Here is a 55,470-nt window from a genome sequence, read left to right as displayed (position 1 = left end):
AGGTTGGAGGGGTGGATCACCAGGTCGTAGTCGCCCGCCTCGACCGAGGGGGCGGCCAGCTTCTCGGCCAGCAGCTCGGGCAGCCGGGCCAGCTCGCCCTGCCAGTCGTAGTGGCCGTTCGTCAGGTACTCGTAGCCCCTGCCGACCGGCGGCGCGATCGTGGACATGTCGTCGAACCCGCTGGGGCCCGACTTCATCGCGTTCAGCTCGGGGTGCACCCTGACACGCTGCTGGGTGGTGACGGTGCCCGCGGTGTCGGCGTAGAACTTCTGCTCCTTCACCTGCAGGAGCCGCGCGCTGACGTGGTCGGCGCCCTTCAGCAGCCCCGCCGACCAGTCGGCCAGCAGCGCCACCTTCTCCTTCTGCGGCACGGAGAAGGGGTCGATCTCGTAGGCGGAGACCCAGCTGACCTCGCCGTGCACGGGCTCGGGCGCCAGCTCGATGGGCTCCCTGTTGATCGGGGCGCTCACCTCCGCCACCTTGACGGCCTGCGCGGCCACCTCCGCGGCGGCCTCGGGGGTGAGCACGAGGCCCGCGGCGAAGCCCCAGGTGCCGTTCTTGACCACCCGTACGGCATAGCCGAGGTCGTCGGCGTCCATGGCCCCTTCGAGCCTGGCGTCGTAGAGGGCGAGGGATTCGGCTCGCACCCGCTCCAGCCGGAAGTCGGCATGCGAGGCGCCGAGGTCACGGGCGCGCTGAAGGGCTGCGTCCGCGAGCTGCCTGAGCGGCAGGGCGAGGAAATCGGGATCGATCTGGCGCATGTCAACGATCCTAACCCTGTGATCTTGTACGTCCCGGACAAGGGGATACCGGCGGGTAGGAGATAGCGTCAGGTCTCATGGCACGCTCTGTACTCGTCACCGGAGGCAATCGCGGCATCGGCCTCGCGATCGCCCGCGAACTGGCCGCGGCAGGCGACAACGTCGCCGTCACCTACCGATCGGGGGAGCCGCCCGAGGGATTGTTCGGCGTCCGCTGCGACGTGACCAGCTCCGACGACGTCGAGGCCGCCTTCGCCAAGGTGGAGGCCGAGCAGGGCCCCGTCGAGGTGCTCGTCTCCAACGCGGGCATCACCAAGGACACCCTGCTGGCGATGATGAAGGAGGAGACCTTCACCGACGTCATCGACGCCAACCTCACCGGCGCCTACCGGGTCGCCAAGCGCGCGATCAGGCCCATGATGAAGCTCAAGCGCGGCCGCATCATCCTCATCTCCTCCGTCGTCGGCCTCAGCGGCCAGGCCGGGCAGTCCAACTACGCCGCCTCCAAGGCCGGCCTGGTCGGCTTCGGCCGCTCCCTCGCCCGCGAGTACGGCTCGCGCGGCATCACCGTCAACGTCGTCGCCCCCGGCTTCGTCAAGACCGACATGACCGCCGAGCTCGACTCCGAGGCGATCGTCAAGAACATCCCGCTGGGCCGGCAGGCGGTCCCCGCGGAGATCGCGCGCGTCGTGCGCTTCCTCGCCAGCGACGACGCCTCCTACATCACAGGGGCCGTGATCCCCGTCGACGGCGGTCTGGGAATGGGGCACTGAAGCATGGGAATCCTCGAAGGCAAGCGCATCCTGGTCACCGGCGTCCTCACCGACGCCTCCATCGCCTTCTCCGTGGCCAAGCTGGCCCAGGAGCAGGGCGCCACGGTCGTGCTGACCGGCTTCGGCCGCCTGTCACTGGTCGAGCGCATCGCCAAGCGGCTGCCGCAGACGCCGCCGGTGATCGAGCTCGACGTGCAGAACACCGAGCACCTCGACACCCTGGCCGCCCGCGTCGGCGAGCACGTCGACGGCCTCGACGGCGTCGTCCACTCCATCGGCTTCGCTCCGCAGACCGCGCTCGGCGGCAACTTCCTCAACACCACGTGGGAGGACGTCGCCACCGCCCTGCACATCTCCACCTTCTCCTACAAGTCGCTGGCGGTGGCCTGCCTGCCGCTGATGAAGGAGGGCGGCTCGGTCGTCGGCCTCGACTTCGACGCCACCAAGGCCTGGCCCGTCTACGACTGGATGGGCGTGGCCAAGGCGGGCCTCGAGTCGGCCAACCGCTACCTCGCCCGCGACCTGGGCAAGCAGGGCATCAGGGTCAACCTGGTCGCGGCGGGGCCGCTGCGCACGATGGCGGCCAAGTCGATCCCCGGCTTCAAGGAGTTCGAGGAGGCCTGGCCGGAGAAGGCGCCCCTGGGCTGGGACCTCTCCGACACCGAGGTGGCGGCCAAGGCGTGCGTCGCGCTGATGTCCGACTGGTTCCCCGCCACCACGGGCGAGATCGTCCACGTCGACGGCGGCGTCCACGCGATGGGCGTCTAGGTTCACGCACGCTCTCGAGCCCCCTGCGCTCCATGCGCAGGGGGCTTCTTCATGCCCGCTGCGATGTGATGTGCGGCACTTCAGAGGATGAAATGTTGCAGAGTCTGAAATTTCATCCGTAGTCTTGATGTTGTGACCATCGTGGACAGCACTGAAGAGCTCGGGCGCCGAGACAGGAAGAAGCTCGAGACCCGTGCCGCTCTCGAGCGCGCCGCTCTCACGCTGGTCGCCGAGCGGGGCCTGGCCGGTGTCACGGTCGAGGACATCGCCGAAGCGGTCGATGTCTCCTCCCGCACGTTCTTCAACTACTTCCCCTCCAAAGAGGACGCGCTGCTCGGCAGGAGCCCGAGGGCGGAGGCGGAGCTGATCGAGCGGCTGGCCCGGGTGCCCGCCGAGGTGTCGGCGCTGGCCGCGCTGCGCTCGGTACTGCTCGAGGAGGCCGAGCGCGTCCAGGAGCGGCGCGAGGAGTGGCTGCTCAGGCTGAAGGTGTTCGAGCAGAACCCCTCGCTGCTGCTCAAGCTGTTCTCCGGAGGGGCCGAGGCCGAGCGGCGGCTGGTCACGGCCGTGGCAGGGCGGCTTCCCGAAGGCCCCTCGGGGACGGCGCACGCCGAGCTCGTCACCGCCGTGGCGCTCACCGCCTTCAGGGTGGCGGTGCTGCGCTGGAGCACAGTCGACACCCCGCTGGCGGGCCTGGTCGACGAGGTCTTCTCGCGGGTGGCCGAGGGGCTGCCCGACCCGAACCCGCCCGTCTGAGAGCCGGCCCGCCTGAAAACCCAGCCCATCTGAAAACCGGCCCATTCCACATCCGGTCCTTTGAGAACCGGACTGTCTGAGCCGGCCCCCTTGAAACCGGCTCGCCCCGAAGCGGGCCCGATCTCCACCCGAACCGCCCGGCGGCGGTCGCGCGGCCGAACCGCGCCGTGAACCGGCCAACGCCAGAGAAAATTGAGGAAGCATGACAACCACCAGCGCGCAGCCAGAATCCCCGGCCGCGCCCGCAGGGCCCACCTCGAGAAGAAAGGTCCTCCAGGCGCTGTCCGGGCTGATGGTGGGCATGTTCGTGTCCATCCTGGCCTCGACGGTCGTGGCCAACGCCCTGCCCCGCATCATCACCGACCTGCAGGGCTCGCAGACCGTCTACACCTGGATCGTCACCTCCGAGCTCCTGGCGATGACGGCCACCGTGCCGCTGTGGGGCAAGATGGCCGACCTCTACAGCAAGAAGCTGCTCATCCAGCTGTCACTCGGGCTGTTCGTGGCGGGCTCCCTGATCGCGGGCCTCACGCCCAACGTGGAGATCCTCATCGTCAGCCGCGTCGTCCAGGGCATCGGCGCGGGCGGCATGACCGCGCTGTCCATGGTCGTGATGGCGGCCATGATCCCGCCGCGCGAGCTGGGCCGCTACGCCGGCATCTTCGGCGCCGTCTTCGGCGTCGGCACCGTGGCCGGGCCGCTCATCGGCGGACTGCTCGTCGACACCTCCTGGCTCGGCTGGCGCTGGTGCTTCCTGATCGGCGTGCCCTTCACGCTCGTGGCCATCGTCCTGCTGCAGCGCACGCTGCACCTGCCGGTGGTGCGCAAGCAGGTCAAGGTCGACTATCTCGGCGCCTTCCTCATCACGCTGGGCGTCTGCACGCTGCTGGTGTGGTCGTCGCTGGCGGGCAGCCAGTTCGAGTGGGCCTCTTGGTGGAGCGTCGGCCTGGCGGGCGGCGGTGTCGTCGTCCTCGCGCTGGCGGTGTGGGTGGAGTCGAAGGCGGCCGAGCCCATCATCCCGCTGTCGCTGTTCAGGAACCGCACGGTCGCCCTCGCCACCATCGCCAGCGTGCTGGTCGGCGTGGCGATGTTCGGCGGCACGGTGTTCCTGTCGCAGTACTTCCAGATCGCGCTCGGCAAGTCGCCGACGGTCGCCGGTCTGATGAGCCTGCCCATGGTCTTCGGCCTGCTGGTCTCCTCCACGGTCGCGGGCCAGCTCATCACCAAGTGGGGCAGGTGGAAGGGCTTCCTGGTGGCCGGCGGCGTGGTGATGCTGGCGGGCATGGGGCTGCTCAGCACCATCGACGGCCAGACCAGCACGCTGCTGCTGTCGGTGTACATGGCCGTGCTGGGCATCGGCGTCGGCATGCTCATGCAGAACCTGGTGCTGGCGGCGCAGAACGACGTGCCCGCCCATGACCTCGGCGTCACCACCTCGATGCTGTCCTTCTTCCGCAGCATGGGCGGCGCCGTCGGCGTCAGCGCCCTCGGCGCGGTGCTGGCCAACAGGATCACCACGCTCATGACGGAGAAGCTCGGCCCCATGGCGGGCGGCTCGGGGGGCGAGGGCCAGACGGTTCCCGACATCTCAAAGCTGCCGGCCCCTGTGGTGCGGGTGATCCAGGACGTGTACGCCACGGCCACCGCCGACCTGTTCCTCATCGGCGTGCCGCTGACCGCGCTCGCGCTGGTGGCGGTGCTGTTCATCAAGGAGAAGCCGCTCAACACGCTGTCGGGCGAGGAGCGGCTGGCCAGGGAGCGCGCGGCGGCCGATCACTGACCCGCCCTCCCGCGGGCGCCGCCTCGGCCGAGTTCAGGCCAGGCGGTGCCTGCCCCCGACGCGGATGGGCTCGAACGGCATCGACTCGCCGTGCTCCTCGCGCCTGCGCCGCTGCTGCGACACCCGCGCGGCCAGGACCGCCGAGGCCAGCAGCACGGCCGTCAGCGCGGTGCCCAGCACGTCGGAGTCGGGCTCGCTGGGCCGTACGACCCGGCCGCCGATCTGGTCGGACAGCTTCTCGGAGAACGGGCCAGGCCAGAGCAGCTCGACCCGCGGATCGTCGGGATCGACGGGCGCGGGCTCGTCGGCGACGACCGGGTCGGTGCTCTCCATGTGGGGCCTGGTGACGGGCGGGGTCGGCGCCTCGGTGGGCAGGACCCCCTGCTGCCTGGGCCGCCTGGTCGGCGTGGCCGTGGCGGACGGCGTGGGCGTGCCCGTGGCGCTGGGCGAACCCGACGGGCTCGGCTCGGGCCGTCCTGGGTCCGTCACGGAGCCGAGCACCCCCTGCCCCTCGCACGCGAGCACGGGCAGGCAGACGTCCTCGAGCGTGCTGGAGACCAGCCCGCCGCCGTCGCGATCGCCGTCACCGTCGTCGCTCGAAGGGGGAGGCGGCTCGTCGGCGGCCTTCGAGGTGGGGGAGGGGGCGGGCCTGCCCGTAGGGGCGACCTCGCCCACGGTGCCGAGGACCGTTCCCGTGGCCTTGTCGACGCCACCGGTCACCGGGCCCAGGGAGTCGCCGGTGACGCCGTCGACCGTGTCGGTCACCCCGTCGACCAGCTCGCACACCCCGTTGGTCACGCCGGACAGCAGCCCGCCGCCTCGCTCGCAGTCGCGCAGCTCGGCCGTCGCCGCCCCCGCGCCCAGCGGGAGCGCCGCCAGCGCGAACGCGAGGAGGCCGACTGAGACCGCCGTCCTGCGGCGCCCAACGCCCATCTATCCCCTCCTGTGTCGATCCGCCCGTGGCCAGCTTGGTGGAGTCGGAGCTGATTTCCACGCAAAGTTACGATTCGATATCGACTAGTGATACGCGAGGGTGACTCTCGTTCTGTCCCTGTCGGCCGGGGCGGCGGAGGGAAGCAAGCCTACTCAGACTGATCGTCACGGCGCACGCCAGGCGGCCGTCAGTCGACGGAGGAGACGTCGTCGAGCGCCTCGCGGATCTCGCGGGGCAGCACCACGTCCTCGGCGGTGAGGATGCCGCCGAGCTGCGCGTGGGTGCGGGCGCCGACGATCGCGGAGGCGACGCCGTGCTGGTCGCGCACCCATGACAGGGCCACCGACAGCGGCGAGACCCCGAGCCCCTCGGCGGCGGTGGTGACCGACTCGACCACCCTGCGGCTGCGCTCGTCGAGGTAGGGACGGACGAAGTCGGCGAAGTGCGGCGTGGCCGCGCGGGAGTCGGCGGGGATGCCCGTGCGGTACTTGCCCGTCAGCACCCCCCGCCCGAGTGGCGAATAGGCCAGTACGCCCGCCCCGACGTGCTCGGCGGCCGGCAGCACGTCGCGCTCGGCGTCGCGCGCCAGCAGGGAGTACTCCACCTGCGAGGCGGTGATCGGGATGCGGCCGGGCACCGCCCGCTGGGCGACCGCGGCGGCTGCCAGCTGCCACCCGGTGTAGTCGCACACGCCCGCGTAGACCGCCCGCCCGGAGGCGACGATGGCGTCGAGCGCGGCGAGCGTCTCCTCCAGCGGCACCTCGGGGTCGTAGGTGTGCAGCTGCCACAGGTCGACGTAGTCGACGCCTAGCCTGGCCAGCGAGGCGTCGATGGCGGCGATGAGGTGGCGCCTGGAGGCGTCGCGCGGCCGCCGCGCGGCGGGAGTCAGCACGGCCTTGGTGGAGACGACCACCTCCGAGCGCGGCACGGAGTCTCTGAGCAGCCTTCCGAGCAGCCGCTCGGCGTCGCCGCCCGTGTAGACGTCGGCCGTGTCGATCAGGTTGCCGCCGGCCTCGACGAAGGTGCGCAGCTGGGCGGCCGCGTCCTCGGCGTCGGTGTCCCTGCCCCATGTCATCGTGCCGAGACCGAGCCGGGACACCGAAAGGCCGCTCCGACCGACATAGCGTTGTTCCATGAAGCTCAGACGCTCCCGTCTGTCGATCACGGCCAAGGATCTGGCCAGGCTACCGTCCGTCCAGGCAAAGAAATGTGATCGACGCCTGCAAGACTTGTCGTCATGACGACCGTCCTCCTGGCCAGACACGGCCTCACCGCTATGACGGGTCCGGTGCTGGCCGGCTGGACCCCCGGCGTCCACCTCAACGAGGCGGGGCAGGCGCAGGCCAAGGCGCTGGCCGTACGGCTGGCGGAGACAAGGCTGGACGCGATCGTCTCCAGCCCGCTCGAACGCTGCCAGGAGACCGCCCAGGCGGTCGCGCAGGGCAGGGGGCTCGAGATCGGGACCGACGAGCGGTTCGGCGAGTGCGGCTACGGCGAGTGGACGGGACGCCCGCTGAGCGAGCTGACCAAGGAGCCGCTGTGGCCCGTCGTCCAGGCGCACCCGAGCGCGGCGGTCTTCCCCGGCGGCGAGGCGATGGCCGACATGCAGCACCGCGCGGTGGCCGCCGTGAGGGACTGGAACCTGCGCCTGGGGGAGAAAAGCGTCTACCTGGTGTGCACGCACGGAGACGTGATCAAGGCCGTCGTGGCCGACGCTCTGGGGCTCCACCTCGATCAGTTTCAGCGCATAACAGCTGATCCAGCCTCTGTGACGATCATTCGATACACCCCCCTACGTCCCTTTGTCCTCAGGCTTAACGATGTGGGGGAATTGCGGCTTCCCGAGGGTTCGGAGGAGAAAGACGGGGGAGAAAACATCACCGGGAGCGATGCCGCCGTCGGCGGCGGACCCGGGACCACGTAAGGTCGGGCTATGCCGGTCTTCGACTACGACCCACCAGAGAGGTTCGTGGCCGGTGCCTTGGGGCAGCCGGGGGCACGGATCTTCTTCCTGCAGGCGCGGGCCTCAGGCAGGCTGACCACGGTCGCACTGGAGAAGCTGCAGGTCGCCGCCCTGGCGGGCAAGCTCGAAGAGCTGCTCGACGAGGTGCTGAGACGCAGCGGGGGCACCGCTCACGTTCCTGCCGTCGCGCCCGCCGACCTGGCCGACAACGGCCCGCTCGAGCAGCCGCTCACCGAGGACTTCAGGGTCGGCACCATGGCCCTGGCGTGGGACCCCGACAGGTCGCAGGTGGTGATCGAGGCCCAGGAGATCACCGACGAGGAGGACCTCGAGGCGCCCGAGCCGTCCATGCTGCGGGTGCACATCAGCGCGGGCGCCGCACGGGCCTTCTCCCAGCGCGCCCTGGAGATCGTGGCGGCGGGCCGTCCGCCCTGCCCGCTGTGTGGTCAGCCACTCGACGCCGACGGGCACATCTGCGTGCGCCTGAACGGCTACCGCGGAGGTGAGGTCGCTTCGTGAGTGTGCCGGAGAGTGAGCTGGAAGACCTCCGTTATGACGAGGAAGCCGCCCTCAGGCTGCTCAGGGACGGACGACTGGAGGTGGCGGGCCGCCTGGTCGAGGCGACGAACATGACCCTCTACTGCGGCGTCACGCTCGCCGGCCGCTCGGCGGCGTGCGTCTACAAACCGGTGCGCGGCGAGCGGCCGCTGTGGGACTTCCCCGACGGCACGCTGGCCGCCCGCGAGGTGGCCGCCTACGAGGTCTCCAGGGCGACCGGCTGGCAGATCGTGCCGCCCACGGTCTACCGCGAGGGGCCCTTCGGCCCGGGCATGTGCCAGCTGTGGATCGACGCCGACCAGGAGAGCGACCTGATGTCGCTGATCCGCAGCCGGCACCCCGCGCTGCGGAAGATGGCCGTCTTCGACGCGATCGTCAACAACGCCGACCGCAAGGGCGGTCACCTGCTGCCCCTGCCCGACGGCGCCACCATCTACGGCGTCGACCACGGCGTCTGCTTCTCCGCCGACGACAAGCTGCGCACGGTGCTGTGGCAGTGGAGGGGCAAGCCGCTGCCGCGCGAGACCGTCGGCGTGCTGGCCAAGCTGGAGCGCGAGCTGGAGTCGGGCGCGCTGGGGCGCCGCCTGCGCGAGCTGCTCACCCTCGCCGAGGTCGAGGCGACCTGGACCCGCGTCAGGCGGCTGCTCGACACCGGCGTTCACCCCTACCCGTCGGAGGACTGGCCCGCGGTCCCCTGGCCCCCGATCTAGACATGTGCACCGTGATCGTAAGGACCGGCGAGCCGCTGACCCTGCTGGGCGTCCGCGACGAGTTCGCCGACAGGCCGTGGGAGGGCCCCGGCGAGCACTGGCCCGACTACCCGGGCGTCGTCGGCGGGCGCGACCTCAAGGCGGGCGGCACGTGGCTTGCCGTGCTGCCCTCGGCGGGGCGCGCGGCGGCCCTTCTCAACGGCAGGGGCAGGGCGGCCGACGAGCGCACCAAGGTCTCACGGGGCGACCTGCCGCTGCGCGCGGTGGTGGCGGGCGCGCTGCCCGAAGTGGACCTCACCCGCTACGACCCCTTCCACCTCGTGCTCGCCGAAGGCGCGGGCGCGCGCCTGTGGTCGTGGGACGGCCTGCACCTGGCCGCCTCACCGGTTCCCGAGGGCACCAGCGTCATCGTCAACGGCGGCCTCGGCGCCGACTCCAGGAACCTCGCCCCGCTGTTCGACGCGGCGCCCGACTGGCACGAGCTGGTCGGCAGGGCGACGGTCCGCCACGACCTGCCCGACGGCCGCCGCCACGCCTCGCTGTCGGCCACGCTGCTGATTCTCGGCGGCGAGCGCGTGGGCTATGACTTCTCCGACCTCACCAGCTGGAATGCGGTGGCCGTGCCCCGCGTTGATCGTGGTGTTTCCCGAGACGGATAAGGTCAAAGCATGCGATCGTGGTCTGCCCCCAGTGTTCCCAACCTGCCCGGCGCCGCCGTACCCCTGAACCTGTACGACACAGCCGCGCGCCAGGTCAGGCGCACCGAGCCGGGGCCGACCGCCACCATGTACGTGTGCGGGATCACCCCCTACGACGCCACGCATCTGGGCCACGCCAACACCTATCTCGCCTTCGACCTCGTGGGCAGGGTGTGGCGTGACAACGGCCACGAGGTGCACTTCACGCAGAACGCCACCGACGTCGACGACCCGCTGCTCGAGCGGGCCGCGCAGACGGGCCTTGACTGGCGGGCCCTGGCCGAGCGCGAGATCGAGCTGTTCCGCACCGACATGAGCGCGCTGCGCGTGCTGCCCCCGCGTGAGTACGTCGGCGTGACCGAGGTCATCGACCAGGTGTCGGAGCTGATCGAGAGCCTGTCGGCCAAGGGGCTGACCTACTCCGTCGACGGCGACGTGTACTTCAGCGTCGCCGACGCGCCCAAGTTCGGCGAGGTGTCCGGCTACGGGCGCGAGGAGATGCTGGCGCTGTTCGGCGAGCGCGGCGGCGACCCCGACCGTGAGGGCAAGCGCGACCCGCTCGACTGGCTGCTGTGGCGGGCCGAGCGTCCTGGCGAGCCGTCCTGGCCCTCCCCGCTCGGGCAGGGCAGGCCCGGCTGGCACATCGAGTGCACCGCCATCGCGCTGGCCAACCTCGGCGCCGGGTTCGACGTCGCGGGTGGCGGCTCCGACCTGATCTTCCCCCACCACGAGTGCGGCGCCTCCGAGGGCTACGCCGCCGGCGGCGAGTGGCCGTTCGCCAAGTTCTACTCCCACGCCGGCATGGTGGCGCTCGACGGCGAGAAGATGTCCAAGTCGCGGGGCAACCTGGTCTTCGTCTCCAGGCTGCGCGCCGAGCACGACCCGATGGCCGTCAGGCTCGTGCTGCTGGCCCACCACTACCGCACCGACTGGGAGTACACCGGCGACCAGCTCCAGGACGCCGAGGCCCGGCTCGAGCGCTGGCGCGCGGCGGTCGCGCTGCCGTCAGGCCCGGCCGCGGATGACGTGCTGGAGCGGGTGCGGGCGCGGATGTCGGACGACCTCGACGCCCCCGGCGCGCTGGCCGTGATCGACGCCTGGGCGGCCGAGGCGCTGGCGGAGGGCGGTTCCGACACCGCGGCTCCCGGCCTGGTCCGTGATGTGGCCGACGCGTTGCTCGGAGTGGCGCTCTAGCGCGATCTCACCGGCGCGGCGTCATCACCGCGTCATCGTCTCGTTTCGGGCGGCCCGCCATGGGCAGCGGGCGCACGACGAAAGGAGACAGACGATGACCACCGCAAGAGAGATCATGACCCCCAACGTCGAGTGCGTGAACGTCGACGAGTCGGTCAGCGAGGCCGCGGAGAAGATGGCCAGGCTCGACGTCGGCTCCCTGCCCATCTGCGGCACCGACGACAAGCTCAAGGGCATGCTCACCGACAGGGACATCGTGGTGAAGGTGCTCGCCAAGGGCAAGGACCCCAAGTCCTGCCTGGCGGGCGAGCTGGCCCAGGGAGAGGCCGTCACGATAGGCGCCGACCATGACGCCAGGGAGATCCTGCGCACCATGGCCACGCACAAGGTCCGTCGCCTGCCTGTCATCGACGGGCACAGGCTCGTCGGCATCGTCGCGCTCGCCGAGGTGGCCAGGGCGTTGCCGGACGCCACGGTCGGCGACCTGCTCGACGCCCTCACCACCGACTGACCACGATGGCGCACACCACAGGGTCGTACTGGATGGACGGGACGGCCCAGCCGTCGCGCCCGCCGCTGAGCAGCGACGTTCGCGTGGACGTCGCCGTGCTCGGCGGCGGGATCGCCGGTCTCAGCACGGCGTGGGAGCTGACCAAGGCGGGCCGCTCGGTCGCCGTGCTGGAGGCAGGGCGCATCGCCGCAGGAGTCACCGGGCACACCACGGCCAAGCTGTCGGCGCTGCACACGCTGATCTACTCCAGCCTGAGCGCGGGGGACGGCGAGCTGTACGCGCGCTCCCAGCTCGAGGCCGTCGAGCACGTGGCCCGCACCGCCGCCGAGCTCGACCTGGAGTGCGAGTTCGAGCGCGCCGCCGCCCACACCTACACCGAGACCACCGAGGGGCTCGAGCAGATCAGAGCCGAGGTGGAGGCCGCCAGGCGGGCGGGGCTGCCGGCCGAGTTCGTCACCGAGACGGCGCTGCCGTACCCGATCGTGGGCGCCGTGCGGGTGCGCGGCCAGGCCCAGTTCCACCCCCGCAAGTACCTGCTCGGGCTGGCCGAGGCGATGACCGCGGGCGGCGCGCAGATCTACGAGCACACCCGCGCCGTACGGCTCGACTCCGGCAAGGTGACCACCGCCGACGGGCTCGTCGTGACCGCGGACGACGTGGTGGTCACCACCCACTACCCGGTCTTCGACAGGGCGCTGCTGTTCGCCCGCATGACGCCGCGCCGCGAGCTGGTCGTCGCCGCGCCGATCGAGGCGGCGGCCGACCCGCGTGGCACGTTCATCACCACCGAGCAGGGCACCCGCTCGGTCAGGACCGCTCCCCTCGAGGACGGGCGGCGCCTGCTGCTGGTGACGGGCGAGAAGTACCGGCCGGGCGAGGGCTCGGTGGGAGCCCGCCTGGAGCGGCTGGCGGAGTGGATGACCGAGCGGTTCGGAGTCGAGCCCGGCTACCGGTGGGCCGCGCAGGACAACGACACCACCGACGGCCTGCCCTTCGTGGGACCGCTGCACGTGGGAGCCCGCCACGCCTACGTCGCCACCGGCTTCGGCGGGTGGGGCATGAGCAACGGCGTCATGGCGGGACTGCTGCTGGCCGCGCTGATCTCGGGGAAGGACCGGCCTTGGGCGGGGCTGTACGACCCGCGCAGGGTGCATCCGCTGCGCGAGGCGGGCCCGCTGCTGAAGGCGCAGGCCTCGGTCGCCGCGCACTTCGTCGGCGACCGTTTCGGCTCAGGCGGGCGCGACGACCTCGAAGGGCTCCTGCCGGGCCAGGCGGCCGTGGTGAAGGTGGCGGGGGAGCGCTGCGCCGCCTACCGCGACGTCGAGGGCCAGGTCCACGCGGTGTCGGCGTTGTGCAGCCACATGGGCTGCGTGGTCGCCTTCAACGACGCCGAGCGGACCTGGGAGTGTCCCTGCCACGGCTCACGCTTCGCGCTGGACGGTTCGATCCTCCAGGGCCCCGCCACCGAACCCCTCAAGCGCATCGAGCTGTGAGAACCACTCGACGGTACGGCGCAGCCCGTCCTCGGCCCCGACCTTCGCCGCCCAGCCCAGCTCGGCGGCGGCCAGCGCGGTGTCCGGTCTGCGGACCTTGGGGTCGTCGACGGGCCTGTCGATGAACTCGATGGGCGAGGAGGAGCCCGCCAGCTCCCGGATCAGCTCGGCGAGCTCGATCATGGTCAGCTCGTCGGGGGTGCCGATGTTGACGGGCCCTGGGAAGTGGCTGTCCGCCATGCGCAGCACGCCTTCGACGGTGTCCTCGACGTAGCAGATGGAGCGGGTCTGGCGTCCGTCGCCCGTGACCGTCAGCGGCTCGTTCGACAGGGCCTGCCTGATGAAGGTCGGGATGGCCCTGCCGTCGAAGGGGCGCATGCGCGGGCCGTAGGTGTTGAAGATGCGCACGATGCCGGTGTCGGTGCCGTGCGCGTTGCGGTAGGCCGTGGTCAGCGACTCGGCGAAGCGCTTGGCCTCGTCGTAGACGCTGCGCGGGCCGACGGGATTGACGTTGCCCCAGTAGGTCTCGCGCTGAGGGTGTTCGAGCGGGTCGCCGTAGACCTCGCTGGTGGAGGCCAGGACGAACCTGGAGCGCTTCTCCTTGGCCAGCCCGAGCGCGTGCAGCGTGCCGAGGCTGCCGACCTTGAGTGTCTCGATGGGATGCCTGAGGTAGTCGGCGGGGGAGGCGGCCGAGGCGAAGTGCAGCACCAGGTCCACCTCGCCCGGCACGTGCACGAAGCCGGTCAGGTCGCACTCGATGATCTCGAGGCCTGGCCTGCCCAGCAGATGTTCCAGGTTGCGGGGGGAGCCGGTGAGGAAGCTGTCCATGCAGATGACCTCGGCCCCCCTCTCCAGCAGCTTCTCGCAGAGGTAGGAACCGAGGAACCCGGCCCCTCCCGTCACCACAGCTCTCATAGCGAAATCGCCTCGATCACTTCGTCGACGTTGATGCTCAGCAGTCCGGGATTCGGGCTCTGCCCGTGCGGATCCCCTGTGGTGCCCTTCCAGATCACGGTGTGCGGTCCCTGCTTCGGCGGCCCCCACAGCGCGGGGGAGACGGGGCCGAACAGCAGGACGGACGGCGTGCGGTAGGCGCTGGCCAGGTGCGCGAGGCCGGTGTCGCCGCAGATCACCAGGCGCGCGTCGCGGACCAGCGCGGCCAGCGCCGTCAGGTCGGTCCTGCCCGCCAGCACCCTCGCGCCGCTGAGCCCCGCCACCCGTACGGCGAGCTCCCACTCGGCGGCGCTGCCGGTGACGACCACCTCGTGCCCCCTGCCCCTGAGGTAGGCGACCACCATGGCGTAGCGCTCGGGCGGCCACCTCCTCGACGGGTGGGCGGCGCCAGGGTGGACGACCACGGGCCCGCCGCGGTCGCCCTCCCCGAGATAGAGGTCGTCGGGGTCGGCCGGCAGGCCGTGCCACTCCAGCAGGTCGCACCAGCGGCGCACCTCGTGCACGTCGTCGCGCCACGGCGGTCCGCCGATCCCGTGGGTCAGCAGGGTGCCGGGCTCGGTGGCCCGCAGCGCCTCGGTGCTCTGCGGGCCCCTGCCGTGCAGGTTGACCGCGACCTCCGGCCCCGTGCGAGGTACGGGGCCGGGGCCCCGCACCTCGATCACCTCGTCGACGGGCAGCAGCGGAGCCAGCGCAGAGGGTCCCGCCAGCACGAGCCGGTGCCGGGGGTAGGCCCGCCGCAGCGCCCGCAGCGCGGGCACCGCCGTGAGCAGGTCGCCGAGCCCGAGCCCGCGCAGGGCCAGGACCTCTAGGGCCACGAGGTCTCCGTCGAAGGGCAGACCACGAGCTCGCGCACCTCGCAGCCGGGCGGCTGCGAGAGCGCGAACACGATGGTCTGCGCCACGTCCTCGGGCCTGTTGAGCTTGGCGTCGGGTCCCGGCTTGTACTGCTCGGGCCTGTCGTCGAAGAAGTGCGTCGACATCCCGCCGGGCACCAGCATCGTGACGCCAACCTGCCCGGCGAGCTCGGCGGCCAGCGCCCTGGTGAAGCCGACCACGCCGAACTTGGCGGCGCAGTAGGCGGTGGCGTCGCTGACGGCGCGAAGCCCGAGCGTCGAGGCGCAGGTCACCACCCGCCCCCTCGACTCCGTCAGGTACGGCAGCGCCGCCCTGACGACCGAGGCCGTGCCCATGAGGTTGACCTTGATGACGCGCTCCCAGTCGTCGGCAGGCACCTCGCTCAGCCTCCCGCACGCGTCGATGCCCGCCGCCGTGACAACCCCGTCGAGCCCTCCAGCCCGCTCGGCCAGCTCCCGTACCGCCTGCTCGGCCTGCTCCCGTTCGGCCAGGTCGGCGATGACTTCGTCGAAGGAGTGCGACGGGCGCACGTCCACCACCAGCGGGCGCCCTCCGGCCTTGGCGACCGCCTCGGCGGTGGCCAGACCGAGGCCCGACGAGCCTCCTGTGATCAGAATGTTCCCCAGCATCGTCCTCTCCCTCTCAGGCTTCCTGTACGGCGGCGATCAGCCCGGTCGTGGACCGTCCGGGCACGCTGGCCAGCACGACGGTCTCCGCGCCTATCCGCTCCAGAGATGCGGCCTCGGGCAGTTCGCGCCCCGAGTAGTCGCCGCCCTTCACCCACACGTGGGGGCGCAGCCTTTCGATGACGGCGTCGGGGGTGTCCTCCTCGAACACCATGACGGCGTCCACGCAGCCCAGGGCGCGCAGCACCTCCACCCGGTCGCGCTGACCGACCACCGGCCTGCCGGGGCCCTTGAGCCGCTTGGCAGAGGCGTCGGAGTTGACGCACACGATCAGCGCGTCGCCCAGGGCCCTGGCCCTGCGCAGGAGGCTCACGTGCCCTGCGTGCAGCAGGTCGAAACACCCGCCGGTGGCGATGAGCCGTCCCCCGCTCGATCTGACCAGCTCGGCGACCTCCATCGGGGTGCGCGGCCTGTCGCCCATCTCCTTGGCCAGTTCGTGGCCGCGCAGCCTGATCGCCGCCGCGCCGCCGCTCTCCACGAACCTGGAGGCCTCGCCGACGCCGACCGCGACCGCGTCCTCCACCGGCAGGCCGTCGCGCAGCGCGAGCGCCGATGCCCCGGCGAACCTGTCCCCGGCGCCGCACACGTCGTGGCCGGAGGTGAGCGTGGGCGGCGGGATCCTCCTGTAGTGGCCGCCCGCGTGCGCCAGGGTGGCGCCCTGGGCGCCCAGCGTCACCGCGACGGCCTCGGCGCGCAGCGTCCTGGTCAGCTGCCTGGCGGCCTGGTCGGGCCCGACGTACGGCCGCCCGCACATCTGCATGGCCTCCGACTCGCTCGGCGTCACCAGCGCGCAGCCCGGCACCGGCGTGACGCCTCTCGGGTGCGGATCCCACACGATCGGCACGCCGACCCCGCTGAGCAGCTCGCGGGCGCCCCCCGCGACGCCCCTGCCGTAGTCGGAGACGAGCACGGTGCCCGCCCCGCGCACCGCCCGCAGGGCGGCCTCGGTCGCCCTGGTCACGGCGCGCCCGTCGCCGGTGTCCATCCGCACCAGCGTCTGGCCCCTGGCCCTGATCCTGGTCTTGCGGACGGTCGAGCCGCGCAGCGGCAGCGGCACGACCTCGAGATGGCCGTTCAGCAGCGCCCGCAGCACCCGCCCCTGCGGATCGTCGCCGAGCGCGGTGACCAGCACCACGTCGGCGCCGTCACGGGCGGCCAGCAGCGCCGCAAGGCCCGCGCCGCCGGGGCGCAGGCGTTCCTCCTCCACGTCCACTACGGGGACGGGCGCGTCGGGCGCGAGCCGGTCGGCCGCGCCCTCGATGTCCACGTCCAGCAGTGAGTCGCCGATGACGACCAGTGGTCCCCCGTTCACGCGCATGCCTCCTCGATCGAGTCGCAGAGCATGTGGATCATCGCCAGGTGCACCTCCTGGACGGTGCAGGTGTCGTCCTCCGGCACCGCCACGACCTCGTCGCTGATCGCGGCCAGCGGGTTCGGGGCGCGCCCCGTCAGCGCCCACGTGGTCAGCCCCCGCTCGCCCGCCGCCCGCGCCGCGGCCAGCACGTTGCCGCTGCAACCGCTGGTGGACAGGCAGATCAGGACGTCGCCCTCGCGGCCGTGCGCCCACACCTGCCGGGCGTAGACCTCCTCGGCGCCGAAGTCGTTGGCGATCGCCGTCATCGAGGAGGTGTCGGCGTGCAGCGGGATCGCCGCGAACGGCCGCCGCTCGGCTCTGAACCTGCCGACCAGCTCGGCCGTCAGGTGCTGGGCCTCGGCGGCCGAGCCGCCGTTGCCGCAGGCCAGCAGCCTGCCACCGCCCTGCAGAACGCCCGCGAGCTTGCGCCCCCACGCCTCGACGACGGGCGTCTGGTCCGCGGTCAGCGCGATCGCCACACTCAGCCTGCTCAGGTGCCTGTGCATGTCGCCCTCCCCATCCGGCCCTCCAGCACGCTCTGGTAGACGACCTCGGTCTGCTCGGCCACGTGCGGCCAGCCGTACATCTGCCTGGCCTTTCTGGCCCCCGCCTCGCCGAGCTGGGCTCGTCGCGCGGGGTTGTCCAGCAGGTCGCGCAGGGCGCGGGCGAGCGCCTGCGGACGGCGCGGCGGCACCAGGACGCCGCAGCCCGCCACCGTGTCCAGGTGGCCGCCCACGGCGGAGGCGACCACCGGCACGCCGCACGCCATCGCCTCGAGCGGCACCATGCCGAACGGCTCGTACCACGGGACGCTCACCAGCACGTCCGCGGACCGCATCAGCGCGGGCACCCGCTCGCGGGGCACGCTGCCGATCACCTTGACCCTGTCGGCCAGGCCGTAGGCGGCGGCCAGCTCGGCCAGCCTGACCGCCTCGGGATCCTCGGCCTCCCCTCCCGCGATGACCAGCTCGGCCTCCGGCAGTTCGCGCAGCGCGCGCAGGACGGTGTCCACGCCCTTGCGCGGGACCAGCCTGCCGATGCTGAGCACCCGCATGGCCGCGCCCTTCCGCGCCTTCGGGCCTTGGGGAGTGAAGTGGCCGAGATCGACGCCGCACGGCACGATGGAGACCCGATGGTCGGGCACGCCCATCGCGCGCAGCTCGGTCACCTCGTCGGCACAGGTGGCCACGACCGCCGCGGCCCGCTTGCCGATCTGCGTCTCCATCGCGATCCGCCCCGGCGGGCTGGTGTCGGCACTGCCCTGCCAGCGTCGCTTGACCGTGCCGAGCGCGTGGAAGGTCTGCACCACCGGAAGGCCGCGCGCGGCCAGCAGCGCCGCCCTGCCGCTCATCCAGAAATGCGCGTGCGCCACGTCGGGAGGGCGCACCGCCCAGCGGCGCGCCAGCTCGTCGGCGAAGGCGGGCATGTACGGCGGCAGCTCGTCCTTCGGCACCTGCGCGGCCGGCCCCGCGGTGATGTACTCCACCCGCGCCCCGTCGGCGAGCGCCACGCTGCGCGGCTGGCCCGGCGCGCTCCTCCTGGTGTGCACGACGACCTCGTGACCCCGCCGGGCCAGCGCCGTGGCCAGGGCGGCGACGTGGACGTTCTGCCCGCCGGAGTCGGCGCCCCCGATCGCCGCCAGCGGATCTGCGTGCTCTGATATGAGGTCGATTCTCACGGGACCAGCTCCCTCACTGCTTTGACGACCTGTTCGGCCGTCACCGTCGACAGGCACGGATGGCCTCTGACAGGACACAGACGCGCTCTTGAGTCCTTGCACGCGGCCTGCTGGTCGCCCAGCAGCACGTACGGCACGCCGTAGGGCGCCCAGCGCCCGGCGGGCACGACGGGGGAGAAGAGGCTGACCACCGGCGTCCCGACCGCCGCGGCCAGGTGCGCGGGCCCCGTGTTGCCGCAGACGAGCGCGCACGCCTCGTTCAGGACCCCGGACAGCTCGGCCATGTTGGTCATGCCGCCCAGGTCGACGCCGTGGCGTCCGGCGACGGCGGCCGTCAGCGCCTTCTCGCCACCCGTCCCCGTGACGACGACCTGGAAGCCCTCGGCCGTCAGCGCCTCGACCGCCTCCCTATGCCGCTCGGGCGGCCAGGCGCGGGCGGGAGCGGTGGTTCCCGGATGGACGACGACGTAGCCCGGCGGCCCCACCAGGCTGGCCGGCGGCGTCCTGACGGCCAGCCTGCCGTCGTCGCGCGGCTCGTAGCCGGCGGCCCGCGCCACGGCCAGCATCCGCTCGGCCTCGGGCAGATGCCTGCTCTCGTCCACCCGCACCCTGACGTCGAGCAGGGAGCCGGGATAGTCGTTGCTGATCGCCGTGATCCGCCCGACGCCCCTGAGCCGCAGCAGCAGCGCGAGCGGCAGCGCCGACTGGTGGAAGGAGGTCAGGATCAGCGCCTCCTCCGCCTCGGGGAGCTGCGCCATGAGCCTGGCGACGTGCTCACCCGTGACGGCAGGCGGATCGGCGTCGATCCACGGTGTCCGCCATTCGATCACGCGGTCCACGCAGGGCAGGAGCTCCGCGGCCGCGCGGCCCAGCGGCCCTGCCAGCAGCACGACCTCCTCGGCCTGCGCCCGGACGGCACGGATGGCGGGACCCGCGAGCAGGACGTCTCCCGCGCTGTCCGGCCTGGCCACCAGGACAGTGCCGCTCACCGGCGCACCCGCAGCTCGCCGCGCAGCCGGTGCAGGCAGGCGGCAGGCGGGATGGCGACGCTGGTGACCACCATCCTGGCCACCTCGCCCGGCGTGCCAGGGCCTGGCGCGATGCGCTCCCATGCGAACTTCGCGGTGAGCCCCGCCCATCCGGCCGCAGCGAGCCCCAGCGCCCACACGCCGCCCGCCCCGGCTCCCCGGACGCCGCGCCCGCCTCGAAGCCCCCTGCCACCGACAAGCGCGCGCCCTCCCCGGCCCTGCCGGTCGTTGGCGCGGGACAGCGCGCGGGCGGCCGCGAGGGCGAGCGCCGTGAGGCCCAGCGCGGTCGTCGCCGCGTGCCGGCGCAGCAGCCCGCCCGCCCCGATCAGCGACCTCCACTCGGGCCCGTGGACGCGCCGCATCAGCGCGTCGTCGGCGTTGCCCCTCTGGAAGCGCACGCTGGCCCAGAACCCGTCGTCACGCACCGGATGCCGGGTCACCCGTTCGCCCCTGACCAGCCTGAACCCCGCCTCGCGCATCCTCAGCGCGAGGTCGGCGTCCTCCCTGTAGGCGCGGGGGAAACGCTCGTCGAAGCCCCCGACCTTCTCCAGCGCGGCCCGCCTGTAGGCCATGTCCGCGGTGATCCACTCCGCGTCGGCGAGCCCTGCGGTGTTCCTCTCCGCGTCGGTCGGACGGCGGTCGCGTGGCAGCGGCACCTCGATGCGGCCCTGGCTGCCCGCCACGTCCTCCGGCAGGCTCTCCAGGTCCTTGGTGAGCGCCTCCAGCCAGCCCTCGCCGGGCACCACGTCGTCGTCGAGGAAGACCACCCACGGCGTCTCGGCCGCGCGCCACCCCGCGTTCCTCGCCGCCGCGGGCCCCTTGCGCCCGGTGTCCTCGACCACGATGACGGGCACCCCCTCGGGGATGGCCTCCCGCAGCGAGGACCGCCCGATCGTCGGGATCACCACGGTGATCATGTCGCCGCCCTCCTCACCACGAACGGCCCGAGCACGAGCACGTCCACCGGCGAGGAGCCGAAGCACTCCAGCGCGTCGCGCGGCGAGTCGACCATCGGCCTGCCCGCCGTGTTGAGGCTGGTGTTCACGACCACCGGCAGCCCCGACAGCTCCTCGAACCTGGCCAGCGTGGCGGCCAGCAGCGGATCCCTCTCCTGCGAGACCGTCTGGATCCTGGCCGTGCCGTCCACGTGCACCACGGCCGGGATGCGATCGCGCCACTCGGGCCGCACGTCGTGGACGAACAGCATGTACGGCGAGGGCATGGGCCCCCTGCCGAAGATCTCAGCCGCCCGCGACTCCAGCACCATCGGCGCGATCGGGCGGAACTGCTCACGCCCCTTGACGTCGTTGAGCCGCTCGGTGTTGCGGGCGAAACCGGGGTGCGCAAGCAGCGAGCGGTTGCCCAGCGCTCGCGGGCCGTACTCGCTGCGGCCCTGGAACCAGGCCACGATCAGGTCGTCGTTCAGCGCCCGCGCCACCTCGCCCGCCAGATCCTCGGGCCGCGAGTACGGCACGCGCGCCACGTCCAGCCACGCGGCCAGCTCCCCTTCGCTCCACGTCCTGCCCAGGTCGGCGCCGCGCATGGGCGCCACGGGCTCGCCGTGGGCCTGGGACAGGTGCAGCGCGCCCCCCAGCGCGGTGCCCGAGTCTCCTGCGGCGGGCTGCACCCAGACGTCCTCGAAGGGACCCTCGGCCACCAGCCGGGTGTTGGCGACGCAGTTCAGCGCGACGCCCCCGGCCATCGCCAGGCGCCGCGCGCCGGTGCGCTCGTGCAGCCAGAACGCCAGCTCCAGCAGCACCTCCTCCAGCCGCGCCTGCACGCTCGCGGCCAGGTCGGCGTGGTCGGCCGTCCAGGTCTCGCCCCTGTCCAGGCGTTTGGCGAAGCCGCCCCAGTCGATCGGCTCGATCCTGAACCCGCCGTCACCCGTCGTGGTGACCAGCTCCCTGAGCACGTCCAGGTGGCGGGGCGTGCCGTAGGAGGCCATCGCCATCACCTTGTACTCGTCGCTGGAGCGCAGGAAGCCCAGGTGCTCGGTCACGTCCTCGTACATCAGGCCGAGCGAGTGCGGCAGCTCCTGGGTCGCCAGTGTGGTCAGCTCGCCGTCCCTGTAGTGGCCCGCCAGGTGCGAGACGGCCTCGCCCCTGCCGTCGCACACCAGCACCGCGCACTCCTCGTACGGCGCGGCCAGTCCCGCCGACGCCGCGTGCGCCACGTGGTGCGGCACGAACCGCACCTGAGCGGGGTCGAGCCCCGGCAGGGCGGTGGCCAGGAAGCTGGGCGCCCTGGTCGCGTAGGTGGTGCGCAGGTCCTCCCACGGCGCCGCGTGCTCCTCCCGCACCAGCGCCGGATCGTAGGAGTAGGCGACCGCGTCCAGGTCCTCCGGCCGCAGGCCGGCCTCGGCCAGGCACCAGGCGGCGGCCAGCTCGGGCAGCTCCCACGCGGAGAACGGCACCGGCCTCTTGCCGTGCTTCCGGCGGCTGAACCGCTCCTCTTCGGCGGCCGCGACAATCTCACCATCGACCACAAGGGCCGCAGCGGGATCGTGGAACACCGCGTTTATCCCCAGAAACCTCATGAAATTCCTCCCCCGGGAGAACCGCTACCGAGAGAAGCGCTTGTTAAACACAACGTGGACGGGGCAGCGGCGGAACATGCTCTCTCGTCGACCGACCGCGGCGGTACTCTTCGACCGCGACGACACGCTGATCAGAGACGTGCCGTACAACAACGACCCGAAGCTCGTGGAGCCCATGCCGGGTGCTCTCGAGGCGCTGAGGACGTTGCGCGACCGCCGTATCCCGGTGGCCGTGGTGACCAACCAGTCAGGCGTGGCCAGGGGGCTGATCACGCCCGACGAGCTGCACCAGGTCAACGAGCGCGTCGAGGAGCTGCTCGGTCCCTTCGACGCGTGGGCCATCTGCGTCCACGGCGAGGACGACGGATGCGTGTGCCGCAAGCCGGAGCCCGGGCTGGTGCTGCGCGCGGCGGGCACGCTCGGCGTCGAGCCCGCCGACTGCGTGGTCATCGGAGACATCGGCAGGGACGTGCAGGCCGCGAGGGCCGCAGGGGCCAGGGCCATCCTCGTGCCCACCCCGCGCACGCTGCCCAGCGAGATCGCGGCCGCCCCCGAGGTCGCCCACGACCTGCGCGAGGCCGTCGAGTGGGTGTGCGCATGAACATCCTGCTCTGGCACGTTCACGGCTCATGGACCACCTCGTTCGTCCAGGGGCGGCACACCTACCTCGTCCCGCTCGTCCCCGGCAGGGGGCCCGACGGGCGCGGCAGGGCCACCACCTTCGACTGGCCCTCCTCGGTCAAGGAGGTGCCCTTCGACCGGCTACGCGACGAGAACGTCGACGTGGTCGTCTACCAGCGCCCGCACGAGATCGAGCTGGCCCGCTCCTGGCTCGGCAGATCGGTGCCGGGCATCTACGTCGAGCACAACACGCCGAGAGGCGACCCGCCCGCCACCCGTCATCCGCTGGCGGGCCAGTCGGCGATCCCGGTGGTCCACGTCACCCACTTCAACGCCCTGTTCTGGGACAACGGGACGGCTCCCGTCCGCGTGATCGAGCACGGCGTCGTCGATCCAGGGCACCTCTACACCGGCGAGCTGCCGCGCGCGGGCGTGGTCATCAACGAGCCGATCCGCAGGACGCGCGTGGCGGGCACCGACCTGCTGCCCGCCTTCGAGGTGCCGATCGACCTGTTCGGGATGAAGGCGGACGGCCTGCCGTACCCCGCCTACGACCTCTCCCAGGCCGAGTTGCACGCCGCGCTGGCCCGGCGCCGCGCCTACCTGCACCCCTACCGCTGGACCTCGCTCGGCCTCTCGCTCATCGAGGCCATGATGCTCGGCATGCCCGTCGTGGCGCTGGCCGCCACCGAGGCCGTCGAGGCCGTTCCCGCCGACGCCGGCGTCCTGTCGACCAAGCTCCCCGTGCTGGTCGAGGCGCTGTCCGCGTTCGTCTCCGACCCCTCCCTGGCGAGCCAGTACGGCAAAGCGGCTCGTCAGGCGGCTCTCGCTCGGTACGGAATAGCCAGATTTATTGCCGATTGGGACAGTTTGCTTGGTGAATCTCCGGGTACCGAGGGTGCGCACGACGCCATCTGACCAGGTCTGGAACCTTATGTTCATCCTCGACCGCTCGCGCCGGGCCGCCTGCCTGGACGAGGACCCAGAAATCTTCTTTCCCATCTCGCTCGAGGGCGCGGGACACGCGCAAGTCGAACGCGCCAAGTCCATCTGCGTCGGCTGCCCCGTCAGGCAGCCCTGCCTCGACTACGCACTGGCCACCAGGCAGACGGACGGCGTATGGGGTGGCACCACCCCCACCGAACGCCGCACCCTCCTGCCGCTGGCCTCCTGACAGGCAAGCACCCGAGCCCCGGGGCCTTCGCCCCGGGGCTCGGGTCGCGCGCGCCCTCGCCCAGGCGGGCGGAGGCGACCTCGGTGGTCTTGCCGGCGCCGTTGGGGCCGAGCAGGGCGAAGACGGTGCCTGCGGAGATGTCCAGGTCGACGCCGTCGAGGACGAGGTGCTCGCCGTACGCCTTGCGCAGGCCGGTCACGGAGATCGCGAGGTCGGTCATGGTCGAGTTCCTTGAGGGCCGGTTACGGACTCGGGGCGGCGCCTTCCCTGGCCGCCCCCGAGTGCTACGGCGTGGTCGGGGTCATCGGGGCGAGGCCGGGCAGAACTCGGCCGACAGCATGTCGTCGAAGACGCTCAGGCCGTTCCAGTCGCCGTTGACGTGGCTGACCAGCAGGTGCTTGCCGTCGCGGGAGCCCATGGCGTACGTCCACGAGCCGTAGGTCGCCCCGCCGATGCCCCAGACCGTCACGTCACACGACAGCTTCTGGGAGAAGAGGCCGAGCCCGTAGCGGGTGGAGGGGATCCACGGCGGGCCGCCCTCGGTGGCGACGGTGGTGAACATCTCCTTCTGCTGGGCGGGCGGCAGCAGGCCTCCGGTCAGGAGCGCCCCGACGAAGCGGTGGAGATCGCCGGTGGTCGAGACGACGCCGCCGGCGGCCCAGGCGAAGGACTGGTTCATCTCGGTCGCATCGTGGATCTTGGGGTTGGCGTCCTGGGAGAACAGCGTGGAGTAGTGCCGGGGGTGCGCGCCTCGGATCTTCGCCTCGTCGCCAGGCAGGTAGGTTCCGGTCAACCCCAGCGGGCGGGTGATCCGCCGCGTGAGCTCCTCGCCGTACGTCCTGCCGGTCGCCTTCTCGACGATCATGGCGGCCAGGAAGTAGTTGGTGTTGGAGTAGCCGAAGCCCTCGCCCGGCTGGAAGTAGGGCGGATGGGCCAGGCCGATCTTCACCAGCTGCTCGGGGGTGTAGGTGTCGTAGCGGTGCTCGAACCAGGCCTCGCCCATTCCCTTGGCGAAGAACTCCTCGTCGTTGCCGTAGTTGTAGATGCCGCTGGTGTGGTTGAGCAGCTGCCGGATGGTGATCTCGGTGCCGTCGTAGCCGTCGCCTGCGACCAGGCCGGGCAGCCACCTGTCCACGGTGTCGTCCAGGCTCAGCCTGCCTTCGGCGGCCAGTTGCAGGACCACGACCGCGGTGAAGGCCTTGGTGGCGCTGCCGACGCGGAAGCGCTCGTGCGGCTGGCGCTTGCGGCCGGTCCTGGTGTCGGACACGCCTGCCGAACCGAACCACCTGCCGCGGCCGTCGCGGATGTCGGCGACGATGCCGGGGGCGCCGCTCCTGGCCACGGCGCTGTCAAGAACACGTCGCACCTCGGGATGGCCGGGAGCGGGGGCCGCGGGGGCCGTCATGGCGGTCCCTGCCGCCGTCACCGCGGCGAGGAGCAGGGAGAGGGGCTTGGTCATGGTGATTCCTCCATTGAGTGGATCTTGAAAAGGTCGGGCGGTTCCAGGTGATCTAGCGGTGGGACTGCCCGGCCGGGATCGGTGCGACGGCGACGCGCTGGGCGGTGACGATCACCCATGCGGCGGCCGTCGCCGTGACCAGCAGCACCGCGGCGGCGGTGGTCAGGGTCGCCATGTCCGGGTGGATGAGGGACTGCCCACGCCCTGCCTGCCAGGTCACGGTCGCGACCAGCCCGGCGTAGCCGAGGGCCGCGGCGCCGACCAGGCGGGCGCGGACCTTCTCCTCGCGCAGCCAGGCGTGCCTGCCGGCCAGGACGGCCAGGGCGGCGGCGAGCAGGAGGAGCACCTGGATGCCGTGCAGGGCGAAGAAGTGCGGGACCCTGAAGTCGCCGCCGGTCACGCTCCAGCCGGTGAGGGGCATGCCGTGGCCGTCGGGGTCGCCGATGCCGTGCCCTTGGTACATCTGCACGGGCTCGCCGTTGGCGTCGGTCACCGTACGCGGGTTGATCTCGGCGACCATCCAGTAGATCGGCACGAGCATGCCGAAGGTGGCCAGTGCGAGCCCGGCGCGGATCGCCCTGTTCAGGGCAGGTCCGCCGGTGCGCTGGATCAGTACGACCACCGCGATGACCAGCTGGGCGATGAGGATGACCATCACGCCGTAGGTGAGGACGGGGACCAGGGCCAGGGTGACCGGATCGTTCTGGTTGGCGTTGAAGTGACTGATGGTGCCGCGTGCCGCCTGGACGGTGATCGTGGCGACCTCGATGATCGCGGCCAGCGCGAAGACGGTGCCGACCCACCACCCCAGGCGTCCTCCCTTGCGCAGCTTGGTCAGCAGCCACGCCAGCGTGCCGGCGTAGAGGGCGAAGGCGAAGCCGAACTTCAACGGCTTGACCCACACCGACTCGTCGAGCAGGGTCCGGTCGTCCACCGCGAGCCCCACGCCGGCGGCCAGCACGAGGCCCAGCATGAGGAGCGCGCAGACCACCAGGGGACGGTGCCAGGTGCGCACGGGGGTGAGGAAGGAAGTCATGAGGGGGCTCCGATCACGGCGACGGGAAGGGGGAGGTCCCGATCGCGTCGCTTGTTTGCGAATAACTAAAAGCTAACTTGCTTTCAGTGATTCGTCAATTAAGAAAGCTGGAGAAATGGCAATTGCGCAGGTCAAAGGCAACTTGTTTTGCAATGGCGGTGAAAGCGAATGCAAATCCAGCACCGAGTCGCTTGCAATGGAGTGTTGGCGAACGCAATACTGGCCACACCGGAAGACGTGAGACGGAGGCAGGACCGATGCCCGGAGGCAGACTGACCCACCAGGACCGGCAGAAGATCGCCGAGGGGCTGGCGGAAGGACTCACCTACACCGAGATCGCCGGCCGTCTTGACAGGCCCATCTCCACCGTCACCCGGGAGGTGGCCCGCAACGGCGGCCCCGGCGGCTACCGCGCCGACCAGGCACAGCGGGCGACCCAGGGGCGCACTCGCCGCCGCAAGCCGACCCCGGCCCCTCCGGCCGTCACCGACTCACACGGGCGCGACCCCGGGGCGGTCCACGAGCTGGAGGAACGGTTCACCGCGATGATGGTCGGCACGGGCCTGCCGCGGATGACGGCCCGGGTTCTCACCTGCCTGTACGTCACCGACGGTGGCAGCCTGACCGCCGCCGAGCTCGTCCAGCGCCTCCAGGTCAGCCCCGCCTCCATCTCCAAGGCCGTCGGCGAGCTCGAACAGCAGGAGCTCATCAGGCGCGAACGCGACCCCCGCCGGCGGCGCGACCGGTACGTCATCGACGCCGACGCCTGGTTGCGCGGCTGGATGGCCAGCGCCCGCCAGAACACCATGCTGGCCGACATCGCCCGCCAGGGCGCCCAGGTCCTCGGCGCGACCACCCCCGCCGGTATCCGCATGCAGGACATCGGCCACTTCTTCGAGCACGTCGGCCAGGCCATGATCCAGGCGGCCGAGGAGTGGCGGCAGGCCTACGCCGCGAAGCTCACCGCGAACGGCTGACACAGCGCGGCGACGGCCGTCGGAACTGGTCACCTCTTCGACATTCGCTCAGGTCGCCTCTGGCGAAAGTCCCCTCAGAACCGGGGGCCGGAGTGTCGCCGAAGGCGAGCCGGTCGACGATGGCGGCACAGGGGCGGGGGCCGGTGAAGGTCTCGGTCCAGCCGCTGACCTCGGCGTTCCGGAGCGTCAGCGCGGAGTGCTCGCCGTCGGGGTGAAGGGCGCGCCGTGGCCGGGGACGATGACGTCGGCGACGGCCAGCACGCGCTCCCTGCTGGCCCGCAGGAGGGCGCGGTCGATGGTGACAGGGTCGTCGGCGGGGCCGTCGGCCCGCCACCACAGGTCACCGGCGAAGGCCACGACGCCCTCGGCGGTGCCGGCCAGCAGGGTGATGTCCTCGGCGCTGTGGCCGGGGGTGGCGATCAGCCTGAGCGACGGGGAGAACTCGTACCCCTCGGCGTCCCTGCTCGTCCAGTCGTGGCCACGGTAGATCGCCTTGTGGTCGTGGATCCGTGCCTGGCCGAACAGGCCGACGTTGAGGATGTTGTCGGGGTGGTGGTGGCTGAGCACCACGTCGGTGATGTCGTCCGTCTTGAGGCCGAGGTCGGCGAGCGCGTCGACGATCACCGACTGGCTCGCGACCATGCCGGGGTCCACCACGATCCTGAGGTCGCCCTCGGTGACGTAGGACACGGTCGCGGCCACGCCGGGCCCCGTGGAGGTGGTGTAGCCGGTGGCGAGGATATGGAAGGCGGCCCTACGGCCGGTGGGTGCGTCGGTCATGGAAAGCAGTCTGGCGACGGCGCCCGCCAGGAAACAGTGGCCGGAACACCCATGACCGTGGGTTTCGTGCCAAAAGCTCGCTCCGTCGTCGCCTGTGCCCCGCAGGGGGCCACCGCGCTGGAGTGGAGGGGGGAGGGAGGGCCGGGACCGGGCGGGTGAGCCCGGGTCGCGCGGCCCTTGGTGTGTCCGGTGTGGCCGGCGGTCAGGCCAGGGTGTCCTGCACCTTGATCTGCCCGTCGTAGATGACCCACTTCTGGTTGGCGTTGTTCATGCACTTCCACAGGCGGACCTTGGTGCCGTTGGCGCGGGAGTTGCCGACGTCCAGGCACATCGGGCTGGCGGTGTCGATGGTGTCCTTGATGACGATCTCTCCTCTCCTGATGACCCAGAGCTGGTTGGTGTTGCTCACGCACTGCCACAGCTGGACCTGGGCGCCGTTGGTGCGGGCCTTGGTGGCGTCCAGGCACATCGGGGTGGCGGTGTCGGCGGTGTCCTCGACCTTGATCAGGCCGTTGTCGATCACGAACCTCTGGTTGGCGTTGCCGACGCATTGCCACAGCTGGACCTTGGTGCCGTTGGTGCGGGATTTGGTGGCGTCCAGGCAGACGGGGGAGTCGTGGGTGAGGGTGTCGGGGGCGGGCAGGTGGGCGGCGGCCGCGGCGGGCAGGACGGTGGACGCGCTCACGACGGCGACGGCGACGCCGGCCAGTAGATGGCGAGCAAGCAGCATGGTGCCTCCTGGGCAGGTGTGATCAGAACGCGAACACCATCCCGCAACTTAATGTGATTGACCAGTTGCGTTTGGTTAATGTCTGGTCATCCACGCAATTCATCGGCATTCCCCGCCTGACCCGACCGGGCCGGCCGGGTCAGAGTCGCACGCCCCCGCCGCAGCAGCGGCGCTCACCGAGCGCCGGTCCGGCGTTCGGGGCCTGGCGCCGGTGGGCCGAGCCCGTCACGCCAGGCTGATCAGGTCCGCGTAGCCCGCGTTCCAGAGGTCCTCCACGCCGTCGGGCAGCACCAGCACCCGCTCGGGCCGCAGCGCCTCGACCGCCTCCTCGTCGTGCGTGACCATCACCACCGCGCCCTTGTACGCGCCCACCGCCGTCAGCACCTCCGCGCGCGAGGCCGGGTCGAGGTTGTTGGTCGGCTCGTCGAGCAGCAGCACGTTCGCCCCCGAGCTGACCAGCCCGGCCAGCGCCAGCCGCGTCTTCTCCCCGCCCGACAGCACCCCCGCGGGCTTGTCGACGTCGTCGCCGCCGAACAGGAACGAGCCGAGGATGTTGCGGGCCTCGCCGTCGCTCAGCCCCGGCGCGGCCAAGGCCAGGTTCTGCCCGACGGTACGGGCCGGGTCGAGCGTGTCGTGCTCCTGTGCGAAGTAGCCGAGCCGCAGACCGTGACCGTGCACGACCCTGCCGGAGTCGGGCGTGAGCCGTCCCGCGAGAATCTTCAGCAGCGTGGTCTTGCCCGCGCCGTTCAGGCCGAGCACCACGAGCCGCGCGCCCCTGTCGACGGCCAGGTCCACGCCGGTCAGGACCTCAAGGCTCCCGTAGGACTTGCCGAGGCTGACCGCACCCAGTGGGACGCGTCCGCTCGGTGCGGGCTCGGGCAGCCGGATCCTGGCGACCTTCTCGGTACGGCGGGCGGGCTCGACCCCCGCCAGCATCCTGTCGGCGCGGCGGGCCATGTCGCGAGCGCGTACGGCCGTGGCCACGTTGGACCGCATCCTGTCGGCCTGGGCGCGCAGCGCGGCGGCCTTGCGCTCGGCGGCGGCCCGCTGCCGTACCCTGCGACGCTCGGCGGCCCCGCTGTCGGTGAGGTAGGTCTTCCAGCCGGTGTTGTGCACCTCGATCGCCGCCAGGTCGGCGTCCAGCCGCCAGACCCTGTTGACCACGTCGGCCAGCAGGTCGGTGTCGTGGCTGATGACCACCAGGCCGCCCTGGTAGGAGGCGAGGAAGGAGCGCAGCCACGCGATGGAGTCGCCGTCGAGGTGGTTGGTCGGCTCGTCCAGCAGGAGCGTGCCCCGTTCGGCGAACAGGACCCTGGCCAGCTCGACGCGCCGCCGCTGGCCGCCCGAGAGGGTGCCGAGCGGCTGGGCCAGCAGCCGGTCGGGCAGGCCGAGACCCGCCGCGACCCTCGCCGCCTCCGCCTCGGCGGCGTATCCGCCTCGGGCCTGGAACTCCGCCTCGGCCCTGACGTAGCGGGCCATGGCCGAGTCCGAGGGGAGCTCGGCGAGGGCGAGCTCGGCGAGGGCGAGCTCGGCGGCGCGCAGGGCGCGGACGGCCTCGTCCATGCCACGGGCCGACAGGATGCGGTCGGTGACGGTGAGTGAGGGGTCGGCGGCCGAGGGATCCTGGGGGAGGTAGCCGACGGGGCCCGTGCGGACGACGGTGCCCGCGGCGGGCCTGCCCTGCCCCGCCAGGATCCGCATCAGCGTGGTCTTGCCCGCGCCGTTGCGGCCGACCAGGCCGACGCGGTCGCCGGGGGCGATGTGGGCGGTGATGCCCGACAGCAGCAGACGCGCGCCGACGCGCACGTCGACATCACGAAAGGTAATCATGAAGTAACGCTCCGGATAAGCTCTTGGACACACGGGTGGTACGAAGGCGGGTGTCCGAGCTAAGAGATCCGGGGCGTAGACATGTCCACCAGGCTAAACGCACCTTCGGCCTGCGCGCACCCGGTTTTCGGTCAGGCCAGGCTGGCGCCGCCGTCCACGGTGAGCACGGTGCCCGTCACATAGGCGTTGGCCATCACGAACAGCGCGGCCGAGGCCGCCTCCTCGGGCGTGCCGAACCTGCCGAGCGGCAGCGTGGCGCCGTGCTCGGCGACGGCCTGGTCGCCCGCGCTGTCATGGCCCGCGCCGAAGGCGCCCCTCGACAGCGGGGTGTCGAAGATGCCGAAGCGGATCGTGTTCACACGCAGCCGCCTGGGCGCCAGTTCGACGGCCAGCGCCCTGGTGAGGCTCTCGACCGCGCCGAGCGCCGCGACGGCGGCCGAGACGCCGGGCAGCGGCCTGGTCGCGTAGACGCCCGAGCTGAACGTGATCGACCCGCCCGCGGGCAGCCTGCGCGCGGCCAGGCGGGCGGCGGTGTAGGCGCCCCACACCCTGCTGTCGACGTGGTGGCGGACCTCCGGGCCCGGGGTCGACTCCAGTGCTCCTCCGCCGAAGCCGCCCGCGGTCACCAGCACGTGGTCGACCGTTCCCGCCAGCTCGAAGGCGCGCTCCAGCGACCGCTCGTCGCTCACCTCGGCGCTCACGCCGAGCGCGTCGCCGCCGACGCGCCTCACCGCCGCGTCCAGCCGGTCCTGGTCGCGGCCGACGAGGACGACGCGCGCGCCCACCGAGGTCAGCAGCGCCCCCGCGGCCATGCCGATGCCCGAGGAGCCGCCGATGATCACTGCGGTACGGCCGGCCAGCGCCTGGGGAAGCGGGGAGGTGGACGGTACCGGAAGAACGGACATGAGAACTCCTAAATAAACCAGACGTTTGGTTTAGAGCCTGGCCGAGGTGCGCCGGAATGTCAACCGACTGGTTTAATTCACGGCATGAGCTACGACGCGGAGGACACCAGGCGGCGCATCTTCGAGGCCGCGACGGCCGAGTTCGCCGCGTACGGCCTGGCCGGTGCGAGGATCGACCGCATCGCCACCTCCGCCGAGGCCAACAAGCAGGCGATCTACCTGTACTTCGGCGGCAAGGAGAAGCTGTTCGGCGCGGTGGTGCGGGCCAAGCTCGACGAGATCTGCCACGCCGTGGAGATCGTGCCGAGCTCGCTGCCCGAATCGGTCGGCCAGCTGTTCGACTGGTACCAGGAGCACCCCGAGCTGGTCAGGCTGCTGCTGTGGGAGGCGCTGGAGTCGGGCGGCGAGCGGGTGGAGGGCGAGGAGGAGCGGCGCGAGACCTACGAGGGCCACACGGCCGCGCTGGTGGCGGGTGGCGTCGAGTCGAGGACCGCGGCCCAGGACCTGCTGTTCACGGTGCTGGGGCTGGTGGCATGGAACTTCTCGGTGCCGCAGCTGCGCAGGCTCGTCCTCGACGAGCCCGACGCGGCCAAATCGCTGGCCCGCCGCAGGGCCACGGTCGTCGACCTGGCCCGCCTCATCGCCGAGCGGGCCTGACCCGGGCCGAGCGCCAGGGGAGGATCACCTGGGCCGAGCGCCCGGGGAGGATCACCCGGGGCGAGCACCAGGGGAGATCAGCGAGCCATCTCCATGAAGCGGTCGCGCTCGTCGTCGGCCAGGCGGTCGACGAACAGCACGCCGTCGAGATGGTCCACCTCGTGCTGCAGCACCCTGGCCAGTGTCCCGATGGCCCTGACCGTCACTGGCTTGCCGTACATGTCGCGACCGCGCGCGGTGACCCCGAAGGAACGCTCCAGCGGCCACCACAGGCCGGGCGCCGACAGGCACGCCTCGTCGGCCACGATCGTGCGCTCCGACAGCTCCAGCCGCGGGTTGACCAGGTGCCCCGCCCTGCCGTCGTAGTCGAAGACGACCACTCTGGCCTGCACCCCGATCTGCGGCGCGGCGAGCCCGGCGCGCCCCGCGCCCTGGCGCATCGTGAGCGTCAGCGCCTTGACCAGACTGCGAAGCTCCTTGTCGAACGCGGTCACCGGCTGCGCGACGGCGCGCAGCACAGGATCGTCGAAAGCGCGGATGCGCTGCACGGCCACGGCAACTCCCCGAGAACGTTGTCGTCGTCCAGGAAACGATTCCCATTGCGGCGCGGGACGAACCGTCGCTCGCCCCGCGAACGAACACGAAACGGCGGATCGCACGGGGGCCCGGCCGAGGGAAAGGGCGCGACCGGAGTACACGATCTGTTCCACCGCTCTTTCGCGCTGCTCACAGGGGCGAGGGCGAGGAGTGGGTGAGGAGGGGGCGAGCGCGGCGGCCGCGGCCACATGTGGCGCGAGCGCCATGACCTCGGTGACGACGGCGCCGTCCCGATCCGGCCCGAAGGGCGGCTCGCCCGAGGAGGGGAGAGTCCGCCCGCCGATGCGGAGGGCGCGCCCTGGCGCGGTGTTAACACCGTGTTGCGCAGGTGAAACACATGCATTGATTGTTACGGCGGTGAGTGACATGTAACCGGCGCACCGTCACACATCGTCAAGGTGCGTAACCCGACCTTCCTACGGTCGAGATCCCCGAACCGTAGGAGGAACGATGGCGCGCTGGATCGCCGACTGGCACCCTGACGACCCCGCATTCTGGGAGCGGGACGGCAAGCGGGTGGCCAGGCGCAACCTGGCCTTCTCCATCCTGGCCGAGCACGTGGGCTTCACCGTCTGGACGCTGTGGAGCATCGTCGCGGCCAAGATGGGCGCCTTCGACTTCACCACCGACCAGCTGTTCTGGCTGGTGGCGCTGCCCAACCTGATCGGCTCCGCGCTGCGGATCCCCTACACCTTCGGCCCCGCGAGGTTCGGCGGGCGCACCTTCACCGTGGTGAGCGCGCTGCTGCTGCTCATCCCCGCGGTGCTGCTCGGCGTCGCGGTCAGCGACCCCGGCACGCCGTACTGGGTGTTCCTGGTGATCGCGGCGACAGCGGGCTTCGGCGGCGGCAACTTCGCCTCCAGCATGGCCAACATCACCTACTTCTACCCCCAGCACAAGCAGGGCTCGGCGCTCGGCCTGAACGCGGCGGGCGGCAACATCGGCGTCAGCTCCGTGCAGCTGGTCATGCCGCTGGTGATCGGCGCGTTCGGCCTGGCCGCCGCCGGCTGGTTCTGGGTGCCGTTCGTCGTGGTGGCAGCCGCCTGCGCCTGGTTCTTCATGGACAACCTGGCCAGCGCCAAGGCCAGCCCCCGGGAGCAGTGGGCGGTGGCGGGCAAGGCGCAGACGTGGGTGATGTCCTTCCTCTACATCGGCACCTTCGGCTCGTTCATCGGCTACTCCACCGCCTTCCCCCTGCTGGCCAAGAGCCTGTTCCCCGGCTCGGCGTGGGCGGCGGTCGCCTTCGTCGGCCCCCTGCTCGGCTCGCTCATCAGGCCGGTCGGCGGCTGGCTGTCCGACCGCCTCGGTGGCGCGCCCGTCACGCTCTGGAACTTCGCCGCGATGGGCGCGGGCGTCGTCCTGGTCTGGCTGGCCAGCGCCTCGGGCAGCTTCTGGCTGTTCTTCCTGGCCTTCCAGACCCTGTTCGTCACCGCCGGCATCGGCAACGGCTCGACCTACCGCATGATCCCGGCCATCTTCCAGGCCAAGGCCGCCGAGCAGTTCGGCACCGGCGAACAGGCCCTCCTGTACGGCAAGCGCCAGGCCTCCGCCGCGATCGGCATCATCTCGGCCATCGGCGCGTTCGGCGGCTTCCTCATCAACCGCGGCTTCGGCATGTCCTTCGCGGCGACGGGCAGTCCCGCCGCCGCCTTCGTCGCCTTCGGCCTGTTCTACGCGGCCTGCTTCGCCGTCACCTGGTGGTGCTACACGCGCACGGTCGGCGTCGCCAGGCTCCCCAGCCTCGCCCACGCCCGCGTCTGAAACTTCTCACTTGCGCGGTGAGCCGCTGTTAGCACGTTAGTAACAGAAGGGACCCCGGTGTGAAACGGCCTAAAAGCACCATCGATCGCGTGACTTCTCCTACGCTCACCCATTGCCCGTACTGCGCGCTGCAGTGCGGCATGTCGCTGACCGTGGGGGAGCGGGTCACGGTCGAGGCCACCGACGCGCTGTGCCAGAAGGGCTGGACCGCCGCCGAGCTCCTGTCGAGCCCGGACCGGCTGACCACGCCGCTGCTGCACGGCCGTCCTGCCACCTGGGAGCAGGCACTCGACCACGTGGCCTCCCGCCTGAGCGCGGTGCGCTCCGAACACGGTCCCGACGGCGTGGCCGTGTTCGGCGGCGGGGGGCTGACCAACGAGAAGGCCTACCAGCTGGGCAAGTTCGCCAGGGTCGCGCTCGGCACCAGCCAGATCGACTACAACGGCCGCTTCTGCATGTCGTCGGCGGCGGCCGCCTCGGTCAGGGCGTTCGGCGCCGACAGGGGGATGCCCTTCCCGCTGACCGACCTGGCGGCGGCCGACGTGGTGCTCCTGGCGGGCGGGAACGTGGCCGAGACCATGCCGCCGATCGTCAGGCACCTCACGCGACCCGACCTGATCGTCATCGACCCCAGGCGCACCGCGACCGCCAAGCTGGCCGCGCTGCATCTGCAGCCGACGCCGGGGACGGATCTGGCGCTCGCGCTCGGCCTGCTGCACGTGGCGATCTCCGAGGGGGCTCTCGACAGCGAATACATCGCGCGTCGCACGTCCGGTTTTGAAGCGGTTCGAATTTCGGTGTCGGAATGGTGGCCCGAAAGGGTCGAGCGGGTCACCGGCGTTCCCGTGGCTGCCATCCGCCAAGCCGTACAAATGCTGAAAAATGCAGATAAAGCGGTGGTGTTGACGGGCAGGGGGGCCGAGCAGCACGCCAAGGGCACCGACACCGTCACCGCGTTCATCAATCTCGCGCTCGCCCTCGGCCTGCCCGGCACGCCGGGCTCCGGCTACGGGTGCGTGACCGGACAGGGCAACGGGCAGGGCGGCAGGGAGCACGGCCAGAAGGCCGACCAGCTGCCCGGCTACCGCAAGATCGACGACCCCGCGGCCCGCGCTCACGTCGCGGCCGTCTGGGGCGTCGAGCCCGGCACGCTGCCAGGCCCCGGCCGCTCGGCCTACGAACTGCTCGACGCGCTCGGCACCTCCGAGGGGCCCAAGGCGCTGCTGGTCTTCGGCTCGAACCCGGTCGTCTCCGCGCCCAGGTCCGCGCACGTCACCGAGCGGCTGAAGAGCCTCGACCTGCTGGTCGTCGTCGACTTCGTGCTGAGCGAGACCGCGCGCCTGGCCGACGTGGTGCTGCCGAGCACGCAGTGGGCCGAGGAGAACGGCACCATGACCAACCTGGAGGGCAGGGTCCAACTGCGGCGCAAGGCCGTCGAGCCGCCCGAGGGCGTGCGCTCCGACCTGGAGATCATCCAGGAGCTCGCGTTGCGGATGGGCCACACCTGGCCCGCCGAGCCGCGCGAGGTCTTCGACGAGCTGCGCCGCGCCTCGCAGGGCGGCACGGCCGACTACTCGGGCATCACCTACGAGCGCGACGGCCTGTTCTGGCCCTGCCCCACCCCGGAGCACCCCGGCACGCCGCGCATGTTCCTCGACCGCTTCCACACCCCCGACGGCCTGGCCAGGTTCGTGCCCGTCACGCACAGGGCGGCCGCGGAGGAGGCCGACGCCGACTTCCCCGTCTACCTCACCACCGGCAGGGTCCTGGCCCACTACCAGTCGGGCGCGCAGACCCGCAGGATCGCCCCGCTGGTCGAGGCCTCGCCCGAGCCGTTCGTCGAGCTCCACCCCGACCTCGCCGAGCACCTGAGCATCGGCGCGGGCGACCTCGTGCGCGTCAGCAGCCGCAGGGGCGCCACCGAGGGCGTGGCCAGGATCAGCGAAGCCATCAGATCCGACACCGTTTTCATGCCCTTCCACTGGGAGGGCGCCAACCGCCTCACCAATCCCGCACTCGACCCGACCTCACGGATGCCGGAGTTCAAGGTGTGCGCGGTCAGACTGGAGAAGGTCGCATGAGGCTCATCGTGATCGGCAACGGCATGGCGGGAGCGCGCCTGGTCAGCGAGGTGCGCGCCCGCGACAAGGAGATCAGGGTCACCGTGTTCGGCGCGGAGACCTGGCAGCCCTACAACAGGGTGCTGCTGTCGAACGTCCTGGCCGGGAGCTCGGGGCCCGACCAGGTACGCCTGCTGGATCCCTCCTGGTACGGCGAGCACGGCGTCGAGGCGGTCCTCGGCACCCCCGTCGTCCAGATCGACAGGGAGACCAGAACGGTGATCGCCGAGGACGGCCGGCGCGTGCCGTACGACGTGCTGGTGCTGGCCACGGGCAGCAGCGCGGTCGTCCCGCCGATCCCCGGCGTCGAGCGGGCCATCCCCTTCCGCACCCTCGACGACTGCCAGGAGATCCTGGCCGCCAGCCGTACCAGCTCCAGAGCGGTCGTGGTCGGCGGCGGGCTGCTCGGCATCGAGGCCGCGCGCGGCCTGGCGGGCCGCGGCCTGCCGGTCACGCTGCTGCACCTGGCGGGCCACCTCATGGAGCGTCAGCTCGACGCCGAGGCGGGGCTGGTGCTCGGCGAGACCCTCGCCGGCCTCGGCGTGGAGATCCGCACCGGCGTGAGCGCGGCCGAGGTGCTGCCCGAGGGCGTCAGGCTGGCCGACGGCACGCTGGTCGAAGGCGACCTCGTGGTGCTGGCCTGCGGCGTGCGGCCGGAGACCGAGCTGGCCGCGCAGGCGGGCCTGGAGGTGCGCCGCGGTGTCGTCGTGGACGACGAGCTGCGCACCGACGACCCCGCCGTCTTCGCGATCGGCGAGTGCGCCGAGCACGACGGCGTCGTCTACGGCCTGGTCGCGCCCGCGTGGGAGCAGGCCGCCGTGGTGGCCGACGTGATCACGGGCACGGCCAAGGACGCCCGCTACCGGGGCTCGCGCATGGTCACCAGGCTCAAGGCCAAGAGCGTGGAGCTGGCCGCGATGGGCGAGACCCACCTGACCGAGGAGCACGCGGAGGTGGTGCGCTTCAGCCACAGGGCGCGCGGCACCTACCGCAAGCTCGTCATCCGCGAGGGCCGCCTGGTCGGCGCGATCCTGCTGGGCGAGAGCGCCGCCGTGGGAACGCTCACCCAGCTCTTCGACAGGGGAGGGCCGTTGCCCGGCGACAGGGCCGGGCTGCTCTTCCCCGGTGCCGGGGGAGCGGCGGTGGCCGACAGCCCGGTCAGGATGCCGGACTCGGCCAAGGTCTGCCAGTGCAACAACGTGACCAAGGGCCAGATCAGGGCGTGCTGGGAGTCCGGCGCGCGAGACGTGACAGCGGTGGCCGCCGCGACCAGGGCCACGACGGGCTGCGGCACCTGCCGCGACGCCGTCGAGGGCATCGTCGGCTGGCTGTGTGAGCAAGAGGGGGTTTCCGCGTGAAAAGGCTTGTCGTGGTGGGCTACGGCCCGACGGCGCACCGGCTGGTCGAGACCCTGCTCGGCAGGGGGTTCGACGGGCACGTCACCGTGTTCGGCGAGGAGCCGCTGCCCGCCTACGACAGGGTGGCGCTCACCTCCTACCTGCAGGGCGTCACCCTGGAGGAGCTGGAGTACCCCGAGCTGCCGGGTGTGGTGACGCGGCTGTCGTCCAGGGTCACCGGGATCGACAGGGCGGCGAAGGTCGTCACGACCGAGGACGGGCACGCCGAGCCGTACGACACCCTGGTGCTGGCCACGGGGTCGGCGCCGTTCGTGCCGCCGGTTCCGGGGGCCTCCGGCGCCTTCGTCTACCGCACGATCGACGATCTGGAGCGCATCAGGCAGGCCGCCTCCGGAGCCGTGCGAGGCGTGGTCGTCGGCGGCGGGCTGCTCGGCCTCGAGGCCGCCGACGCGCTGCGCGGGCTCGGCCTCGACACCCACATCGTGGAGCTCAGCCCGTGGCTGATGCCGCGCCAGGTGGACGAGGGCGGCGGCTCGGTGCTCAAGGGGCACATCTCCAACCTCGGGCTGAGCGTGCACGCGGGAGTCTCCCTGGCCTCGATCGAGCCGGACAGGGTGGTGCTCAGCGACGGCGGCGTGATCGACGCCTCCGTGGTCGTCTTCTCGGCGGGCATCAAGCCCCGCGACGAGCTGGCCAGGGACTGCGGTCTCGAGGTGGGAGCGCGCGGCGGGATCGTCGTCGACGAGGGCATGCGCACCGCCGACCCCTCGATCTACGCGGTGGGCGAGTGCGCGCTGGTCGGCGGCATGGTCTACGGCCTGGTCGGGCCCTGCTTCACCCAGGCCGAGGTGGCCGTCGACCGGATGCTCGGCGGCTCGTCCGCCTTCCAGGGCGCGGACCTGTCGGCCAAGCTCAAGCTGCTCGGTGTCGAGGTGGCCCAGTTCGGCGCGATGGAGGGGGCGCTCGACGTCACCTACATGGACCCTGTGGGCGGCGTCTACAAGAAGCTGTTCATCTCCGACGACGCGCGGACGCTGCTCGGCGGGATCTGCGTGGGCGACGCGGCGCCGTACACCACGTTGAAGCCCTTCGTCGGCAAGCCGCTGCCCGCCTCCCCCTCCGACCTGCTGTTCACGGGGTCGGCGGCCGCTCTCGATCTGCCCGACGACGCCCAGGTCTGCTCCTGCAACAACGTCACGGCCGGCGCGGTGCGCGAGGCGATCTGCGACGGCGTCTGCGACGTTCCCGGGCTCAAGGCCTGCACCCGCGCGGGCACCACCTGCGGCTCGTGCGTGCCCATGCTGAAGCAGCTGCTGGAGAAGTCGGGCGTCGAGCTGTCCAAGGCCCTGTGCGAGCACTTCGAGCACAGCAGGGCCGAGCTGTTCGACATCGTCCGCGTGCGCGGCGTCACGACCTTCTCCGAGCTGATCGCCATGTGCGGCAGGGGCAGGGGCTGCGATATCTGCAAGCCGGCCGTCGCCTCCATCCTCGCCTCCCTGCACAACGGCCACGTGCTGGACGGCGAGCGGGCCGCGCTGCAGGACACCAACGACCACTTCCTGGCCAACATCCAGAAGAACGGCACCTACTCCGTCGTCCCGCGCGTCCCGGGCGGCGAGATCACCCCGGAGAAGCTCATCGTCGTCGGCGAGGTGGCCCGCGACTTCGGCCTCTACACCAAGATCACCGGAGGCCAGCGGATCGACCTTTTCGGCGCCCGCGTCGAGCAACTGCCGCAGATCTGGAAGCGCCTGGTCGACGCGGGCTTCGAGTCGGGCCACGCGTACGGCAAGGCGCTGCGCACGGTGAAGTCCTGCGTCGGCTCCACCTGGTGCCGCTACGGCGTGCAGGACTCCGTCGGCCTGGCCATCGCCCTTGAACTGCGCTACCGAGGCCTGCGCTCCCCGCACAAGCTCAAGTCGGCGGTGTCGGGCTGCGCCCGCGAGTGCGCGGAGGCCCGCTCCAAGGACTTCGGCATCATCGCCACCGAGCAAGGCTGGAACCTCTACGTGGGAGGCAACGGCGGCTTCAAGCCCCGCCACGCCGACCTGCTGGTCTCCGACGTCCCCACCGACGAGCTCATCAGGATCATCGACAGATTCCTGATGTTCTACATCCGCACCGCCGACCGGCTGCAGCGCACCGCCGCGTGGGTGGAGTCGCTGGACGGCGGCCTCGACTACCTCAGGTCGGTGATCGTGGACGACTCCCTCGGCATCTGCGCCTCGCTGGAGGAGCAGATGGAGCGGCACGTGGCCACCTACGTCGACGAGTGGCGCGCCACCATCGAGGACCCCGACAAGCTCAGCAGGTTCGTCAGCTTCGTCAACGCGCCGGGTGTCCCCGACCCCTCGATCGTCTTCGAGACCGAGCGCGACCAGATCAAACCCGTGCTGATCCCCCTCGACCGCCTCGGCTCGCCCGCCTGATCGCAAAGGAGCACCACAGATGACAGTCGCCGAACTGCCCGCCCGCGTCTGGGTCGCCGTCTGCGCCTACACCGCCCTGCTGCCGGAGCGGGGGGCGTGCGCGCTGGTGGAAGGTCACCAGGTGGCCCTGTTCCGCACCTTCGACGGCGACGTCCACGCCATCGCCAACCTCGACCCCTTCACCGGCGCCAACGTGCTCTCCCGCGGCATCGTCGGCAGCAGGGGTGAGGAGCCCACGGTCGCCTCGCCCATGCACAAGCAGGTCTTCTCGCTGGTCACGGGGGAGTGCCTGGACGACCCATCGGTGAGCGTGGCCACCTACCCGACCAGGGTGACCGACGGCAGAGTGGAGGTGGGGCTTTGATCGCCCCGGCCGCGGAAGAGGCGGGATCCCCGGAGACCGCGCCCGACGCGCTGGCCGGGTTCACCATCGGGGTGACCGCGACCAGGCGGCGCGAGGAGTTCTGCGCGCTGCTGGAAAGGCGCGGCGCCCGCGTGGTCAGCGCCCCGGCGATCAGGCTCGTGCCGCTGGCCGAGGACACCGACCTGCTCGCCGCCACCCGCCGCAGCCTGGAGGCGCCCGTCGACGACGTCGTCGTCACGACGGGCGTCGGCTTCCGCGGCTGGATGGCCGCGGCCGAGGGCTGGGGGCTGTCGGCGGAGCTGTCGGACCACCTGACCCGCGCCAGGCTCCTCACCAGGGGTCCCAAGGCCAGGGGAGCGGTGCGCGCGGCCGGTCTCAACGACCACTGGACCCCCGCCACCGAATCCTGCGAGGAGGTCAAGCAGCACCTGCTCGCCCAGGACCTGCGCGGCCGCCGCATCGCCGTGCAGCTGCACGGCGAGCCGCTGACCGGCTTCGTCGCCGAACTGCGCGAGGCGGGCGCCGACGTCATCGAGGTGCCCGTCTACCGCTGGCTGCCCTACCGCGACACCTCGCCGCTGCGCCGCCTGGTCACCCAGTCCATCGCGGGCGGCGTGGACGCGGTGGCCTTCACCAGCGCGCCCGCCGTCCTGGCGATGCTCGGCGCCGCCCGCGCCGACGGGCTCGAGGACGCGCTGCTCGCCGCCTTCGGCGGAAGGGTCGTCGCCGCGTGCGTGGGCCCGGTGACCGCGCAGCCGCTGGTGGCCAAGGGCGTGCCGGTGCTCCAGCCGGAGCGCTCCAGGCTCGGCGCCCTGGCCAGGACCCTCGCCAGGCATCTGCCGGCGCACAGCGTGACCAGGCTCGTGGCGGGAGGTCACGAGCTGGAGATCCGCGGCCACGCCGTCGCCGTGGACGGCGAGCTCAAGCCGCTGCCACCCGCGCCGATGGCCGTGCTGAAGCGCCTTGCCGACAAGCCGGGGCACGTGGTGCCCCGTTCGGAGCTGCGGACCGTGCTGCCGGGCGGCTCCTCGCGTGACTCGGCCGAGCACGCGGTCGAGATGGCCGTCACCAGGCTGCGCAGGGCGCTCGGACCCGGCGGCATCGTCGAGACCGTGGTCAAGCGCGGCTACCGGCTGGCCACCCACCGCGGGGAAGGCCTGTGACGGCGTCGGCGCGGGGCACGCTGGTCATCGCCGCGCACGGGACCAGGAGCGCGGCAGGGGAGGAGACGCTGGCCAGGCTGACCGCGGTGGTGCGCGGCCTGCGGCCGGGACGGCGGGTCGAGCTGGCCTATCTCGAGATCAGCAAGCCGCTGCTGGCCGACGTCCTGCCCTGGCTGCCGGGCCCCGTCACCGTCGTGCCGCTGCTGCTGGCCGGCGGCTACCACGTCCACATCGACCTGCCGGACGTCGTGGCGCGCACCAGGCCGGACGCCGCCGTCGCCAGGCCGCTCGGTCCTGACCCGCTGCTCACCCACGCCCTGGCCCGCAGGCTCGCCAGAGCGGGTCTGCGCCCGGCCGACGCGGTCATCCTCGGCGCCGCTGGCTCCTCCGACCCCGCCGCCCTCGCCGACGTGCGCGCCGCCGCCAGACTGCTGGCCGTACGGCTGTCGCGGCCCGTCACCGCCGCCTTCGCCACGGGAGGGCAGCCGGCGGTGGGAGAGGCGCTGGACCGCATGCGGCACGGCCCAGCCCCTCGTGTCGCGCTCGCCTCCTACCTGCTCGCGCCAGGCTTCTTCCACGACAGGCTGTCGAGCGCCGGCGCCGACCTGGTCACCGAACCGATCGGCGCCGATCCCGACCTCGCCGCCCTGGTGTGGGCGAGGCACGATCAGGCGGCGGGCTCCAGCCGCAGCCCCTTGACGATCTCCTCGGCGCCGGCGTCCCTGGAGGGACCCGCGTCCGCGCCGACGAACATCTCGTAGTAGGCGTGCTGGAAACAGCCGGCGAGCAGCAGCCTCGCGCTGCCCACGGGATCGACTGACGGCGCCACCCTGCCGAGCCGCTGCTCGGCCTCGAGATAGCCCGCCAGAGGAAGGATCTCGGCCATCGGGCCGAGACCGGTGTCGCGGACGGCCTCGCGGAAGCGGACCGTGACCGCGGGGGAGGTGAAGGCGGGCAGCGCCGCCGACTGGACCTCCAGGTAGTAATCGATGCCCGCCCGTGCGATGGGGAGCAGGTTGTCGCTCACCTGTCCCTTACCCACGAGGTGGGACAGGTTGTGCAAGATACGCAGCCAGAGCGGAAGGCGGTCCTGGAGCAGCGCCAGGAAGAGGTCGACAGGGCCTCCGCCACGCTCCTCCCTCAGCGACAGCGCCATCTCGAGCACGCGCCGCCTGGTCTCCTGACTTCTCTGGTGCGGGTCCACATGGGAAGTAGCCATGGTTGCCCTAACGTGCGCAGTCACCTGGATAGGTTCAACGTGGCCGTGCCGATATTCAATGCAGTGACAGAGCTGTGTTTCTCCTGGTCATGTCATTCGTGCGAGTTGGCGTTCCAGCTACGGACGAAATACCGCCGGAACATGCGAGGCACCGATTATTACCCGAAATCACGAAAATAGGGGAGAACAACTCCTGAGACTTCCCTGTCAGTCGCCACGCCCGTTCCGGCCGCGACGAATGGTCACGGGCACGGCAGGCGGGCGGGTCTCACTGGTCGCCGGTGTCGGTGTCCCTGCGCCTCAGGTAGCGCTCGAACTCGGCGGCGATCGCGTCGCCCGAGGCCTCGGGCAGCTCGGCGGCGTCCTTGCGCTCCTCGAGCTCCTTGACGTACTCGGCCACCTCGCTGTCCTGCGAGGCGAGCTCGTCCACGCCGTTCTCCCAGGCGCGCGACTCCTCCACGAGGTCGCCCAGCGGCACGGGGATCTCCAGCACGTCCTCGACCCTGCGCAGCAACGCCAGCGTCGCCTTCGGGTTGGGCGGCTGGGCCACGTAGTGCGGCACCGAGGCCCACAGCGAGATCGCGCGCAGCCCCGCGGCGCCGAAGGCGTGCTGCAGCACCCCGACGATGCCGGTCGGCCCCTCGTAGCGGGTCAGCTCGAGGTTGATGGAGCGGGCCAGCCCGTCGTCGGTCGCCGATCCGACGATCGGCACGGGACGGGTGTGCGGAGAGTCGTTGAGCAGCGCGCCCAGCATCACCGTCAGCTCGATGCCCAGCTCGTGGGCGATGCCCACGAGCTCGTCGCAGAAGCCGCGCCAGCGCATGTTCGGCTCGATGCCGCGCAGCAGCACCACGTCGCGCTCGAGACCGGGCGGGCGGGCCAGCGAGAGCCTGGTCGTCGGCCAGACGATCGAGCGGGTCAGCCCGTCACCCATCTCCACGATGGGGCGCGTGACCTGGAAGTCGTAGTAGTCCTCCGGGTCCAGCGCGATCAGCGGCTCGGCCTTCCATTCGTTCTCCAGGTGGGCGATCACGCCACTGGACGCCTCACCGGCGTCGTTCCACCCTTCGAACGCGGCGATGAGCACCGGATCGACGAGCTCGGGGAGCCCTTCGAGCTCGATCACGCGCCGCCTCCTCTCGCTGTTCTCAACGCCTAAGCCTATGCGGTGGGGAGGGCTCTACGTCACTGATCTCCACGGGCGTAATTCGCGGGGCTCTCCGGCGGGTGTCGCCGCCCGCCACGCGCTGACCTGGAGGCGGAGGGGCGCGCGTGACTCAGGGGCGGATCACTTTCCCGAGGTGGTGTGCACGACCAGGACGTCGCAGGTGGCCCTGTGGGTGACGCTGGAGGGCACCGACCCGAGCAGCCGTCCCGCCAGGCTGTTGAGCCCTCTGTTGCCGACCACGAGCAGGTCGGCCCGGTGCGTGCCGGCCAGCTTGACCAGCGCGTCCACCGCGTCACCCTCTTCGGCGGCCAGCACGATCTCCGAGGCGCCCGCCGCCACCGCGTGCTCCCTGGCCGCGCGAAGCGCGTCGTCGGCGGGGGTCGATCCGCTGACCTTGTAGGCCAGATCGCCGAGCGCGTCGGCGGCGGCCGCCCTGCTGCTCTCGCGCATGGGCAGATAGGCGCAGGCCAGGACGAGGGTGGCGCCGGTGGCGGCGGCCAGAGAGGCGGCGGCGGACACGGCGCGGAAGGAGGAGGGGGAGCCGTCGGTGCCGACGAGCACGGTGCGGTAGGCCATGAGGGAATCCCAATTGGACGCGGCGTCAATTGCCGACAGGGTAGCGCCCGTTAAGCTTGACCGCATGAACGCCTCCCCGTCTTTCCGCGAAGTCCTCTCCCAGCGCGTGATGGTCGCCGACGGGGCGATGGGGACGATGCTGCAGTCCTACGACCCGACCCTCGACGACTTCGAGGGCTACGAGGGCTGTAACGAGGTGCTCAACGTCACCAGGCCCGACATCGTCAGCGGCGTCCACGACGCGTACTTCGCTGTCGGCGTCGACTGCGTGGAGACCAACACCTTCGGCGCCAACCTCTCGGCGCTCGCCGAGTACGACATCTCCGAGAAGGTCTACGAGTACTCCGAGGCGGGCGCGCGCCTGGCCCGCGAGCGCGCCGACCACTGGTCCACGCCCGAGCACCCGCGCTTCGTGCTCGGCTCGATGGGCCCGGGCACCAAGCTGCCCACGCTCGGCCACCTGCCCTTCGCCACGCTGCGCGACGCCTACCGCGACAACGCGGCGGGCCTGATCGCCGGCGGCGCCGACGCGCTGATCATCGAGACCTGCCAGGACCTGCTCCAGGTCAAGGCCGCCATCGTCGGCGCCAAGCGGGCCATCGAGGCCGGGGGGCGCGACGTGCCGATCATCGCCCAGGTCACCATCGAGACCAACGGCGCCATGCTGCTCGGCTCCGAGATCGGCGCCGCGCTCACCGCGATCGAGCCCCTCGGCGTCGACCTGGTCGGCCTCAACTGCGCCACCGGCCCCACCGAGATGAGCGAGCACCTGCGCTACCTGGCGCGCCACTCGCGCCTGCGCCTGTCGTGCATGCCGAACGCGGGCCTGCCCGTCCTCACCTCCGACGGCGCCTACTACCCGCTCTCGCCGGGCGAGCTGGCCGACGCGCACGAGAGCTTCGCCCGCGACTACGGCCTGTCCCTGGTCGGCGGCTGCTGCGGCACCACCCCCGAGCACCTGCGCCAGGTGGTCGAGCGCGTGCGGGGCAAGCAGCCCGCCGCGCGCAGGGCGCACCCCGAGCCCGGCGCCTCCTCCCTCTACCAGACCGTCCCGTTCCGGCAGGACACCTCTTACCTGGCCATCGGCGAGCGCTGCAACACCAACGGCTCCAAGGCCTTCCGCGAGGCGATGCTCGAGGGCCGATGGGACGACTGCGTCGAGACCGCCCGCGATCAGGCCCGCGACGGCGCCCACATGCTCGACCTGTGCGTCGACTACGTCGGACGCGACGGCGTGGCCGACATGAAGGAGCTGGCCTTCCGCCTGGCCACCGCCTCCACCCTGCCGATCATGCTCGACTCCACCGAGTCCGAGGTGCTCAAGGCGGGCCTCGAGATGCTGGGCGGCCGCGCGGTCGTCAACTCGGTCAACTACGAGGACGGCAGGGGCCCCGACTCGCGCTTCCACAAGACCATGACCGCCGTGCGCGAGCACGGCGCGGCCGTGGTCGTGATGTGCATCGACGAGAACGGCCAGGCCCGCACCGCCGCGGAGAAGGTCCGCATCGCCTCCGAGACCATCGACGACCTGGTCGCCAACTGGGGCATGCAGGTCTCCGACATCATCGTCGACTGCCTGACCTTCACCATCGCCACCGGCATGGAGGAGTCGCGCAAGGACGGCCTGGAGACCATCGAGGGCATCCGCGAGCTCAAGCGCCGCTACCCCGAGGTGCAGACCACGCTGGGCCTGTCCAACATCTCCTTCGGCATCAACCCCGCCGCGCGCATGGTGCTCAACTCGGTCTTCCTCAACGAGTGCGTCAACGCGGGGCTCGACTCGGCGATCGTGCACGCCTCCAAGATCCTGCCGATGTCGCGCATCCCCGACGAGCAGCGGCAGGTCGCGCTCGACATGGTCTACGACCGCCGCCGCGAGGGCTACGACCCGCTGCAGCGCTTCATCGACCTGTTCGAGGGCGTCGACGTCGCCAAGATGCGGGCGGGCAAGGCCGAGGAGCTGGCCGCGCTGCCGCTGTGGGAGCGACTCAAGCGGCGCATCATCGACGGCGAGCGCAAGGGCCTCGAGGCCGACCTCGACGACGCCCTCTCCCAGCGCCCCGCGCTGGAGATCATCAACGACGTGCTGCTCGACGGCATGAAGACGGTCGGCGAGCTGTTCGGCTCCGGCCAGATGCAGCTGCCGTTCGTGCTGCAGTCGGCAGAGGTCATGAAGACGGCCGTCGCCTACCTCGAGCCGCACATGGACAGACTCGAGGGCGAGACCAAGGGCCGCATCGTGCTGGCCACCGTCAAGGGCGACGTCCACGACATCGGCAAGAACCTCGTCGACATCATCCTGTCCAACAACGGCTACGAGGTCGTCAACCTCGGCATCAAGCAGCCGGTCACCGCCATCCTCGAGACCGCCGAGCAGAAGAACGCCGACGTCATCGGCATGTCGGGCCTGCTGGTGAAGTCGACGGTGGTCATGAAGGAGAACCTGGAGGAGATGAACTCCAGGGGCATCGCCCAGCGATACCCCGTGCTGCTCGGCGGTGCCGCCCTGACCCGCGCCTACGTCGAGCAGGACCTCGCCGAGCTGTTCAACGGCGAGGTCCGCTACGCCCGCGACGCCTTCGAGGGCCTGCGCCTGATGGACGCCTTCATGGCGCACAAGCGGGAGGGCTCCCCGCTGCCCGCCCTGCGCGAGCGCCGCGTCAAGGCGGGCGCCACCCTCACCCGCACGGCGGTCGAGGACCTGCCCGCCCGCTCCGACGTGGCCCTCGACAACCCGATCCCGGTCGCGCCCTTCACCGGCGACCGCATCGTCAAGGGCATCTCGCTCAACGACTACGCCTCCTTCCTCGACGAGCGTGCGCTGTTCCTCGGCCAGTGGGGCCTCAAGCCCACCAGGGGCGGCGAGGGCCCGGGCTACGAGGAGCTCGTCGAGACCGAGGGCAGGCCCAGGCTGCGCATGTGGCTCGAGCGGATGCAGACGGAGGGACTGCTGGAGGCGGCCGTCGTCTACGGCTACTTCCCCTGCGTCAGCGACGGCGACTCGCTGATCATCCTCGACGACAAGGGCGACGAGCGCACCCGCTTCACCTTCCCGCGCCAGCGCCGCGACAGGCACCTGTGCCTGTCCGACTTCTTCCGTCCCAAGGACTCAGGCGAGGTCGACGTCGTCGGCTTCCAGATCGCCACCATGGGCGGCAAGATCTCCGAGGCCACGGCCGAGCTGTTCGCCAAGGACGCCTACCGCGACTACCTGGAGCTCCACGGCCTGTCGGTGCAGCTGACCGAGGCCCTGGCCGAGTACTGGCACGCCAGGGTCCGCTCGGAGTGGCGCATCGGCGGCGAGGAGTCCCTCGACGACATGCTCAAGGTCAACATCCAGGGCTGCCGCTACTCCTTCGGCTACCCCGCCTGCCCCAACCTCGAGGACCAGGTGCAGCTGTTCCAGCTGCTCGACCCCGAGCGCATCGGCGTCACGCTGTCGGAGGAGTTCCAGCTCCACCCCGAGCAGGCCACCTCCGCGCTGGTGGCCCACCACCCGGAGGCGAAGTACTTCAACGTCTGACCGGCCCGGCGCGCCGTCCCGCCGGGTCGATGGCCATGATCAGCCCCCCACGTCCTACGGTAGTAGTCCGAAATCCGATAGCTCCGGGGGGAAAGTGGACGCGGCCTTCTTCGACATGGACGGCTTGCTGGTCGACACCGAGAAGGTGTGGCTGAAGATCGAGACCGAGGTGATGAAGGTACTCGGGGGCGTCTGGACCCCCGAGCACCAGACCCACCTCGTCGGCGGTTCCATGGAACGCACCGTCGACTACATGCTGGCCGTGTCGGGCTCCTCGGTCGCGCCGGAGGTCCTGCGCGGCTGGATGATCGACGGCATGGTGGCCGAGCTGGCCGGCGGGGTCCAGACCATGCCGGGCGCGCTCGAGCTGCTCGGCGACCTGCGCGCGCAGGGCGTCCCGATCGCCCTGGTGACCTCCTCGCTCAAGGAGATCGCCGAGTCGGTGCTGGCAGCGGTCGGCCGCGAGCACTTCGACGTGATCGTCACGGCCGACGACGTGACCCGCACCAAGCCCGACCCCGAGCCCTACCTCACCGCCGCCGCCCTCCTTGGCGTCGAGCCCGTGCGCTGCGTGGTGCTGGAGGACTCTCCCAACGGCGTGGCCGCCGGCACCGCCGCGGGGTGCGCCGTGGTCGCCGTGCCGAGCCTGCTGCCCATCGAGCCGGCCGCCGGCCGCCTGGTGGTGTCCTCGCTCACCGAGGTCGACGTGGCCCGTCTGCGCGCCCTGGTGCCTCCCGCCTCCATGTGAGCCGTAGCGTCACCGCCCGGCCCGCGCGCCACGCCTCCACCGGAGAAACCATCCCCTAGGGGGAGATCCCTCCTCAGGGAGGAGCGGCGGCGGGCCTTTCGCGTGCCAGGATGGAGAGGTCAGCGAGACGAGGGGCGGCCGTAATGGGCGGATTCAATAGCATCGCGTGGTTGCCGTTGTGCGCAGGCGCGACGGGCGTGGGCCTGGTGTTCAGCTTCCTGCTGCTGCGCCGCAGGGGAGCGGTGGCCGCCATGCGGCTGGTGGCCTGGTCACTGCTGCCGATGGCCGCGTACCTCACCGGCGCGCTCAACGCGCTGTGGACGATCGGCTCCACCGCCGTGTCCTTCGTGACCAGCCTGGTCTTCAACCCGCTCACGTGGGCCGGCGTGGCGCTGGCGGGACTGTCGGTGGTGCTGTTCATGGTCTCGGGCGTCATCAGGGCCAGGAGGCTGTCGGCGGCCGCGCCCGCCACGCAGGAGGCCTCGCCCGCCCCCGCCCGTCCCGCGGCCGAGAAGAAGCCGGGACGGACGGCGCCCGCCGCAAAACCTGCCATCGCGCAGCAGAAGCCCAAGACGAACGACGATGATTTCTCCGATATCGAGGACATCCTCAAGCGACGCGGCATCAGCTAGCGAGATACGCTGTGCAATGTCACAGTTCCGAGACCCAACCGGAACGGGCTGTAGACATTCGAAGCAAGATCGATACGAATGCGTTTCGCGACAATCACAGTTGAGCCACATAGCGCGCGTGGGGACTAGTCAGCGCAGCTCAGGCCATAGATCCTGCCTCCTGGGACCGTGACGGACGGTCCCGGCAAGTACGGGCGTGAGTCCAGACCGGGCCGGTGCCTGATTGGACGACGCCGTCTAACCCAGGGGGCAGGAACAAGATGCGCACAACTATGGTCGTGCCCGCCTCCTGGAAGGTCAGGACAGAGGAGGGCGCATGACCGCACCGCTCGACGTGCCGGAGTCGGCCAGCCAGGCCGCTCCCGAAGCGGTGGTGGCCGGGAGCGACGCCAAGGCGATCGAGGGCCGCTCACTGGGCCAGATCGCGTGGCGGCGGCTCAGAAGAGACCGCGTCGCCATGGCAGGCGCCATCGTGATCATCCTTCTCATGCTGGTGGCGATCTTCGCGCCGCTGCTGGTGAGTTGGTTCGGACACGATCCGCTGGAGTACCACGAGGAACTGACCGACATCGGCACCCAGGCCCCCATCGGTCCGTGGGGCGGGATCACCTCGGAGTTCCTGTTCGGCGTCGAGCCGGTCAACGGCCGCGACATCTTCAGCCGGGTGGTCTACGGGGCGCGCATCTCGCTGCTGATCGCCTTCCTCGCCACCCTGCTGTCGGTGGTCATCGGCACGACCCTCGGCGTCGTCGCCGGCTACTTCGGCGGCTGGGTCGACACCCTGATCGGCAGGGCGATGGACGTCTTCCTCGCCTTCCCGCTCCTGGTCTTCGCCCTCGCGCTCGCCGGAGTCGTCCCGGACCAGGCGTTCGGGCTGTCGGGCGACACGCTCCGCGTGACACTGCTGATCTTCATCATCGGATTCTTCAACTGGCCCTACCTGGGCCGCATCATCCGGGGCCAGACACTGTCACTGCGTGAGCGTGAGTTCGTCGACGCGGCCAAGAGCCTGGGGGCCCGCGGGCCGTACATCATCTTCCGCGAGCTCCTGCCCAACCTGATCGCGCCGATCCTGATCTACGCCACCCTGCTGATCCCTTCGAACATCCTGTTCGAGGCGGCGCTGTCGTTCCTCGGCGTGGGCGTGCGCCCGCCGACCCCGACGTGGGGCGGCATGCTGTCGGACGCGGCCAGGTTCTACACGATCCCGCACTTCATGATCTTCCCGGGCCTGGCGATCTTCATCACCGTGCTTGCCTTCAACCTGTTCGGCGACGGCCTGCGAGACGCACTCGACCCGCGTGGCAACCGCTGACCTCTCTCGGACTCCCTTAACCCTGCTTCCAACCCGAAGGGGTGCGACACCTTGAGAAGAAAATCCGCTCTTACGACAGCCGCGGCCGGGCTGACCCTGGCCATGGCGCTGGCAGCCTGCGCGGGCGCGCCGACCCAGACCCCCGGTCAGGGCCAGAGCGCCACAGCCTCCACAGGTGCGACGGCGGGCGGCGGCGCGGAAACGGCCGACGCCGCGGTCGGCAAGATCTACAACCCTTCTGACAAGAAGGGCGGCACTCTCAAGATGGCCAACACGGCCGACTGGGACAGCCTCGACCCCGGCAACACCTACTACGGCTACGCGCTCAACTTCGCCCGCCTGTACGGGCGCGCGCTGCTGATGTTCAAGTCCGCACCCGGCCCCGACGGCAACACCCTGGTCCCCGACCTCGCCGAGAGCGTCGGCAAGGCCAGCGACGACGCCAAGACGTGGACCTACAAGCTGCGCAAGGGCGTGAAGTTCGAGGACGGCACCGAGGTGACCTCCAAGGACATCGCCTACGCGGTGACGCGCCAGTTCGACAAGGAGATCCACCCGAACGGGCCGACCTACCTCAACGCGCTGCTCGACTGGCCGAAGGGTTACAAGGGCGCCTACAAGTCGAAGGACGCCGACTTCTCCTCCGCCGTCGAGACCCCGGACGACCAGACGATCATCTTCCACCTGAAGGAACCGTTCGGTCTGTTCGACTACATCATGCAGATGCCGGTGACGATGCCTGTCCCCAAGGACAAGGACACCGGCACCAAGTACCAGGAGCACGTCATCTCGACGGGCCCCTACAAGTTCGAGAAGAACGAGATCGGCAAGGGCTTCACCCTGGTCCGCAACGACCAGTGGGACCCGGCGACCGACCCCAACCGCCCCGCCCTGCCCGACCGCATCGAGGTGCAGACCGGCGTCAACGCCGACGACGTCGACAACCGGCTGATCTCCGGTGACCTGCAGATCGCCGTCGACGGCCTCGGCATCGGCAACGCCGCCCTGCCGAAGGTCCTGCCGGACCCGGCGCTGAAGGCCCGTACCGACAACCCGGTCCAGCAGCGCACCTGGTACACCTCGATCATTCCCGACGTCGCCCCGCTGGACAACGTCGACTGCCGCAGGGCCATCGCCTTCGCCGCCGACCGCAACAGCCTCTACCGGGCCTACGGCGGCGAGACCGGCGGCATCATGGCCAGCTCCATGATCCCGCCGAGCCTGGCCGGTCACAAGCAGATCGACCTCTACAAGTCCGAGGGCGACAAGGGCGACGTCGAGAAGGCCAAGGCCGCGCTCGCCAAGTGCGGCCAGCCCAACGGCTTCGAGACCAGCATCTCCTACCGCACCGAGCGGACCAAGGAGAAGGCCGCGGCCGAGTCGCTGCAGCAGTCGCTGGCCCGCGTCGGCATCAAGCTCACGCTCAAGCCGTTCCCGCAGGACGACTACTTCGCCCTGTACGCGGGCAAGCCGTCCTACGTCAAGGAGAACAAGATCGGCCTGGCCATCAACGGCTGGGGCTCCGACTACCCTGACACCTACGGCTTCATGCAGGCCATCATGGACAGCCGGGACATCCGCGACGCCGGTAACTACAACCTCAGCGTCAAGATTCCCGAGGTCGACAAGATGATCGACCAGATCAAGGCCGAGCCGGACGCCGCCAAGCGCGCCGACATGTGGTCGCAGATCGACCACATGGTCATCGACCAGGCCGTCGTCATGCCCAGCGTGTACGGCAAGGCCCTGTACATGCGCGGCAAGGGGCTGACCAACGTCTTCATCAGCGACTCCCAGCAGATGTACGACTACGTCGGCCTCGGCGTCCAGCAGTAAGTCGATCCACACCTAGATAGGCGGGTGAAGGCAGCAGGTCCCCGGTCGGCACAACCGGCCGGGGACCGGAGCCGGGCACTGTGGTCACATACATCATCAGGCGCGTGATCGGCGCTTTGGCGATGCTGCTCATCGTCAGCATCGTCACCTTCGCGATCTTCTTCTTGGTGCCGCGTCTGGCCGGCGCCACCCCTGAGGCGTTCGCCGCCCGATACGTCGGCCGCGGTGCCAGCATGGACACCATCAGGCTGGTCGCCGAACGGCTCGGGTTCTACGATCCCGTGGCGGTGCAGTACGGGCGCTTCCTCAAGGGAATCGTGCTGGGAACCGAGTACGACACGGGTACGGGCATCGAACACTGCCCCGCTCCCTGCTTCGGCTACTCCTTCATCAACCAGCAACCCGTCTGGCCCAGCCTGATGGACCGCTCGCGCGTCACGCTGTCGCTCGGCATCGGCGCCGCCGTACTGTGGCTGGTCGGCGGCGTGGCGACCGGCGTGCTGTCGGCGCTGCGGCGCGGCAGCTTCTTCGACAGGTCCGCCATGGGCATCGCCCTGGCCGGAGTGTCGCTGCCGATCTTCTTCACCGGCATGATCTCCCTGTCCATCTTCAGCTACGGCCTCGGCTGGACCGCCCCCGGCGGCGCGTGGGTGGACATCACCATCGATCCGCTGCAGTGGGCCTACAACCTGCTCCTGCCATGGATCACCCTGGCCCTGCTGTTCGCCGCCACCTACGCCAGACTCACCCGAGCGGGCATGCTGGAGACGATGGGCGAGGACTACATCCGCACCGCCCGGGCCAAGGGACTGGTCGAGCGCAGCGTCGTGGTCAAGCACGGGCTGCGCGCCGCCCTGACCCCCATCGTCACCGTCTTCGGCCTCGACTTCGGCCTGCTGATGGGCGGCGCCGTCCTCACCGAGTCGACGTTCTCACTGAACGGCCTCGGAAAGTTCGCCGTCGACGCCATCAAGAACAACGACCTGCCCGCCGTCATGGGCGTCACGCTGCTCGCCGCGCTGTTCGTGGTGGTGGCCAATCTGGTCGTGGACCTCCTCTACGCTGTGGTCGACCCGAGAGTGAGGCTCGCATGACCGCTTTCCTCGACGTCAAGGACCTGCGCATCCACTTCCCGACCGACGACGGACTGGTCAGGTCCGTCGACGGCCTGACGTTCTCGCTCGAACGCGGCAAGACGCTCGGCATCGTCGGCGAGTCGGGCTCCGGCAAGAGCGTCACCAGCCTCGGCATCCTCGGCCTGCACAAGGGCGGCAGGGCGCGGATGTCAGGCGAGATCTGGCTCGACGGCGAGGAGCTCATCGGCGCCTCGGCCGACCACGTGCGGCGCCTGCGCGGCAAGAAGATGGCGATGATCTTCCAGGATCCGCTGTCGGCCATGCACCCCTACTACACGGTCGGCGACCAGATCATCGAGGCCTACCGCATCCACCACGACGTCACCAAGAAGGTGGCGCGCAAGCACGCGATCGACATGCTGGGCAGGGTCGGCATCCCCGAGCCCACCAGGCGCGTCGACGACTACCCGCACCAGTTCTCCGGCGGCATGCGCCAGCGCGCCATGATCGCCATGGCCCTGTCGTGCGACCCCGAGCTGCTCATCGCCGACGAGCCCACCACCGCGCTCGACGTCACGGTCCAGGCGCAGATCCTCGACCTGATGCGCGACCTGCAGCGCGAGTTCAACTCCGCGCTGATCGTCATCACCCACGACCTCGGCGTGGTGGCCGAGCTGTCGGACGACATCCTGGTGATGTACGGCGGCAAGTGCATCGAGTACGGCGCCGCGGAGACGGTGTTCTACGACCCCGAACACCCCTACACCTGGGGCCTGCTCGGCTCGATGCCGCGTCTCGACAGGGAGCGCACCGAGCGGCTGCTGCCCATCAAGGGATCACCCCCCTCCCTCATCAACGTCCCGCCGGGCTGCGCCTTCCACCCCCGCTGCCCCTACGCCGAGCGCACCGAGGGACGGGCCGAAACCGAGGTTCCCGAGCTGCTCAAGACGAGCCCAGGCCACCTCGTCAGGTGCCACATGGCCCCTGAGGAGCGCAGGCAGCTTTGGGAGAGCGAGATCAAGCCGATGCTGGAGACCACATGAGCGAGACGCTGCTGTCCGTGCAGGACCTGCGCATGCACTTCCCCATCCACAAGGGGCTGCTGAGGCGGCAGGTCGGCGCGGTCAAGGCGGTCGACGGGATCGACTTCGAGGTGCTCAAGGGCGAGACCCTCGGCCTGGTCGGCGAGTCCGGCTGCGGCAAGTCCACCACCGGACGGCTGGTGACCAGGCTCCTCGAGCCCACCGGCGGCAAGATCGTCTTCGAGGGCAGGGACATCACCCACATGCCGCAGGGACGGCTGCGCCCGCTCCGCCGCGACATGCAGATGATCTTCCAGGACCCCTACTCCTCGCTCAACCCCCGTCACACGGTCGGCGCCATCGTCGGCGCGCCGTTCCGCATCCAGGGGATCAAGACCGAGCAGGGCA

General features: G+C 71.0%; 53 protein-coding genes and 1 pseudogene (2 of these 54 running past the window's edge). 31 read left to right on the top strand and 23 right to left on the bottom strand.

What is annotated here, in order from left to right:
* On the bottom strand, positions 1–761 hold the 5' portion of the coding sequence (locus tag ABFX55_RS17460) for a TldD/PmbA family protein (protein WP_346122277.1). Its footprint begins 733 nt before the window's first position; 761 of the gene's 1,494 nt are visible here — the first part of the coding sequence; the start codon lies at positions 759–761; the stop codon falls past the left edge of the window.
* A 77-nt stretch (positions 762–838) separates the two neighbouring features.
* Between ABFX55_RS17460 and ABFX55_RS17455 the strand changes: the two genes are divergently transcribed.
* The 4 genes from ABFX55_RS17455 to ABFX55_RS17440 all read left to right on the top strand — a co-directional run bounded on the left by ABFX55_RS17455 (position 839) and on the right by ABFX55_RS17440 (position 4,835).
* Complete coding sequence (locus ABFX55_RS17455; RefSeq protein WP_183661802.1) at positions 839–1,534, top strand: beta-ketoacyl-ACP reductase; 696 nt, start codon at positions 839–841, stop codon at positions 1,532–1,534.
* 3 nt (positions 1,535–1,537) lie between these two features.
* Complete coding sequence (fabI, locus tag ABFX55_RS17450) at positions 1,538–2,302, top strand: enoyl-ACP reductase FabI (protein WP_183661800.1); 765 nt, start codon at positions 1,538–1,540, stop codon at positions 2,300–2,302.
* 132 nt (positions 2,303–2,434) lie between these two features.
* Positions 2,435–3,055, top strand: coding sequence for a TetR family transcriptional regulator (locus ABFX55_RS17445; protein WP_346122275.1), 621 nt, complete (start codon positions 2,435–2,437; stop codon positions 3,053–3,055).
* Between the two features lie 202 nt (positions 3,056–3,257).
* Positions 3,258–4,835, top strand: coding sequence for an MDR family MFS transporter (locus ABFX55_RS17440; RefSeq protein ID WP_346122273.1), 1,578 nt, complete (start codon positions 3,258–3,260; stop codon positions 4,833–4,835).
* A 33-nt stretch (positions 4,836–4,868) separates the two neighbouring features.
* Here ABFX55_RS17440 and ABFX55_RS17435 read toward each other — a convergent pair whose 3' ends face one another.
* Both ABFX55_RS17435 and ABFX55_RS17430 read right to left on the bottom strand, forming a co-directional pair.
* Complete coding sequence (locus tag ABFX55_RS17435) at positions 4,869–5,768, bottom strand: hypothetical protein (RefSeq protein ID WP_346122271.1); 900 nt, start codon at positions 5,766–5,768, stop codon at positions 4,869–4,871.
* A 188-nt stretch (positions 5,769–5,956) separates the two neighbouring features.
* On the bottom strand, positions 5,957–6,904 hold the full coding sequence (locus tag ABFX55_RS17430; protein ID WP_346122269.1) for an aldo/keto reductase: 948 nt from the start codon (positions 6,902–6,904) through the stop codon (positions 5,957–5,959).
* 102 nt (positions 6,905–7,006) lie between these two features.
* On the opposite strand from ABFX55_RS17430, the gene ABFX55_RS17425 reads away from it, so the two are divergent.
* From ABFX55_RS17425 to ABFX55_RS17395, 7 genes are all read left to right on the top strand, one after another.
* Entirely contained in the window at positions 7,007–7,693 is a 687-nt protein-coding gene (locus tag ABFX55_RS17425) for a histidine phosphatase family protein (protein ID WP_346122267.1), read from the top strand.
* A gap of 9 nt (positions 7,694–7,702) precedes the next feature.
* Complete coding sequence (locus tag ABFX55_RS17420; RefSeq protein WP_346122266.1) at positions 7,703–8,251, top strand: DUF3090 domain-containing protein; 549 nt, start codon at positions 7,703–7,705, stop codon at positions 8,249–8,251.
* Positions 8,248–9,000, top strand: a complete 753-nt coding sequence (locus ABFX55_RS17415) for an SCO1664 family protein (protein ID WP_346122265.1) — start codon at positions 8,248–8,250, stop codon at positions 8,998–9,000. Before ABFX55_RS17420 ends, ABFX55_RS17415 begins: the two co-directional genes overlap by 4 nt.
* Positions 9,001–9,002: 2 nt before the next feature.
* On the top strand, positions 9,003–9,659 hold the full coding sequence (locus ABFX55_RS17410) for an NRDE family protein (protein WP_346122264.1): 657 nt from the start codon (positions 9,003–9,005) through the stop codon (positions 9,657–9,659).
* A 9-nt stretch (positions 9,660–9,668) separates the two neighbouring features.
* Positions 9,669–10,892, top strand: a complete 1,224-nt coding sequence (gene mshC, locus ABFX55_RS17405) for a cysteine--1-D-myo-inosityl 2-amino-2-deoxy-alpha-D-glucopyranoside ligase (protein ID WP_346122262.1) — start codon at positions 9,669–9,671, stop codon at positions 10,890–10,892.
* A gap of 94 nt (positions 10,893–10,986) precedes the next feature.
* Positions 10,987–11,403 carry a CBS domain-containing protein gene (locus tag ABFX55_RS17400; RefSeq protein WP_346122260.1) on the top strand — a complete coding sequence of 139 codons (417 nt, stop codon included), beginning with the start codon at positions 10,987–10,989 and terminating at the stop codon, positions 11,401–11,403.
* Positions 11,404–11,408: 5 nt separating this feature from the next.
* On the top strand, positions 11,409–12,896 hold the full coding sequence (locus tag ABFX55_RS17395) for an FAD-dependent oxidoreductase (RefSeq protein ID WP_346122258.1): 1,488 nt from the start codon (positions 11,409–11,411) through the stop codon (positions 12,894–12,896).
* Here the strand turns inward: ABFX55_RS17395 and ABFX55_RS17390 are convergent.
* From ABFX55_RS17390 to ABFX55_RS17350, 9 genes are read right to left on the bottom strand one after another with little or no spacing between them, the layout of a single operon-like run.
* Positions 12,825–13,811 (bottom strand): UDP-glucuronic acid decarboxylase family protein, encoded by a 987-nt coding sequence (locus ABFX55_RS17390; RefSeq protein WP_346122256.1) that lies wholly within the window; start codon positions 13,809–13,811, stop codon positions 12,825–12,827. The genes ABFX55_RS17395 and ABFX55_RS17390 overlap by 72 nt on opposite strands.
* The gene (locus ABFX55_RS17385; protein WP_346122254.1) at positions 13,808–14,665 is read right to left on the bottom strand and encodes a glycosyltransferase family 9 protein; all 858 of its coding nucleotides are present in this window, start codon (positions 14,663–14,665) and stop codon (positions 13,808–13,810) included. The genes ABFX55_RS17390 and ABFX55_RS17385 overlap by 4 nt, the downstream gene beginning before the upstream one ends.
* Complete coding sequence (locus ABFX55_RS17380; protein ID WP_346122252.1) at positions 14,656–15,333, bottom strand: SDR family oxidoreductase; 678 nt, start codon at positions 15,331–15,333, stop codon at positions 14,656–14,658. Before ABFX55_RS17380 ends, ABFX55_RS17385 begins: the two co-directional genes overlap by 10 nt.
* 13 nt (positions 15,334–15,346) lie before the next feature.
* Entirely contained in the window at positions 15,347–16,708 is a 1,362-nt protein-coding gene (locus tag ABFX55_RS17375; protein WP_346122250.1) for a PfkB family carbohydrate kinase, read from the bottom strand.
* Entirely contained in the window at positions 16,699–17,250 is a 552-nt protein-coding gene (locus tag ABFX55_RS17370) for a D-sedoheptulose-7-phosphate isomerase (protein ID WP_346122248.1), read from the bottom strand. The genes ABFX55_RS17375 and ABFX55_RS17370 overlap by 10 nt, the downstream gene beginning before the upstream one ends.
* Positions 17,235–18,422, bottom strand: a complete 1,188-nt coding sequence (locus tag ABFX55_RS17365; RefSeq protein ID WP_346122246.1) for a glycosyltransferase — start codon at positions 18,420–18,422, stop codon at positions 17,235–17,237. Before ABFX55_RS17365 ends, ABFX55_RS17370 begins: the two co-directional genes overlap by 16 nt.
* Positions 18,419–19,411 carry a glycosyltransferase family 9 protein gene (locus tag ABFX55_RS17360; RefSeq protein ID WP_346122244.1) on the bottom strand — a complete coding sequence of 331 codons (993 nt, stop codon included), beginning with the start codon at positions 19,409–19,411 and terminating at the stop codon, positions 18,419–18,421. Before ABFX55_RS17360 ends, ABFX55_RS17365 begins: the two co-directional genes overlap by 4 nt.
* Positions 19,408–20,367, bottom strand: a complete 960-nt coding sequence (locus ABFX55_RS17355; protein ID WP_346122242.1) for a glycosyltransferase family 2 protein — start codon at positions 20,365–20,367, stop codon at positions 19,408–19,410. The genes ABFX55_RS17360 and ABFX55_RS17355 overlap by 4 nt, the downstream gene beginning before the upstream one ends.
* Entirely contained in the window at positions 20,364–21,986 is a 1,623-nt protein-coding gene (locus tag ABFX55_RS17350) for a carbamoyltransferase family protein (RefSeq protein ID WP_346122240.1), read from the bottom strand. The genes ABFX55_RS17355 and ABFX55_RS17350 overlap by 4 nt, the downstream gene beginning before the upstream one ends.
* Positions 21,987–22,062: 76 nt before the next feature.
* Between ABFX55_RS17350 and ABFX55_RS17345 the strand changes: the two genes are divergently transcribed.
* The 3 genes from ABFX55_RS17345 to ABFX55_RS17335 are packed head-to-tail and all read left to right on the top strand — an operon-like array spanning position 22,063 to position 23,781.
* Positions 22,063–22,587 carry a D-glycero-alpha-D-manno-heptose-1,7-bisphosphate 7-phosphatase gene (locus tag ABFX55_RS17345; protein WP_183661761.1) on the top strand — a complete coding sequence of 175 codons (525 nt, stop codon included), beginning with the start codon at positions 22,063–22,065 and terminating at the stop codon, positions 22,585–22,587.
* Positions 22,584–23,525, top strand: a complete 942-nt coding sequence (locus ABFX55_RS17340; protein WP_346122237.1) for a glycosyltransferase — start codon at positions 22,584–22,586, stop codon at positions 23,523–23,525. The genes ABFX55_RS17345 and ABFX55_RS17340 overlap by 4 nt, the downstream gene beginning before the upstream one ends.
* Positions 23,526–23,541: 16 nt before the next feature.
* A complete protein-coding gene (locus tag ABFX55_RS17335; protein WP_183661757.1) occupies positions 23,542–23,781 on the top strand; it encodes a WhiB family transcriptional regulator in 240 nt (79 codons plus the stop codon).
* Positions 23,782–23,857: 76 nt separating this feature from the next.
* Here the strand turns inward: ABFX55_RS17335 and ABFX55_RS17330 are convergent.
* From ABFX55_RS17330 to ABFX55_RS17320, 3 genes and pseudogenes are all read right to left on the bottom strand, one after another.
* Positions 23,858–24,001: pseudogene (locus ABFX55_RS17330) on the bottom strand (ATP-binding cassette domain-containing protein); the annotation flags it as partial.
* Positions 24,002–24,082: 81 nt separating this feature from the next.
* Positions 24,083–25,240: a serine hydrolase domain-containing protein gene (locus tag ABFX55_RS17325; protein WP_346122235.1), complete on the bottom strand. Its 1,158-nt coding sequence runs from the start codon at positions 25,238–25,240 to the stop codon at positions 24,083–24,085.
* Between the two features lie 52 nt (positions 25,241–25,292).
* Positions 25,293–26,276, bottom strand: coding sequence for a hypothetical protein (locus ABFX55_RS17320; protein WP_346122233.1), 984 nt, complete (start codon positions 26,274–26,276; stop codon positions 25,293–25,295).
* A 257-nt stretch (positions 26,277–26,533) separates the two neighbouring features.
* Between ABFX55_RS17320 and ABFX55_RS17315 the strand changes: the two genes are divergently transcribed.
* Positions 26,534–27,253, top strand: coding sequence for a GbsR/MarR family transcriptional regulator (locus ABFX55_RS17315; RefSeq protein ID WP_346122231.1), 720 nt, complete (start codon positions 26,534–26,536; stop codon positions 27,251–27,253).
* Between the two features lie 186 nt (positions 27,254–27,439).
* Here ABFX55_RS17315 and ABFX55_RS17310 read toward each other — a convergent pair whose 3' ends face one another.
* The 4 genes from ABFX55_RS17310 to ABFX55_RS17295 form a co-directional block, all read right to left on the bottom strand.
* Positions 27,440–28,033, bottom strand: coding sequence for an MBL fold metallo-hydrolase (locus tag ABFX55_RS17310; RefSeq protein WP_346122229.1), 594 nt, complete (start codon positions 28,031–28,033; stop codon positions 27,440–27,442).
* A gap of 202 nt (positions 28,034–28,235) precedes the next feature.
* Positions 28,236–28,763, bottom strand: a complete 528-nt coding sequence (locus tag ABFX55_RS17305) for an RICIN domain-containing protein (RefSeq protein WP_346117807.1) — start codon at positions 28,761–28,763, stop codon at positions 28,236–28,238.
* A 225-nt stretch (positions 28,764–28,988) separates the two neighbouring features.
* The gene (locus tag ABFX55_RS17300; RefSeq protein WP_346122228.1) at positions 28,989–30,593 is read right to left on the bottom strand and encodes an ABC-F family ATP-binding cassette domain-containing protein; all 1,605 of its coding nucleotides are present in this window, start codon (positions 30,591–30,593) and stop codon (positions 28,989–28,991) included.
* Positions 30,594–30,724: 131 nt separating this feature from the next.
* The gene (locus tag ABFX55_RS17295; protein ID WP_346122226.1) at positions 30,725–31,498 is read right to left on the bottom strand and encodes an SDR family NAD(P)-dependent oxidoreductase; all 774 of its coding nucleotides are present in this window, start codon (positions 31,496–31,498) and stop codon (positions 30,725–30,727) included.
* A gap of 84 nt (positions 31,499–31,582) precedes the next feature.
* On the opposite strand from ABFX55_RS17295, the gene ABFX55_RS17290 reads away from it, so the two are divergent.
* Positions 31,583–32,155, top strand: coding sequence for a TetR family transcriptional regulator (locus ABFX55_RS17290; protein WP_346122225.1), 573 nt, complete (start codon positions 31,583–31,585; stop codon positions 32,153–32,155).
* A gap of 77 nt (positions 32,156–32,232) precedes the next feature.
* On the opposite strand, the gene ABFX55_RS17285 is transcribed toward ABFX55_RS17290, so the two are convergent.
* On the bottom strand, positions 32,233–32,709 hold the full coding sequence (locus ABFX55_RS17285) for a peptide deformylase (RefSeq protein WP_346122223.1): 477 nt from the start codon (positions 32,707–32,709) through the stop codon (positions 32,233–32,235).
* A gap of 493 nt (positions 32,710–33,202) precedes the next feature.
* Between ABFX55_RS17285 and ABFX55_RS17280 the strand changes: the two genes are divergently transcribed.
* The 7 genes from ABFX55_RS17280 to ABFX55_RS17250 all read left to right on the top strand — a co-directional run bounded on the left by ABFX55_RS17280 (position 33,203) and on the right by ABFX55_RS17250 (position 42,708).
* On the top strand, positions 33,203–34,513 hold the full coding sequence (locus ABFX55_RS17280; RefSeq protein WP_183661743.1) for an MFS transporter: 1,311 nt from the start codon (positions 33,203–33,205) through the stop codon (positions 34,511–34,513).
* A gap of 140 nt (positions 34,514–34,653) precedes the next feature.
* Positions 34,654–36,594, top strand: a complete 1,941-nt coding sequence (locus tag ABFX55_RS17275; protein ID WP_346122524.1) for a molybdopterin oxidoreductase family protein — start codon at positions 34,654–34,656, stop codon at positions 36,592–36,594.
* Positions 36,591–37,991 (top strand): FAD-dependent oxidoreductase, encoded by a 1,401-nt coding sequence (locus ABFX55_RS17270; RefSeq protein ID WP_183661741.1) that lies wholly within the window; start codon positions 36,591–36,593, stop codon positions 37,989–37,991. The genes ABFX55_RS17275 and ABFX55_RS17270 overlap by 4 nt, the downstream gene beginning before the upstream one ends.
* Positions 37,988–40,420 carry a nitrite reductase large subunit NirB gene (nirB, locus tag ABFX55_RS17265; protein ID WP_346122221.1) on the top strand — a complete coding sequence of 811 codons (2,433 nt, stop codon included), beginning with the start codon at positions 37,988–37,990 and terminating at the stop codon, positions 40,418–40,420. Before ABFX55_RS17270 ends, nirB begins: the two co-directional genes overlap by 4 nt.
* 19 nt (positions 40,421–40,439) lie before the next feature.
* A complete protein-coding gene (gene nirD / locus ABFX55_RS17260; RefSeq protein ID WP_183661738.1) occupies positions 40,440–40,784 on the top strand; it encodes a nitrite reductase small subunit NirD in 345 nt (114 codons plus the stop codon).
* On the top strand, positions 40,781–41,947 hold the full coding sequence (locus ABFX55_RS17255) for a uroporphyrinogen-III synthase (RefSeq protein WP_346122219.1): 1,167 nt from the start codon (positions 40,781–40,783) through the stop codon (positions 41,945–41,947). The genes nirD and ABFX55_RS17255 overlap by 4 nt, the downstream gene beginning before the upstream one ends.
* Positions 41,944–42,708 carry a sirohydrochlorin chelatase gene (locus tag ABFX55_RS17250; protein WP_346122217.1) on the top strand — a complete coding sequence of 255 codons (765 nt, stop codon included), beginning with the start codon at positions 41,944–41,946 and terminating at the stop codon, positions 42,706–42,708. The genes ABFX55_RS17255 and ABFX55_RS17250 overlap by 4 nt, the downstream gene beginning before the upstream one ends.
* Here ABFX55_RS17250 and ABFX55_RS17245 read toward each other — a convergent pair.
* The 3 genes from ABFX55_RS17245 to ABFX55_RS17235 form a co-directional block, all read right to left on the bottom strand.
* Positions 42,615–43,166 carry a hypothetical protein gene (locus ABFX55_RS17245; protein ID WP_346122215.1) on the bottom strand — a complete coding sequence of 184 codons (552 nt, stop codon included), beginning with the start codon at positions 43,164–43,166 and terminating at the stop codon, positions 42,615–42,617. The two genes, ABFX55_RS17250 and ABFX55_RS17245, sit on opposite strands and share 94 nt — an antisense overlap.
* A gap of 268 nt (positions 43,167–43,434) precedes the next feature.
* Positions 43,435–44,292 (bottom strand): PAC2 family protein, encoded by an 858-nt coding sequence (locus ABFX55_RS17240; protein ID WP_183661732.1) that lies wholly within the window; start codon positions 44,290–44,292, stop codon positions 43,435–43,437.
* A gap of 162 nt (positions 44,293–44,454) precedes the next feature.
* The gene (locus tag ABFX55_RS17235; protein ID WP_346122213.1) at positions 44,455–44,910 is read right to left on the bottom strand and encodes a universal stress protein; all 456 of its coding nucleotides are present in this window, start codon (positions 44,908–44,910) and stop codon (positions 44,455–44,457) included.
* 64 nt (positions 44,911–44,974) lie between these two features.
* On the opposite strand from ABFX55_RS17235, the gene metH reads away from it, so the two are divergent.
* From metH to ABFX55_RS17195, 8 genes are all read left to right on the top strand, one after another.
* On the top strand, positions 44,975–48,433 hold the full coding sequence (gene metH / locus ABFX55_RS17230; protein ID WP_346122211.1) for a methionine synthase: 3,459 nt from the start codon (positions 44,975–44,977) through the stop codon (positions 48,431–48,433).
* 94 nt (positions 48,434–48,527) lie between these two features.
* On the top strand, positions 48,528–49,181 hold the full coding sequence (locus tag ABFX55_RS17225) for an HAD family hydrolase (protein WP_346122209.1): 654 nt from the start codon (positions 48,528–48,530) through the stop codon (positions 49,179–49,181).
* A 170-nt stretch (positions 49,182–49,351) separates the two neighbouring features.
* Positions 49,352–49,813 (top strand): cellulose synthase, encoded by a 462-nt coding sequence (locus tag ABFX55_RS17220; protein WP_346122207.1) that lies wholly within the window; start codon positions 49,352–49,354, stop codon positions 49,811–49,813.
* Positions 49,814–50,129: 316 nt separating this feature from the next.
* On the top strand, positions 50,130–51,128 hold the full coding sequence (locus tag ABFX55_RS17215) for an ABC transporter permease (RefSeq protein ID WP_346122205.1): 999 nt from the start codon (positions 50,130–50,132) through the stop codon (positions 51,126–51,128).
* Positions 51,129–51,179: 51 nt separating this feature from the next.
* Positions 51,180–52,964: an ABC transporter substrate-binding protein gene (locus tag ABFX55_RS17210; protein ID WP_346122203.1), complete on the top strand. Its 1,785-nt coding sequence runs from the start codon at positions 51,180–51,182 to the stop codon at positions 52,962–52,964.
* An 80-nt stretch (positions 52,965–53,044) separates the two neighbouring features.
* Complete coding sequence (locus ABFX55_RS17205) at positions 53,045–54,058, top strand: ABC transporter permease (protein ID WP_346122202.1); 1,014 nt, start codon at positions 53,045–53,047, stop codon at positions 54,056–54,058.
* The gene (locus tag ABFX55_RS17200) at positions 54,055–55,083 is read left to right on the top strand and encodes an ABC transporter ATP-binding protein (RefSeq protein WP_346122200.1); all 1,029 of its coding nucleotides are present in this window, start codon (positions 54,055–54,057) and stop codon (positions 55,081–55,083) included. Before ABFX55_RS17205 ends, ABFX55_RS17200 begins: the two co-directional genes overlap by 4 nt.
* Positions 55,080–55,470, top strand: the 5' portion of a protein-coding gene (locus ABFX55_RS17195; protein WP_346122198.1) for an ABC transporter ATP-binding protein. It continues 626 nt past the right edge of the window; 391 of the gene's 1,017 nt are visible here — the first part of the coding sequence; its start codon is at positions 55,080–55,082; its stop codon lies off the right edge, out of view. The genes ABFX55_RS17200 and ABFX55_RS17195 overlap by 4 nt, the downstream gene beginning before the upstream one ends.

The sequence above is a fragment of the Nonomuraea roseola genome (assembly GCF_039535395.1).
Classification (GTDB): domain Bacteria; phylum Actinomycetota; class Actinomycetes; order Streptosporangiales; family Streptosporangiaceae; genus Nonomuraea; species Nonomuraea roseola.
This window is presented reverse-complemented; position numbering and strand designations above follow the sequence as displayed.

What these genes read in the sequence shown, in the direction of transcription:
- nirD (WP_183661738.1), top strand. Translation starts at nt 40,440, where the DNA reads ATGACAGTCGCCGAACTGCCCGCCCGCGTCTGGGTCGCCGTCTGCGCC.
- ABFX55_RS17375 (WP_346122250.1), bottom strand. Translation starts at nt 16,708, where the DNA reads ATGCGCGTGAACGGGGGACCACTGGTCGTCATCGGCGACTCACTGCTG.
- ABFX55_RS17370 (WP_346122248.1), bottom strand. Translation starts at nt 17,250, where the DNA reads ATGCACAGGCACCTGAGCAGGCTGAGTGTGGCGATCGCGCTGACCGCG.
- ABFX55_RS17295 (WP_346122226.1), bottom strand. Translation starts at nt 31,498, where the DNA reads ATGTCCGTTCTTCCGGTACCGTCCACCTCCCCGCTTCCCCAGGCGCTG.
- ABFX55_RS17390 (WP_346122256.1), bottom strand. Translation starts at nt 13,811, where the DNA reads ATGAGAGCTGTGGTGACGGGAGGGGCCGGGTTCCTCGGTTCCTACCTC.
- ABFX55_RS17350 (WP_346122240.1), bottom strand. Translation starts at nt 21,986, where the DNA reads ATGAGGTTTCTGGGGATAAACGCGGTGTTCCACGATCCCGCTGCGGCC.
- ABFX55_RS17400 (WP_346122260.1), top strand. Translation starts at nt 10,987, where the DNA reads ATGACCACCGCAAGAGAGATCATGACCCCCAACGTCGAGTGCGTGAAC.
- ABFX55_RS17200 (WP_346122200.1), top strand. Translation starts at nt 54,055, where the DNA reads ATGACCGCTTTCCTCGACGTCAAGGACCTGCGCATCCACTTCCCGACC.
- ABFX55_RS17235 (WP_346122213.1), bottom strand. Translation starts at nt 44,910, where the DNA reads ATGGCCTACCGCACCGTGCTCGTCGGCACCGACGGCTCCCCCTCCTCC.
- ABFX55_RS17270 (WP_183661741.1), top strand. Translation starts at nt 36,591, where the DNA reads ATGAGGCTCATCGTGATCGGCAACGGCATGGCGGGAGCGCGCCTGGTC.
- ABFX55_RS17395 (WP_346122258.1), top strand. Translation starts at nt 11,409, where the DNA reads ATGGCGCACACCACAGGGTCGTACTGGATGGACGGGACGGCCCAGCCG.
- ABFX55_RS17315 (WP_346122231.1), top strand. Translation starts at nt 26,534, where the DNA reads ATGCCCGGAGGCAGACTGACCCACCAGGACCGGCAGAAGATCGCCGAG.
- ABFX55_RS17290 (WP_346122225.1), top strand. Translation starts at nt 31,583, where the DNA reads ATGAGCTACGACGCGGAGGACACCAGGCGGCGCATCTTCGAGGCCGCG.
- ABFX55_RS17215 (WP_346122205.1), top strand. Translation starts at nt 50,130, where the DNA reads ATGACCGCACCGCTCGACGTGCCGGAGTCGGCCAGCCAGGCCGCTCCC.
- ABFX55_RS17345 (WP_183661761.1), top strand. Translation starts at nt 22,063, where the DNA reads ATGCTCTCTCGTCGACCGACCGCGGCGGTACTCTTCGACCGCGACGAC.
- ABFX55_RS17245 (WP_346122215.1), bottom strand. Translation starts at nt 43,166, where the DNA reads ATGGCTACTTCCCATGTGGACCCGCACCAGAGAAGTCAGGAGACCAGG.
- ABFX55_RS17320 (WP_346122233.1), bottom strand. Translation starts at nt 26,276, where the DNA reads ATGACTTCCTTCCTCACCCCCGTGCGCACCTGGCACCGTCCCCTGGTG.
- ABFX55_RS17305 (WP_346117807.1), bottom strand. Translation starts at nt 28,763, where the DNA reads ATGCTGCTTGCTCGCCATCTACTGGCCGGCGTCGCCGTCGCCGTCGTG.
- ABFX55_RS17425 (WP_346122267.1), top strand. Translation starts at nt 7,007, where the DNA reads ATGACGACCGTCCTCCTGGCCAGACACGGCCTCACCGCTATGACGGGT.
- ABFX55_RS17310 (WP_346122229.1), bottom strand. Translation starts at nt 28,033, where the DNA reads ATGACCGACGCACCCACCGGCCGTAGGGCCGCCTTCCATATCCTCGCC.
- ABFX55_RS17455 (WP_183661802.1), top strand. Translation starts at nt 839, where the DNA reads ATGGCACGCTCTGTACTCGTCACCGGAGGCAATCGCGGCATCGGCCTC.
- ABFX55_RS17300 (WP_346122228.1), bottom strand. Translation starts at nt 30,593, where the DNA reads ATGATTACCTTTCGTGATGTCGACGTGCGCGTCGGCGCGCGTCTGCTG.
- metH (WP_346122211.1), top strand. Translation starts at nt 44,975, where the DNA reads ATGAACGCCTCCCCGTCTTTCCGCGAAGTCCTCTCCCAGCGCGTGATG.
- ABFX55_RS17440 (WP_346122273.1), top strand. Translation starts at nt 3,258, where the DNA reads ATGACAACCACCAGCGCGCAGCCAGAATCCCCGGCCGCGCCCGCAGGG.
- ABFX55_RS17355 (WP_346122242.1), bottom strand. Translation starts at nt 20,367, where the DNA reads ATGATCACCGTGGTGATCCCGACGATCGGGCGGTCCTCGCTGCGGGAG.
- ABFX55_RS17280 (WP_183661743.1), top strand. Translation starts at nt 33,203, where the DNA reads ATGGCGCGCTGGATCGCCGACTGGCACCCTGACGACCCCGCATTCTGG.
- ABFX55_RS17325 (WP_346122235.1), bottom strand. Translation starts at nt 25,240, where the DNA reads ATGACCAAGCCCCTCTCCCTGCTCCTCGCCGCGGTGACGGCGGCAGGG.
- ABFX55_RS17380 (WP_346122252.1), bottom strand. Translation starts at nt 15,333, where the DNA reads ATGCTGGGGAACATTCTGATCACAGGAGGCTCGTCGGGCCTCGGTCTG.
- mshC (WP_346122262.1), top strand. Translation starts at nt 9,669, where the DNA reads ATGCGATCGTGGTCTGCCCCCAGTGTTCCCAACCTGCCCGGCGCCGCC.
- ABFX55_RS17410 (WP_346122264.1), top strand. Translation starts at nt 9,003, where the DNA reads ATGTGCACCGTGATCGTAAGGACCGGCGAGCCGCTGACCCTGCTGGGC.
- ABFX55_RS17335 (WP_183661757.1), top strand. Translation starts at nt 23,542, where the DNA reads ATGTTCATCCTCGACCGCTCGCGCCGGGCCGCCTGCCTGGACGAGGAC.
- ABFX55_RS17420 (WP_346122266.1), top strand. Translation starts at nt 7,703, where the DNA reads ATGCCGGTCTTCGACTACGACCCACCAGAGAGGTTCGTGGCCGGTGCC.
- ABFX55_RS17430 (WP_346122269.1), bottom strand. Translation starts at nt 6,904, where the DNA reads ATGGAACAACGCTATGTCGGTCGGAGCGGCCTTTCGGTGTCCCGGCTC.
- ABFX55_RS17340 (WP_346122237.1), top strand. Translation starts at nt 22,584, where the DNA reads ATGAACATCCTGCTCTGGCACGTTCACGGCTCATGGACCACCTCGTTC.
- ABFX55_RS17275 (WP_346122524.1), top strand. Translation starts at nt 34,654, where the DNA reads ATGTCGCTGACCGTGGGGGAGCGGGTCACGGTCGAGGCCACCGACGCG.
- ABFX55_RS17435 (WP_346122271.1), bottom strand. Translation starts at nt 5,768, where the DNA reads ATGGGCGTTGGGCGCCGCAGGACGGCGGTCTCAGTCGGCCTCCTCGCG.
- fabI (WP_183661800.1), top strand. Translation starts at nt 1,538, where the DNA reads ATGGGAATCCTCGAAGGCAAGCGCATCCTGGTCACCGGCGTCCTCACC.